Origin of the sequence: Marseilla massiliensis (genome assembly GCF_016899955.1) — a bacterium.
Classification (GTDB): domain Bacteria; phylum Bacteroidota; class Bacteroidia; order Bacteroidales; family Bacteroidaceae; genus Prevotella; species Prevotella intestinigallinarum.
The window spans coordinates 288357-346027 of the sequence record NZ_JACJJL010000001.1 but is presented as its reverse complement, the minus strand read 5'-3'; the positions used below and the strand labels follow the sequence as shown (position 1 = coordinate 346027).

Here is a 57671-nt window from a genome sequence, read left to right as displayed (position 1 = left end):
TAGCCATGCATGAAGGGGCTGAACAGGCTCTTCTGCTGCTCTTCCGACAATCCGGGGCCGCTGTCTTCCACGCTGATGAGCACCTTGCGGCCGTCGAGCCGCAGGCGCAGCGTCACCGAGCCGCGCCTCGGCACATACTTGATGGCGTTGCTCAGCAGGTTGTAGACCATTGTCTCGACCATCCGCCGGTCGAAGGCCATGGTGTAGTCACGCTCAAACGGCACCATGGTGAAAGCCACCTCTTTCTGCCGGGCCGCGCTGAAGAAGTCCATGTATATGCCCCTGGCGAATCCCACTATGCCGCCCCTGACCAGTTGCAGGCGCGCATTTCCCGTGCTGATGCGCCTGAACTCCATGAGCATGTTCACCTGACGGAGCAGCCGCGAGGTGCCCCGGCGCACCGTCTGCAGCGCCGAGCGCGACGGCGGGCGGCCGTCGTTGCGTGCCAGCCTGTCGGCCGCGCCCTGTATGAGGGCCAGCGGCGTGCGGAACTCGTGGGCTATCTGGGTGAACAGGTTAAGGCGGAACTCGCCCATGCGCCGCTCCGTCAGCACCTGCTGGCGCAGCCTGAAGCCACGCAGCCACAGCGAGTAGAGCCATGCGGACAGGGATGCCAGCGCTGCGGCATACACCACCCAGGCCCACCACCTGAGCCACCACGGCTGCAGTATGGTTATGGCGAGCGTGGTGTCGGGGCTCCACCGCGTGTCGGCGGTCATGGCCCTTACGCGGAACGTGTATGTTCCCGGCCTCAGGTTGGCATACCGTGCCACCGCCCTTCCGTTGGCAGTGTGCCACTGGCGGTCTTCGCCGTCGAGACGGTACATGAAGAACGACGACGCGGCGTTGGCGTAGTCCATGTTCGAGAAGCACAGCGTTATGTTGCCCTGGTCGTGCCCCAGCTCCATGCGGCCTGTGGTGTCGGCCCCGGCCACGAGCCCTGCCAGCGCGGTGTCCTGCCACGGTTCGAGCCCGTTGACCATTATATTGGTTATCAGCGGGGGCCGCGCCCTTGTCATGTCGCGCTCAGGGTTAACGGGGCTCACGGCCAGCATGCCGCCGAAAGTGCCGAAGAGCAGCGTGCCATCGGGTGCCACCGCCGCCGCGCCCTCAGAGCAGATGTTGCCCTCCAAGGTGGTTCCGAAGCGGTAGCTTGTGGCAGTGTTGTTGCTCGGGTTGACCCTCGAGACGCCTTCTTCGGTGCCCGCCCAGATGTAGCCGTAACGGTCTTCCACCACCGAGCGCACGTTGTCGTTGACAAGCCCCTGCGCCATCGTTATCTGCTCATACCCCGGCCGGGCCGCGCCCTTGCCCGGTTTGACCTTTATCAGGCCACACCCGAGCCCGCCGGCATAGACGTTGCCATCCCTTGCCACGGTGAGGCAGATGATGTTGGTGGCCGGCAGCGACCCGTCGGCAGCGGCCAGCCGCGTGAACGAGGCGTTGTCAATGCGCCCCTGCCTTGTGTCGGCGGTGTAGAGACCGTTGCACGTGGCCACCCACGCCCGGCCACGGCCGTCGATGCACACGCGGCGCACGCGCCTCTCATCGCGCGTACGGTTGAGCATGACCCTGAACCTGACGGGGCGCTGCCCGGGGTTGTCGGCCACGAGCAGCCCGCCGTCCCATGTGGCCACATAGATGCGGCCTCGGCCGTCTTGCGCCACGTCGTAAATGTCGTTTGACGGAATATGGCGCGCGGTCTCGTCGGTTGCATAGCGCAGACCGTCCACATAAAGGCCGTCGCCACGCGTCCCAAGGTATGTATGGCCGTGCCTGTCGGTAAAGAAAGCGTAGGCGCAGGCCCTCAGGCGGCCTGTGGCCTGAAGCCCGCCCGTGGCCGGATTGTAGTCGTATATGGCGTTGTCCTTGGTGCTGACAAACATTTTCCCGTCGCCCCGCGTGGCAATATGCCTCACGGTGTTGGCCAGACTGCCCATGCCGCCCGGCTCGGGCAAGATGTAGCGGGCCTGGGTCTGCCGCCCTGGCATGACGCACGTGACGCCCGCCGCCTCGTTGCCCACCAACAGGGTGCCGTCGCCTGTGGCCATGATGCAGAGCAACATGTCCGACAGGGCGTCGGTGCCGGCGGGCTCCTCCACCCGCGAAGGCATGGCGCCCCGGGCGGGGTCAAGGCAGAAAAGGCCGTTGCCGTTGGTGGCAATGTACAGGGCCCTGCCTGCCGCAGCCACCCTTATCTTCACCCCTCCCTGCGAAGGGTTGCGCCCTCCGGGCAGCAGGTTGAAGCGCGAGGCCAGCCCGTCGGAGCGCAGAGTGAGCACGTCGCCCGAGCCGTTGGCCACTGTCTGCCAGCCGGGCGAGCTGCCCGGGCAGGCCACGGCGCCGGCTATCTGGAGGCTGTCGGGGCGGTACTGCCGCCCGGTGGCCATGTCGACGGCCAGCGCGCCGCCCGCTGTGAACAGCAGCAACTGCCCGCGCCACTCGCAGCAGTGGGTGAGCCGCCCGACACCCACGGTGCCCACGCCGCCGACCCTCAGCCGCCTGGCAAGCCTCAGCCGGCTGTCGTAGATGCCGATGGAGCCGTCGGCGCCAACGAGGGCCATGCCCCCGCCGACGGGCGCACACCCGGCCATGTTGCGCCCGGCCCCTAACGCCACCGCCTTGCCGCCCGGGGTGACGGCCAGGGCGCCGCGCGCCGTGAGCAACCACACGTTGCCGGCGGAGTCTGCAGCCACACGGCGCACATCGTCGGAAGGCAGGTTGCCCGCACGCTCCGAGTAATCCACGACGATGAAACGGCCGCCGCGGCGGTCGACATGGCGCACGCCGTCTCCGTTGCCGTAGAGCCAGAGGCCGCCGTCGGCCAGCATCCACTGCCCATACTGCCTCAGGTATTCGCCGCGCCCGGTATAGTCGACAAAGCGCGACTGCCTTACATCGAAGCAGCCTACTATCCCCGCCGACGTGAGCACCCACACCAAGCCGCGCTTTTCGTCACATTCCACATCGCCTATGTTGGGCTCTATGTAAACCGAGGGGTCGCAACTGATGCCGCGCAGCCTCATGGCGTTGAAACCGTCGTAACGGCACAGTCCGTTGCTTGTGCCTATCCAGATGTATCCGCTGGCGTCACGGGCCATGCAGTGCACCGTGTTGCTCGGCAGTCCCCCGGCCGAAGAGATGCGCCGCATGGAATATCCCACGCCCTCGCCCTGTGCCGACAGGGGTGCAGGAAACAGGGCCGCGGCCGTCAAAATCACCACGCCCGAACTCACTACCGGCGCCAGCCACGCCACCAAGGCACGGACTACGCCAAGCAAAAATATCCGCAAACAACTCATATACTTGTATTCATCATCGACAGAAACCGTGGATGAGCGAGCTCAACGCACACACACGGCCATAAATTTACTGTAAAGACATATTCACGCAAACGCCTTCATTCGCAACCCGCTGAGCCTGTGCACGTTGCAAAATGGGCCGTTTGATGCTGCAAAACGACCCATATCGCGCTCCAAAACGGCACGTTTCGCAGCGCAATACGGCCCAAACGGCAAAGCCGGTATGCAGGCCGGCCATCACAGGCAAGGCCCCGGAGGCATTTGGCGGGCGGTGAAAGCCGAAGCCCGCACCACGAAACGGCCACATGCCGGCGCCGCTGTGCCCCGGCACTTCGGCATGGCCACAACAGCCAAGACACACGGCTGCAGGGCCTGGCTAATGTGCCCACAGGCCCGTTTCAACGCCAAAGGTAATAAATATTGCTCGAAAAACGTACGGAAACAGACTTTTTCGTACTAATGCATACATTTCACAACAGCCGATAACCATATCTTTGCAGATGCAAACAAGCAAGCCAGGCAACCTGAAACATCACGGATGGCAATACATTATAAATATAACTTAAAACATTCTGCTTATGAAAAAAAACATCATTACCCTGACATTGGGCCTCATGACCGTCATCGGAGCAGGCGCCCAGGAGCGCAGGAACTGGAACTTCACGCACGGCTGGAGTGACGAGACGCTGGCCAACATAGAGCAAAACATCACGTCGGGAGGCGACTGGACGCTCGAGTCGCCGGGCAACTACCAGATAGGCAACCGCGAAGCGGGCCCGCTGACCGTGAACATCGACGGTACTGCATGGGAAATACCCGAGACCCAAGGACTGCAGTTTGGCGCAACGAGCGCTAAGCACATTGTCATTGCCTACGACAACCAGCTTGGATACCACGGCAAACAGTTTCTATGGATAAACGGAAGCAAGGACCAAGACTACTTCACAATACCAAAGGTGGCCGCCGGAGAGAAAATTTTCGTCGTTTACGAATCGCACAACAAAGAAGAGGAACGCGGTTTCAAGACCACAACCGACGGCGTGTTCATCGACGGCACAACCGACCAGACGGCCACAAGCACCATCAGCATTGACACGGCCGTGTTCTGTGTGCAGGAATACTACGGCGTAGAGAGCGTCGACGTGACGTTCCAGGCAACGGCCGGAATACACCTCTACCGCATCTGCGTGGGCCAGGAGCTCTACGACGACGAGCCGGTGGTTGAGAAAGACAAGGTGGCCTACATCTACGACTCGGGCTTCGAGGGATACGACAAGGCCGCCGACATGCCGCTCGACCTCATCACCTACGAGCTGCCAAACAGGATTGAGAACATGGAACTGGTGGAAATCGACGCGGCGCAGGCCGACGGGAGCGTCACCAAAGACTCGCTCATGGCATTCGAGGCCGTGGTGTGAGCGGGGCGATGCGCAGGGACAACAGCATGGCGCAGACAGTGAAGGAGGCCGTGGCATACGTGCCGATGGTGAACCTCAGCCCGGAGCTGTATGAGACGTGGGGATATGCAAAGGCCGTAAAGACCAGGATGAACACGCTATACGTGGACACAACGGCGGCCAAGTCGACGCTGTTCGAGCCGTCGAGCGCAAGCACGAGGCCCTATGTCGACGAAGACGGAAACTTCAGCATGTTCATCAGCGGGGATGGAGCGGCCGGATACGATGCGCCGCAAGGGTCATACTTCGCCAACGACTCGGTGCTGGCGTGGGCCGGCAGCACGCCCGTGATCCACGTTCACAACATGGAGCGCAACGCATACATCATGGTTCCGTACACATACCCGATGGGAGAGCCCGACGAGAGCTTCATCGACATACTGCCAAACGCCATCAAGATGGTGATGCAAACCAAGAAAGCCGTGGTCAAGACGGCTAAGCCAACGGTGACCACTACTTTGAAGAAGCTCGCCACCGAGGTGAAGTTTGACTGCAGCACGCCCAACACCACATACAGGTACACCACCGACGGAAGCGACCCAGCCACAAACGGTACGGCATACACAGGCCCGTTCCTCATCACCGAGGCCGGAACAATAGTGAAGGTCGTGGCACAGGGCGACGGATACCTGCCGAGCGACGTGGTCAGCTCAGACCCCGTGGAGGTGAAAGACCAGGTGGCCACGCCCGTCATCAGCGTGGCACAGGAGACCGGCAAGAGCACCGTGACAATAGAGTGCGCAACGCCCGGGGCAGAGATTTACTACAACTTCAGCGGCGTGGCCGACCCCGCGGCTGCAGAACTTTACCTCGAACCGATAACAATGACGCAGCACTCTACCGTCTATGCCTTTGCCATCGACGCCACAGGCGAGCTCATCCAGTCGGAGACCGCGCAAGAGGCAATGCTCATCAGCGGCAAGGAAGTGCGCAAAGACATACTGAGCCACTTCGACGCCAACGAGCAGGAATGGAACCCCAACGCCGGTTCGTCGCGCGGATACTTCTATTATACGGAAGGCTACCGATACTTCACAGACGAAGTGATAGGCCAGGAGACGGGAAAGCCCCCCGACGGACAGCGTGTCACGGTGTACAATGTGTATGCCACCGTCGACTCCGTACTGACCCACAACACCGGCAACGGCTGGGAAGCACGCACCGAAGGACAGGGCATTGTGTGGGAACGCACGCCCAGCGGGCACATCATTGCCGACGGAAGCACGTACAACCCGGCAACCGTTGCCGACGACCACGGCGAGAACACCAACTGCTGCGTATCATTCGACGCGGTGAAACAGACTGCCGACGGGCGCAACGAGCCTTACACGGCAAGCATACAGAGCACCGTCAGGTTTAAGGGACCGTTTGACGTCATCACCTACATCTCCAACAAAGAGAATTCGGGAAAAGCCGCAGCCGAGCTCTACGTGGCCACCGACACGCTGCAGGCCGACAGCTGGCAGAAGGTGGGCGACCTGCAAATGGGCGACATCAAGCGCATCTGGAAGCGCACCCTGCTGTCATACGAGGGCACCGACGAGGTGTTTGTCAAAGTTGCGTCGGCTGGCGGCATGGCCGCTGTGTTCGACATCTACGTAAAGAACCACGGCGAGCTGTCGGAAGAATACGAAGACATGGTCAGCGGAATAAGCAATGCGCAACCCGACGGCGAGATTGTGCGAACCGAGATTTACAGCCTCAGCGGCACGCGCCTGCCGGCAATGAAGCGCGGCATCAACATCGTGAAGGAGGTATATGCCAACGGCACGGTGAAGGCACGCAAGGTCGTAGTGAGGTGACAGGCCGGTCCTAACGGCCGTGAACGCAGCCACACTGCAACAAGCCGCTTACGCAGCCGCACGCCTGCGGCCACCCTGCACCACCGCCAGCATCGGGCAGGGAATGGCCCGGGGGCGGCTGCGGAACGGCTCTCGCGCCCAAAAGGGGCCGTTGGCGGCCAAGGCGGCCCTTGGTTCGATTTGTTGACAAAGCCGTCAGGCGCCGCCACGCCATGCCATCTGACAATCCAAAACGGGCCGTCCGGCACTGCAAGACGGCCCGTATGGGATGCCAATACGGCCCTTACGGCAATGTCAAACGGGCCCGCATGGCAATCCGCTGTACATCAGTCAGTTGTGAAAAAGGGCGGAACAAAACGCCCATGTCGAAATAATCTTACACCCAATGTTCCTGCACTACGGTGCATGGGACATCAAACAAAAACCTGAAGCAATATGAAGAAACTTACTTTTACACTTATCATGCTGGCCGCATTGCCCGCCAATATGATGGCTCAACGGCTGCAGCAGCCGCTCGGGAGGGCCGTGGTGGCTGTCACCGACAACTCGAAAGACGCGGTGCTCGTCTCTTGGCGCAAGCTGGCGCAGGAGCCCGAAGACTGCACCTACAACCTATACCGCCGCGCACAGGGGTCGCAAGACTACACCAAGGTGAACTCCGAGCCCATCACCAAGACCAACTTCGAGACCACGCGCAGCGTCGTTCCCTACGGTTCGGAACGGGCGGTGACCACCGTCAGCAACGGTGTTGAGAGCAGCAAGAGCAACCCCTTCCTGTTCAAGCAGCAGCAATGGAAAGACTTGTTCTTCGACTTCGACTTTGAAGACAAGGTGCTCAACCCCAAGAACTACAAGGTTAAGTTTGTCTGGCCGATGGACCTCGACGGCAACGGAGAGTTCGACGCGGTGCTCGTCGACCGGCTTCACTCCACCTCGGGGGAGCCCGACCCCGACTACGGGGGCGTAAAGCCCACCGACAGCCATAAGCTCCAGGCCTACACGCTCGACGGAACATGCCTCTGGACGATAGACATCGGCCCCAACATCAACCTCAGCGCCGGACAGAACGACATGGCCCTGGCCTACGACATCAACTGCGACGGGCGCTGCGAGGTGATAATAAAAAGCTCTGACGGCACCCGCTTCTGGGACTCGAAAGCCAACACATGGGGCAAGTATGCCATGGGGAGCACGTCGCCCGACGTCGACGGCGACGGCATTTACGACTACCGCACGAGCGACAAGTACAACGCGCCGTTCTATGTGTCGGTGGTCGACGGGCGCACCGGCGAGGAGATAGACTGCTCCGAGATAAACTACAGCGCCATAACCGACGGCGAAGACACTTGGCGACGCGACAACCGCAACGAATATCTCAACGACAGCCAGGGGCAGGAATATGCCTTCCTCAACGGCAAGTTTGCCATCTGCTACTTCGACGGCATCCATCCATCGCTCGCCATGCAGTGCTACAACCGCTCAAAGACCACCGGCCACCATTACTACATAATGGAATGGAAGTACGACTGGGACGGCGGCAAGCCGTCAAACTGGCACCACAGCTTCACATACCCGCTGAAGCAGGCCACGCCGGCGGCGGCTGAGTTCCACCAGTTCCGCGTGGCCGACGTCGACGGCGACGGCATCGACGAGCTGATGGAGGGCGGCTATGCCATCAACCCGGCCAAAGGGCGGGTAATGAGCCCCGGCATCGGCCACGGCGACCGCTTCGACGTGACCGACATCGACCCCGAACGGCCGGGCCTCGAGGTGTTTGCCATACAGCAGTCGAGCTACTGCGGGGCTTACCTATACGACGTGGCTACGGGCGAACACATACACGAATGGTGGATGCCGAAGTCGCAAGACGTGGGCCGGGGGCGCTGCATCGACGTCGACCCCGGGCACAAGGGGCTCGAGAGCTGGTCGTTTGCCGCCTCCGACAAGCTGTTCGACTGCAAGGGCAACGTAATCAGCACGGGCGAGAACGCATATCCCGTCGAGGCCATCTGGTGGGATGGCGACCTGCAACGCGAGCTGCTCGCCTCGGCAGGTGGCAACGGCTCTTCTACCAACGTACACGTACAGAAGTTCGGCGGGACACGGCTCATCGAGTTCTCCAGGCAGAGCGGATGGAAGGTGCATGCCCAGACGGGCGCGCGACCGGGCTATTTCGGCGACATGACGGGCGACTGGCGCGAAGAGGTGATACTGATGAAGCAGAACGACAGCCACGCCACGGGCCTCGTGGGCTACTCTACCGACATACCGTCAGACCACAGCATGTATACGTTGCAGGAAGACCCGCACTACCGTCTCGACTGCACCACACGCGCTTACTACCAGATGCCGTGCCCGGGATTCTATCTCGGGGGCGACATGCCATACCCGCCGCTGCCCCCGACGGCCGTAGCCGACCTGCGGTGGGCCCAAGGCGGGAGCTGGGGCGCAGGCACCCGGGGATTCACATCGTTTGACCATTCATCCGAAAAGGCCTATGCCGACGGGCAGAGCGTAATCTTCGACATGAGCGGCGACAACTCGAAGCCCATCAGCATCGACGGCACGGTGAGCCCGAAAGCGGTATATGTGATGGCACCGAAGGGCCACGACTACTCTTTCACGGGCGAAGGCAGGCTGGCAGGGAGCATGGAACTGTGGAAGTCGATGCAGGGAACGGCATCGTTCGACGCCGACTTCGCCTTCACCGGGCGCACGGTCATCAGCGAGGGAACGCTCTGTCTCAACGGCACCGTGGCCGGCCCCATAGAGCTAAGGGCCAGGGGCACGCTGGCCGGCACAGGCCTGATAAGCGGCGACATGGCCTTTGAGGAGGCACTCAACTACGAGGGATGCAGGCTCATGCCGGGCAGCCCGGCCGACAAATACGGCACGCTCACCTTCGGCAAAAGCCTCACACTGCCCGGCGACGTGTACATCGAAGCTGCCATTGCGTCGGGAAAGGCCGCAAAGATAAGGGTGGAAGGCGACCTGACGCTCGAGGGCGACAACACGATAACGCTCGTGGCCGATGGCGGCGAACTGGCTGCGGGCCGCTATGTGGTGGCCGAATGCACCGGCAAACTGACCGCCGAGCCACAGCATATAGCCACCCGAGGGCTCGAAGGCGTCAACTACGACGTTGTGGTCGACGCCAACCAGATAGCCATCGTGGTCAACGAGATGCGCGCACCCGAGCAGGGCGTGACATGGACTGGCGCCGAAAGCAACTCGTGGAACTACAAAGATGGCAACTTCAAGGTTGACGGCAGTGCCACGGAGTTTGTCAACGGCGACGCCATATCGTTCACCGACGCATCGGCCAACCGCAACATTACGCTCGACACTTACGTCAAGCCGGCTTCGGTGACGTTCGACTTCGACGGCCAGGCCTACACCCTCAGCGGCTCGGGAGGACTGACCGGCACCACCGGACTGACCAAAGACGGCAATGGCGAGCTGAGCATCGACCTGCAGAACAGCGACTACACCGGCCCGACCGTGGTCAACGCAGGCACGCTGACCGTAAGCAACATAAGCGTGGGCGGCAGCAAGAGCGCCATCGGGGCTGCCTCTGCCGACGCCGGCAACTTGGTAATCAACGGCGGGGCACGGCTCAATGTCACGGCCGAGAGCGCTGCCACCGACCGCATCATAACCATCAGCGACACGGCGGCCCTGTGCATCGCCGACCCGGAAGGGGCGCTGACGCTCAACGCACAGGTACGCGGCGACGGCTACCTGGTGAAGGAAGGGCCCGGCAGACTGACGCTCAGGGGCAGCGGGGTCTATCCCATCAGCGGACTCATCATCAAAGGCGGACTCGTGATACAGGGCACCTACTCTGCCTCGTTCGGCGGCTCGGGGGCACCGCTCACGCTCGCCGGCGGCGAACTGCAGATGGCAAGCAACAGCTCGATGAGCACCATGCCCGCGTTCAACTATGCGTTCAACGTTGTGGAAGGAACCGAGAACACCTTGCGCAACACCACTCGCGGCGTGATAGATGGCAGCGTCAGGGGCAAGGGCACGCTCACCGTGGTGGGCAACGGGGTGCGCAGCGACCTCAACGCCGACTTCTCTGCATTCGAGGGAACGCTCATTGCCAGCGGCAACAGCGTGCGCCTGTCGGCCGGGGTGACCGACATGAGCCGCGCGCGGCTGGTGCTCGAGGCCGGAGCCAACGTGCAACACAAGCGCCAGGGCAGCGACGACAGCGAGGAGGTGACCACGAAGGTGGGCTCGCTCGAGTCTGAGTCGGCCGACTGCCAGGTGGGCAACAGCTCCGACACTTACCTCGTCGGCTACCTCAACACCGACGCATCGTATGCCGGAAAGCTCGCGGCCAAGGCTGTAGAGAAGCACGGCACCGGCACGTGGACGCTGCTCGGAACGGGCAGTTCGGCAGCCATCACGGCCTTCGACGGCACCTTGCATCTGGCCAATGTGCAGACCCAAGAGCCGCTGACCACCGGAATAGTGACCGCGCGCGACCATGGCACCATTGCAGGCGAAGGCTACGCCGGCTCGATAGCGGTGTACAAGGGTGGCGTGCTCACCGCCGGCAACGACGGCGGGTGCGGAACGATCACCGCCCTGGGCAACGTCACGATGTACACGGGCAGCACCCTGATGGTCAAGATACAGCGTGGGCGCTTCGGAGGGCGCAACAACGACAAGTTCGACATATCCGGACGGCTGGCCCACTCTAACGACACGCTGCTCGTGAAGGTGCAGCAAGGCGTCGCGCTGCAGCCCGGCGACGAGTTTGAGGTGTTCGTGGGCGACGGCACACAGGCCGGCTCTTACACCCTGAAAACGGAGTGCGAGGGATATGAAGTGGTGTGGGACGACTCGCGGCTCAAGACCGACGGGGTGCTCACCGTGGCCACTGTGACCTCTGTCGGCGGCGTGACGGCCGACGAAGGCACCGTCAGCGTCTATTCCACCGACGGCAAACTGCTGCGCGACAACGTCCCAAGTGACAGGGCTCTCGACGGTCTTGCACCTGGAGTATACATCGTTGGCGGCGAGAAGGCCATAAAAGAATAGCCTGCCTCGAGCCACCACGACTGCCCAAACGAAGAGAGCGGCAGTCTTGCACGCCTGCGGCCTGTCCGCTGGCGGTGCAAGATTGCCGCTCATTCTGCAAGCCACCTCTCAACGGCAGGTGCCACGCAAACATACCGACCGTAGGTGAACAACACGCCTGAAGCGTAACATGCCTCATCACCAAGGCATCCACGGTTGTGCCAATCCACGGCCGCAATGATGCATAACAGCATTTATCCGGCATGCCAACGGACAACAAAACGAACGGGAATACAACTTTTCGTACGATATTGACATGCCTCTTGATGTGTTTTCCACTAATTTTGCATCCGTCGGCGGCGCACCACGAGAAATCAACCGACAGTCGGCCAGGGGGGCATAAGGCCGTTCTCTCGCCACCACCGTCCCCGTTTACGGCCCATAAACCACAGGGAGAGGAAGGGAGGGGGCCACACCACAGCACACAACAAAAAGTATATATGAAAAGAAAGACACTATCACTGCTGATTGCGCTGGCCGCCGTAGTGGCGGCGCAGGCGCGCGAGAAAATCAACATCAACCTCGGATGGAAGTTCATCCGCGAGGCCATCGAGGGGGCGCAGGCCCCGGAATACAACGACGCGAAGTGGCAGACGGTAGACCTGCCGCACGATGCCGCCGTGCACCACGAGTTCCAGAAGAAGGGCGACGGGGCCTCGTCGCGCGTCGGCTTCCTGCCGCTCGGGCGCGGATGGTACCGCCGCCACATTGCCTACGACAAGGCTTGGCAGGGCAAGCGCGTCATCATAGAGTTTGAAGGCGTATACCGCGACGCCCGCGTCTACGTCAACGGGGTGGACTGCGGCGGCCGCAACCCCAACGGATACCTCGACTTCGAGTATGACATAACCGACATGCTGCGCGACGGCGACAACGTGGTGGCCGTGTCGTACGACAACACCTACAGGGTAAGTTCGCGCTGGTACAACGGCGAGGGCATCAACCGCGACGTGTGGCTCCACGTGGTCGACCCTGTGCACGTGGCCCGCTACGGCACCTACATCACCACCCCCAAGATATCGGCCGACCGCGCCCTCGTGGCCATAGAGACCTCGGTGCTCAACCGCCGGCGCGACTCGGTGCTGTGCCGACTGGTCACCGACATTGTCGACCCGCAGGGACGGGTGGTGGCCTCGCGCGAGGCCGTGGCCCCGTTTGCCGCCGGCGAGACGTTCACCTTCCGCCAGGAGCTCAGCGTCGGGGCCCCTCAGCTGTGGGAGGTGGGCCGCGGCGTACTCTACAAAGCCGTAAGCCGGGTGTATGTCGAGGGCCGCTATCCACAGTTCTCCCATAACTCCCAGCCCTCCCACAGCTCCCAACCATCTGATGTTTACGAGACTCCTTTCGGCATACGCGACATAGAGTTCACGCCCGAACAGGGCCTGCTGGTCAACGGCAAGCGCACATACATCAACGGCGTATGCCTGCACACCGACCTGGGGCCGCTCGGCACGGCATCGTTCCGCGCCGCATGGGACCGCCGTCTCGAGGCCATCACGCGCGACATGGGCTGCAACGGCATACGGCTGTCGCACAACGCCTACCCGAAATACGTGCTCGACTGGGCCGACCGCCACGGAGTGCTCGTGGTGGATGAGTTTTTCGACAAATGGGAAGAGAGCTATTACGGGCCGAAAGCAAAGATGGGCGACCTGCACCTGCGCGACATACGCACGCAGATGGAGCGCGACCGCAACCACCCCTCGGTGTTCCTGTGGAGCGTGGGCAACGAGGTGTACCAGCAAATACAGGCCGACAAGACACGCAACGGGGGCGTCAACATGCTCAAGATGCTCGTGGACCACACGCGAAAGATTGACCCCTCGCGCAAGATAACGTACAGCCAGTATCCCAACCGATACGGAGACACGCGCAAGAAGAAGGATGTGAAAGCCTTCCTCGCGTCGGAACCACACCAGTTTGAGTACTATTCGGACATCGTGAGCACCAATTACCTTGAGAACTTCTGGGACGAAGACCACAAGAAATACCCGCAGCTGATGTTCATGGCGGGCGAACTGGCCGTGGGCGACCTTGGATACGACTACTTCAACTACGACCACTCGTACCCCATCGGACACTTCTACTGGGGCGGCACCGACTACATTGGCGAGTCGTTCGGCTGGCCGTCGAAGGGCTGGACGCGCGGACTGATTGATTTCACCAACCGCGTCAAGCCGCTGGGGCAGAGCGTGCGCAGCTTCTACTGGCCCGAGCCGATGGTCAAGATAGTGACGCGCCCGGCCTCGGGACAAGGCTCGCTGGTGTGGAACGACCTGAAGATGACGTGGACAAAGCTCGAGGAGCACTGGAACTACCGCCCGGGCGACACGCTCACGGTGCAGGTGATGAGCAACTGCGACGAGACGGAGCTGACGCTCAACGGCCGCTCGCTGGGCCGCAAACGGCTGCCGGCAGCAGGCACCCCGCCCGAGTTGACATGGCGGGTGGCATACGCCGAGGGCGAGCTCAAGGCCATAGGCTACAGGAACGGGGCCAAGGTGGCCGACGACGTGATACGCACCGCCGGCAAACCGGCACGCCTCGTGGTGAGCGCCAGCACCGACACGCTATGCGCCGACGGCCTCGACCTGGCCTACATAGACTATACGGTGGTTGACAAAGACGGCAATGTGTGCCCGGTGAACGACGTCAAGATAAGCTTCGACGTGAAGGGATGCGGCACCAACGCGGGCGTAGCCAACGCCGACATGCTGAGCAACGAGCCGTGGCAGGCCGACAGCCGCACCACTTACCAGGGCCGCGCGCAACTCATTGTGCGCTCAAAGGCCACGGAAGGGAGCATCACCGTGAGGGCCAAGGCCAAAGGGCAGAAGGCCGTCGACACGGTAATCAGAGTGGCAAAACGCTGACACAGCAACGCGCAAGGCCACAAGGCGGGCCGCCGCGACATGCCGAAGGGCATGCCGGGCGGCCCGCCTGACGTATGTGGGCAACCGCCGCCATACGACAATTTATGCAAAACCGGTCATCAGGCGCCATGGCGAAAAGCCCGGGAAAAGCCATGAAAGCACATCCGCGGCGGCATGGCGGCCAATTTGAATTTATTTTTACAACATACAGGCAGGCCCGTTTCATGCTGCAAAACGGCCCTTATGACCGCCCCGAACAGGCCGTTCGGCATCACGATACGGCCCGTATTGCCGGGCCATCCTGCCCGTGCCGCAAGTGGCTGTGGCACATGGCGTAAGGCTGCCGGGGCGAGGCGCGAAAACATTTTACACCAAACATGGCTGCCGCCGCGGGTCTGGCAGCGCCGGGAATACCGCAAACAAAATGCCGCCCGGGCCTTGGAGCCAGGGCGGCATAGCATGAAAGCGGCGCTTGGCGTACAGCCGCTGTGTCACTTGACGGCAAACTTATATGTGGCGACAGAGCCGTCGGCGGCCTTCACCGTGGCCACATACACACCGGGCTGCAGCCCGGCAAGGCTCATGGTGCAGCCCCATGCCGTGCGCACGGTGCGCCCGCCCATGTCGGCCAGGGTCACCGACAGCGTGCCGTCGGCGGCCCGCAGCGAGCCGTCGCCCACCACGATGCCCCTCAGGCCATAGTCTACGGAGCCTATGCCCGACGCGGTGATTCCGCCATACAGTCCGATGTTGTCCATGGTCAGCGCGTCGCCGTTGGCCGTGACAAGGCGGAAGGCCAGGCTGAGGTCTTGTCCGGCGTAGCCTGAAAGATTCAGGTAGCGCTCCGTCATGTATGCCGACTCGCCCTCGACGCTGTAGGCCGACACATAGTCGGCCACGCTCTCGCCTGCCGTCGAGGCCATCACCTCATAGCTTTCGGGGTAAGCCTCGTTGTAAGAACTGGCCGACCAGGCAAGGTAAGCGCCATCGCCGGCCACGTGGACAGTGGGCAGCACGAGCCAGCGGTCGGCCCTGTCGGTGCCCTCGAGCCACGAGGTGAGCGCGAGCACATACTCGCCGTGATACTCGTTCTCGGCAATGTTGAACAGGCCCCAGCCCTCGGGCGTAAACTCGCTGCCTGCATCGGGGCTCACCGTGCCGCCGTCTTCAACCCTCATGCGCAGGTCGGAAGGCAGGCTGCCGCTCTCGAAGTCCCACAGCATGACAGGCTTGCCGAGCACCACGAAGTCGAGCGTGGCGGCGTTGTTGGTGGCGTCGGCATCGCCATCGGCAGCCACGCTCACCTCCAGCCGGTGGTTGCCGGCAGCCAGGGTCTCGGTGACTCCGGCCATGGTTATGGTCTTTTGCTGGTTGGCGGCCAGGCTTACGGTGGTGTCTTTCACTGCCACCCCGTCGACCGAAGCGGCTATGCGGCCCACCATGTCGGTGATGCCGTTGTTGCTAACGCTGAATTCCACCCTGCCGTCGGCCTCGGCACGCACCACGCCCACGGGGTTGCTGATGCCGTCGACAGACAAGTCGGCGGCGGTGTCCTCAACCTTCACGAGCGACACATCGTCGATAGTAATCCAGTTTTGGTTCTTCGGGCTATAGCAATGGAAGCCTATGCAGATGTCCTGCGGCTCTGTTATGTGCAGTATGTTGACAGCTTCCTGGTAGGCGCTCTGCTTCACCTCGGGGAAGTCGGCGAGCTTGTGGGCCATTGCCTGCGGCGTGGAGTCGTTGCCATAATACACCGCAAAGCTCTCAGTGTAAGAGTCGTCGCCCGAGTACCAGTAGTGAAGGGCGTAGTAGCCTGGCTCGTCTATCGATATGGGCTCGAGTATAGCCCAGTCGTCGCCGGCGTTGTCGCGGTCGTAGTTGTAGCCCAGCCATCCGTCGCCGGTGCGCGCCATGCTTATCCATCCGCCACCGACCTCGATGCCCCACGTGCCTCCGTCGCTGTTGAGGTTGAAGATACGAATCTCGTCGGTGTACTCATCGGGCTCGAAGCCCATGTAGTATGGCACCGTGGCCGGAGCGCGGTGGCGCACCCGTGCCAGGCAAGTGTCGTTGCCGTGGTCAATGTCTGAGTCGAGCGTCGACCACACCTTGATGTCATAGTCGTGGCGCGGCACCGACAGGTCGGCCTTGGCCGAGAAGGTATAGTCCATCGACTCGCCGGCCTTGAGCGTGGCGCCTACGGCCTCGGTGGCCACGGTCTGTCCGTCGACGGCAAACGAAAGGCTGAAGCCCGAGGCGTCGGCACGGCCACGGTTCTCAACGCTCACCGTCACCGTCTCGTCGCCCAGAGAGCTGCCCGTGACCGGGCTCTTTACCTCGCCGATGGCCAGGTCGACCGGGTTTTCAACCGTCTCGACCTCGACCGAGCACAGGTAGAGCCTGAACAGATAGGCCGTCGACGTGGCCCTAAAGCCCACGCGGAAGGCCTGGCCGGGGGTGGCGTCGACGAGGAAATAGCCCGTCTGCATGGAAGCCGGTATGGAAGGATAGGCTGCCTCGAGCCTGGTCATTGACTCGGGAGTGGTGCCCGTGCCCGAATAAACCTCCATGCTCTCGCCGTAACTGCTGCCGTAGAAGGAGTAACGCACGATGAGCGTGCCACCGGCGTCAGGCGTTATCTCGGGCGAGATGAGCCAGTCGTCGCCACTGTTGAAGTAGTCGTAGGAGTAGTAAACCTTCGAAGGAGTGCCCTCTTCGTCGAAAGTCCACTTGCCATCGTCATTGTTTGCATTGACAAGCGTCCACCGGCTGAAGTCGTCTGCCGTGGCAAAGGATGTGGAAAACAACGCGTCGGCAAGAGAAGGAACGGCCGACATAATCAGCAGCAACGCTAAAGTAAATGTTTTCTTCATAGAAAAGCGCAGCGGGTTCTGCTGTGAAACAACAATGCCCAAGAACGCCGACGGACCAGAACCCATTACATCCGACAGACTGTCCATGAGCACATCATATTATGCAAATGTATGAAAATAATCCATAAATAGGTGAATTAGACTAATAATTTTAACTTCATTTTACCTTTGAACAAATGCTTTAGGCCGTCTGCAAAGCACTCGCCGCAGACAGAGGCAAGGCATCCGCGGGCGGCACGCCAACCGGCCGGCAGGCTGGCGGCAGCGGCGGCACGGCGGTAAACAATATTTACAGAGCCACCGGCCGGGCCGTACGGCCGGGCGAAACGGCCCGTTTGGCAGCCCCGGACAGGCCGTTTCACACTGCAATTCGGCCCGTTTGGCAGCGCCGCGTGGCCCGCGCCGCAAGCAGCTGTGGGCCAACGTGTTGCGCAGGCGGCGCGAGATGCGAAAATAGCCGACATGCAGCCGACATGAGCCACGGAGGAAAGGACGATGCAGACTGTGGCGCGCCGCAGGCGAGCAAAGGGCACCCGGCAGGCGCGCCACCGCCGGCAAGGCCACTTTTCGGGCCGAAGGCTTGGCCGTGAGGCCCAAAAACCGTAACTTTGCGCCACCAAACCTACGACACGACAAACTATGAAAATGAAACTTGCTACAATCGCGGCAGCGACGATGCTGCCCCTGGCGGCCTCGGCACAGGCCGGGGCCGGGGCAATAATAAACGGTGTGCCATGGTACGACGACCGCGACAGCGTGGTGAGCGCCCACGGGGCCAACATTGTGGCCGACGGCGGACGCTACTACATGTTCGGCGAAAACAAGACCGACAGCGCCAACACTTTCACCGGGTTCAGCTGCTATTCGTCGGCCAACCTCGTCGACTGGAAGTTCGAGCGCATAGCCCTCAAGACGCAGGCCGGCGGCAGGCTGGGGCCCGGCCGCGTGGGCGAGAGGCCCAAGGTGATGCGCTGCCCGAAGACAGGAGAGTATGTTATGCTGATGCACTCTGACGACTTGCGCTACAAAGACCCGTGCGTGGCCTATGCCACAAGCGACAGCATAAACGGCGAATACACCTTCCGCGGGCCGCTGCTATACAAGGGCAAGCCGATAAGGAAGTGGGACATAGGCTCGTTTGTCGACGACGACGGACAGGCTTACCTGCTCGTGCACCACGGATACATATACCGGCTGGCACCCGACTTCCACTCGGCAGACTCGTGCCTCACGGCGGGTGTGAAGGGCGCAGGCGAGTCGCCGGCCATGTTCAAGCACGACGGCACTTACTACTGGCTGTCGTCGCACACCACGAGCTGGGAGCGCAACGACAACATGTACCACACGTCGAAGTCGCTATCGGGGCCGTGGCAGTTGCAAGGCCCGTTCTGCCCCGAGGGCTCTCTGACCCACAACTCGCAGACAACCTACGTGCTGCCGCTGACGATAGAGGGCCGGCAGGTGCCCATGTTCATGGGCGACAGGTGGTCGTTTCCAAAGCAGCACTCGGCTGCCACATACGTCTGGATGCCCATAACCATGGAAAACGGGCGCATGTCGATACCCGAGCTGTGGCAGGCATGGAACCCGCAGACAGGCCGGCAAGCCGACATCGGCATGCACCCTGTGGGCCGCCGGTGGGCCTCGGACGCCGTGGGCGACACCATGTCGGTGGCCTTCAGCGGCTGCCGCGTGGGCCTCAAGGGCACACTGGGCCCCGACTGCGGCTATGCCCTGGTGAGAGTGACCGACGGGCAAGGGCGCACCGTGCAGAGCCAGACGGTAGACTTCTACGCCAAGAAGGCGTCGACAGGGCTGCGCTTCGTGAGCCGGCGGCTGCCCGAGGGGCGCTACACGCTGACCGTGACGGTGACGGGCTTCAGGCCGAACTGGACAGACAAGTCGAAGACCGTATACGGCAGCCGGGGCACATTCGTGCGCATCGACGACGTGGTGGTGATGGACTGAGCCGCCCCACGGCCAACGCGGCAAAAAACAATGCGCGCGGGCATCCGGTGGCGGAGCCCGCGCGCATTTTCAGAAACGGCCTCGTCGGCCAATGGCGTCACCTCACCGTGATGAGGTAATAGTTTTTCTTGCCGCGCTGCACAAGCAGGTACTTGCCGTCGATGAGGTCGTCGGCCGTAACAGTGCGGTCGAACTCGGACAGCTTCTCCTTGTTGAGCGACACGCCGCCGCCCTGCACGAGCTTGCGCATCTCGCCCTTGCTGGCAAACACCGGGGCGGCCTGCGTGAAGAGCTCTACGGCGGGCTGGCCCAGCTGGTCGGCCGCAACGTCAAACTGCGGCACGCCCTCGAAGATGTCGAGCAGCGTCTGCTCGTCGAGCTTCAGCAGGCTGTCCTTGGTCGATTTGCCAAAGAGTATGTTGCTGGCCTCTATCGCCGCGTCGAGCGCCTCGCGCGAATGCACCATCACCGTCACCTCTTCGGCCAGGCGGCGCTGCAGCGTGCGGCGGCCCGGATCCTGGCGGTGCTCCTCGACCAGGGCCTCGATGGTCTCGCGGTCAAGGCTGGTGAATATCTTGATGTAGCGCTCGGCGTCGTCGTCGCTGACGTTGAGCCAGAACTGATAGAACTTATACGGCGACGTGCGCTTGGGGTCGAGCCAGATGTTTCCGGTCTCGGTCTTGCCGAACTTCTTGCCGTCGGCCTTGGTGATAAGGGGGCATGTGAGGGCGAAAGTCTCTACCTCGTTGCCCAGTGTGCGGCGTATCAGCTCGGTGCCGGTGGTCATGTTGCCCCACTGGTCGTTGCCTCCGAGCTGCAGCTTGCAGCCCTTGTGCTGGTAGAGATACAGGAAGTCGTAGCCCTGGAGCAGCTGGTAGGTGAACTCGGTGAACGATAGTCCGTCGCGGGCGGTGCCGTTCAGCCGCTGCTGCACGCTCTCCTTGGCCATCATGTAGTTGACGGTGATGTGCTTGCCCACCTCGCGCGCAAAGTCGAGGAAGGTGAAGTCTTTCATCCAGTCGTAGTTGTTCACCATCTCAGCGCTGTTGGGCTCGGTGGTATCGAAGTCGAGAAACTTGGCCACCTGGGCCTTTATGCACTCTTGGTTGTGGTATAGCGTCTGGTCGTCGAGCAGGTTGCGCTCCTGGCTCTTGCCCGAGGGGTCGCCTATCATGCCCGTTGCGCCGCCCACAAGTATGATGGGCTTGTGGCCGCAACGCTGCAGGTGGCGCAGCATCATGATGCCGCAGAGGTGGCCTATGTGCAGCGAGTCGGCCGTGGGGTCGGTGCCGAGATAGGCGGTTGTCATCTCTTTCTGGAGCTGTTCTTCCGTTCCCGGCATTATCTGCGCGAGCATTCCGCGCCATCTCAGTTCTTCTACAAAGTTCTTTGTCATTGTATAATTGATTTTAATTTGTTTGTTATCTCGTTCTCGCGGAAGCCAGTCCGGCTGTAAACGCACTCGCCCTCTTTGTCGAGTATTAGGTAAGAGGGCCAGCCGGAGAGCTTGTATCTCTCATACAGGTCGGCCGTCTGGGCGCCGGTGAGGCGGTAGTGGTGGCCCGGAATGCCGCTGGCCATGTTGCCCCACTCGTCTTCCGGCGACTTGTCGTCGGTGATATATACAAACGCCACGCCCTGCTCCATCAACCGGGCCTTGCCTTCCTCGAAGCGCTTAATGGCGCTTCGGCACGGCAAGCACCACGTTCCCCAGAAGTCGACGAGCACCGCCCGGCCCGCGTATTCGGCGGCTATGGCGGCCAAAGCTTCATCCCCGCTGCCTGCGGGAGCGGCGTGCATGGTGTATGTCCCGTTGCCCTTGCGGGCGGCGAGCGCGGCTTTCAGCTCCTCGTTGCGAGCCAGGTAGTAATCCCGTATGGCGGCGTTGGGCTGGCTGGCGAGCAGCTTCAACTGCTCGTCGGCAAACGGAGTCTGCCGGTTCATGCGTTCGGAGAAGTCGACGGAGAGCATCAAGTCGAACAGCGGGCCGTCGGTCCAGCCGAACACGCCGGCACGGTATTCGCGGTCGAAGGCCCGCACCGCCTGCATTGCAGAGTCGACGGCAGTGGGCGAGGCGGAGCGGTATATCCCGCTCACCTTGTTGAAGTAGGCCGTGTCGCCGTTGAGAATGTATTGAAAACAGTTGGCCATGGTGTCGAAACTGCCGCTGTATGCCATCATCATGTCGTTTATTCCAAGCTGCCGGTAGGCGTCGAAGATGCAGCTATCGAAGAGCGTCCGGCCTTCGGCATCGGCCTCGACGAAGCCTTCCCGCCACATCAGCGAGTACACGGTATGGTATGTCTGGACAGCCCGCATCACCTCCATCGCCGAGCGTGACGGGCAGATGGAGTCGGCCGCCTTGAGGTTGTCGGCGTGCCACTGCATCACCTTTGCGCAATAGTCCTGCGGAGAGTACAGCGCGCCATCGGCCGGACGGTTATCTTCTGCCATACGGAAATCGCATGAATCCATGAGCTTACGCATAGCGGGATCGGCCAGCCGGTTGTTTACACCGGCCATGTCGCCGGCGAAATAAAGGCGATTCAAACCGCAGAGGCGGCCCTGGCCGGTGGCAGCCCACTCTGCTGGCGAAACGCTGTGGCTGCCTTCCACGAGGTCGGCATACACCTCGCAGGTGCCTCCCTGGCGCACCACGACATCGCAACCGATGCCGTTCAGGCGCAACGCTACGGTCTGGCACGTTGCATACATAGGCACTTCGATGCAGAAAGTGCCGTCGGGTGCCACCGCTGTCGCAATCAAGTTGTCGCGTCTTGGGTCGATGGCCAGACCGGGAAACAGATTGATTTTTGTATTCATCTCGGGGCGGTAGCCGTACAGGCGGCCGCGTATGGTGGCCTTGCCATACTTCCATTGAGGCACAGGAAGGCCGCCGCCGGCATCGGCGGGGCTCAACGCAGCTGCCCTAACGGACTCGGGCATGCCCTCATAGTGGGGCTTGCGGCCTTCGGCAAGGCTTATCCCGAACACCTGGAAATCCCCTTCCGACTCGCCTTCAATGAAATCCACGGTCTCGGCATCGGCCGCCACGGGCGGGAAAACGAGCGTAAAGCGGCTGCACTTGGCTGTGTCCATGCGTACATTGCGCCCCGGGGTGATGCCTTCCGCGCGCCTCAGCGCCAACCGCTCAGCGCCAACCTTCAGGCTGCTGCCGGCGTCGATGCTGTAACGGAACCCTGCCGGAAGATGCAAAGCGCAATGCAACAACGTGGCGGTGTCGCCCAGTTCAACGCCCTCAACAACAAAATTCGGATTAGTGCTCACGGCAAACTGCGGCGCGGCCACCACCCTCTTGCCTGCCATGCAGGCTGCGGCGACGGCCAAAAACGCGAAAAAAACAAGTTTCCTAAGCATAATTTTTGGGTTTTAAGACGTTTGAATGCGAAACCGGGCGGCGGCATTTCACGGCACGGGGTCGTAGCCGCTGCCTCCCCACGGGTGGCAACGCAGGATGCGGCGCAGGGCCAGCCACGTGCCACGGAGCGGCCCGTGCTTGATGATGGCCTGCCTGGCATACTCCGAACACGTAGGTGTGAAGCGGCAACTTGGCGGCGTAAAGGGCGAGATGCAGCGCTGGTAGAACACGATGGGGAGGCAAAGGAGCTTCCCCACGAGCCCGGCCAGCAGCCTTAGAGGATGGTCTGGTGTGGCCTTCATAGCTTCTCGGCCATACGGCGCAGCAGAGAGGCCACGCTCGCATCGACGCTACGGCTGTCATGGAGCGAGTCCGACAGCCATAGGAAAGCGATGGCAAGGGCGGTGCCGGGCCTTTCCCGTAAGGCGTCACAGATGATGTGCTTGTTCTGCCTGAACGCCTCGCGCACCTGGCGCTTGGCCCTGTTGCGCTTCACGGCACGCTTGAAATGCCGCTTCGAGACGCTCACGAGCACCTGGACTGGCGCCATCTTGCTGTCAGCGGGCATTTCCATGAAGACCGCACGCACCGGGAAGGCCGCCATGGAACGATGGCCTCCGGCGAAGAGCTGCTCCATAAGCTTGCGGCTGGTCATGCGCTCTTGCTTGCTGAACGTGTGGCTTGATGGGTCAGGCATAACATTATTATATTGTCACCGGCTGCCGGCAGGCATCCGGCTGGGGTCATCCCTGCTTCTCGAGCAGGTAGTGCTGCAGTGCTCCCGTCATCGAAGGGTACTTCTCTGAGGGTGCTTCGAGGTCGAGGCGCAGCCCGGCATCCTTTACGGCCTTGGCCGTAGTGGGCCCGAACGTGGCTATCGCGATGTCGCCCTGGTTGAAGTCCGGGAAGTTCTTTATGAGCGAGTCGACCCCCGACGGGCTGAAGAATATGAGCATGTCGTAGTCGAACGTCTCGACCTCCTCCTTTGTGAAGTCGTTGCTCACGGTTCGGTACATCACGCATTCTTTGTGGGTCAGCTTCTTCGAGTCGAGCAGGTTGGCCACGCTGTCGTTGTGTACGTCGCTCATGGGGACGAGGTATCGCTCGCCCTTGTGCTTGACCATGGTGGGCAAAAGGTCGTCTATCTTGCCCGTGTTTCCAAAGAACACTTTGCGCTTGCGGTACTGGACATACTTCTGTATGTACAGGGCTATGGTCTCGGTAACGCAGAAATACTTCATGTCTTCAGGTATTGAGACCCTCATTTCCTTAGCCAGCGTGAAGAAGTTGTCTATGGCATGGCGCGAGGTGAACACTATTGCGGTGTAGTCCAAGATACTTATTTTCTGCTGACGGAATTCTCTTGGCGTCAATCCTTCTACCTTGATGAACGGGCGGAACACCAGTTCCACCCCGAAACGGGAAGCAATGTCAAAGTAAGGCGACTTCTCACTGCTCGGCTTGGGCTGCGAAACCAAAATCTTCTTAATCATTGGTGAGCTAAAAATTTATTTTCAAATAATTACCTGTTATTACCAAAGCGCCCCATAAGGTTGCCAGTGGTGCTGTTTCGAGGGCACAAAAGTACAAAATTATTTGCAGAAAACCGTTAAGCCCTCTGAAAAAGATGATGTAACACTTATAAAACGTCAGTATTTTAACGATAATCAATATAAAGAGCACGCTGTACGCCACTCCATGCGGAGACAGGTCGAAGTAAACCATGAGCAGCACGACAGGAAACAGCAGCACCCCTTCGACGGATGTCACGAAGAGCAGGGACTTAAGCCAAAGCAGGTTTCGCCGCCACCCGAAGAAGGTGGTGTTGACAGCCGTGTAGAGCAGTCCGCGCAGCATGAAATAGGCCACGAAGTAGGCCAGGTAGATGGCCATGAGCTGGTATGGCGAGTCGAGCACGAACGTTGTGCCGATGTAGTTGAGCGTGTATGAATACTGCAGCAGCGAGAAGAGCAGGCATGTCTGCAGCACGAGGAATGCCTGGAAGCGCACCTCGCCAGATGTCTCGGTGATGCTGGGTTCCTCGCCCCGTGGCGCGTAGAAGAAGCTTTTGGCCTGCCTTGCTATGAACCTGCGGGAGCGGGATATGGCGGTCATGGCAATGATGAAGCACGCCAGGAGCACGAGCGTGACCACGTTGTCGGCGCGCATGGTCTGCGGCACCGGGTCGCCGGCCACCCCATACCTCCCTCCGTCGAGCTCGGGGTGGAACAGCGTGTCGCGTGCGAAGAAGCCCTCGCGGTAACATTCGGGCAGGCTCACGTCGTCAAGGCTCTTCCCCGGGCCGTGCCCCGGCAGGTGCAGCGTGTCGGGCCGCGAGCTGTACCGCACGGGCTTGGGATGGAACACGGCCTGTATGGCCGAGTCCTGCTGCGCCGGCGTGGCCCCCTCGGGCAGCGCGCGCAGCACCTCATAGGGCTTCAGCTCATGGCCTGCCGCGCGTGGCGCCGTGTCGGCAGCCGGCGCGGCAGGCTGTGGTGCTATGGTGTCGGTCTGGCGCATTGTCAGAGTCCGAACGCCCTCTTGATGTCTTCAACGCAGTCGAGCTTCTCCCACGTGAACAGCTCCACCTCCATTTCCTTGTCCTCATGGTAGTGGCTTGTAAACCGCTTCACCACGGTTTCGGGCTTGCGGCCCATGTGGCCGTAGGCCGCCGTCTCGCTGTACATGGGCTGGCGGAGCTTGAGCGAGCGCTCGATGGCCCTCGGGCGCAGGTCGAAGAGCGTTGATATCTTGGCGGCAATCTCGCTGTCTTTCATGGCCACGTGGCTCCGCCCGTAGGTGTTGACGTATATGTTCATTGGCTCGGCCCGGCCTATGGCGTAGCTCACCTGCACGAGCATCTCGTCGGCCACGCCCGCCGCCACCATGTTCTTTGCGATGTGGCGCGCGGCGTAGGCTGCCGAGCGGTCAACCTTGCTCGAGTCCTTGCCGCTGAAGGCCCCGCCGCCGTGTGCGCCCTTGCCGCCGTAAGTGTCGACGATAATCTTCCGCCCCGTGAGCCCGGTGTCGCCGTGCGGCCCTCCGATGACAAACTTCCCGGTGGGGTTGACATGGTATGTTATGTCGTCGCCGAAAAGCGCCAGCACCTTGGGCGAGCTTATCTGCGCCTTCACCCTTGGCATGAGCACCTCCTTGACGTCGCGCCGTATCGAGGCCAGCATCTGCCTGTCGGCCTCCAGCTGCGCCTCCTCGCTGGCGTCGGCCGGGGCGACGAAGTCGTCGTGCTGCGTCGACACGACAATGGTGTCGATGCGCTCGGGCACACCCTCGTCGCTGTATTGCACCGTCACCTGGCTCTTGGCGTCGGGGCGCAGGTAGGTCATCTGCCGGCCCTCCTTGCGTATGTCGGCCAGCGTGCGCACTATGAGGTGGGCCAGGTCGAGCGACACCGGCATGTAATTCTCGGTCTCGTTGGTGGCGTAACCGAACATCATGCCTTGGTCGCCGGCCCCCTGCTCGTCTTCGTCGCTGCGGCTCACGCCCCTGTTTATGTCGCTGCTCTGCTCGTGGATGGCTGTCATTATGCCGCACGAGTTGCCGTCAAACTGGTATTCGGCCTTGGTGTAGCCTATGCGGTTGATGGTGTTGCGCGCCACAGTCTGCAGGTCTATGTACTCGGAGCTGTGCACCTCGCCCATTATCACCACCTGACCGGTGGTGACGAAGGTCTCGCAGGCCACGTGGGCCTTGGGGTCGTAAGCCAGGAACTGGTCGAGTATGGCGTCTGATATCTGGTCGGCCACCTTGTCGGGATGGCCCTCCGACACTGATTCTGATGAAAAGAAATATGACATAATTTGTATTGTGTAATGTTGGTTGTTTATATATCGCGATGCAGCCCGGCGCCGGCCGCGGCTGCATATCCGATGCAAAGATACGGCAAGTTGGGCGAAACACAAAATAAATGGGCGCATTTCTTTCGGCTGCCCCGACGCCGCCCGGCCACCCGCCCTAAGCCAACGCCACTGTGCCGGGCTGCGGCGCGTGGCCCGGGCCGCCCGGCCGACGGCCCCGGGGGATGGGCGCAGGCAGGCAGGGCTATGCACGCATGCCTGCGGGGGTGGCGCAGACGGCTACGCTTTTGTGTAAAACAAAATGACAGCACCGGCCCGTCAGCCCAACAGCCTGAATGCCAGCACTTTGCAAAACAGGTCGCATTGCAACGCAGAACAGCCCGTTTCACTGTGCCGAACGGCCCTTGCGGCCGGGCGATACGGCCCGTTTGGCGATGCACCACGGCGCGGATGCCGAAACGCGACGCGGCGTGTAAGCATTTGTTACCGCCGCCACGCCTTTGCCGCGGCTGCGCGACACAGTGCCGCGACGGCAGGCAACGGCACCATCCGCAGCGCCTGAAGCCATGCCACCCAAGCCCCACGGGGGCGACAATATGGTGCGGAAACCACTTTTTCGTAAGCAAACTGACCTTTTTCGACATTAATTTAATATATTTGCACGGCAAAAAGCACAACCCCCGAATATGACAAGGAAAAAACTGATTGTCGCGTCTGCCGTCGTCGCCGCAGCCCTGTGCGCCGGCGTCACGGCTTGGCATTACTGCAGCGGAGAAGCCGGGCAAAAGCAAAGCGCGCAAGCCTTGCTGGCCAAAGGCATGGCCGACTTCAACTGCAACGACGTGGTGAAAGCCTTCGGGAGCCTGCAGCAGGCCGCCGCAGCATTCAAGCACGAGGGCGACAGCGACGGGCTCTTCGAGGCAACGGTGTACATGGCCATGCTCTACGACCAGATAGGGCAGCGCGACCAGGCGTACCGCACGCTGAAAACGGTCGAATTCCGCGACGTGCCCAACTACAAGGACTACAGTTCGCAGTACTATCTCAGGCTGATGGGCTTCTACAAGTCGCTCTTCGACCGCGACTACACGTCGGCAGAGCGGTTCACGCGCAGGGCCATCGAGTTCTCAAAGGAGAAATATCCCGCCGACGCGGCATACATGTATATGGACATGGCCAACCTCGCCGAGTTCTACATAATGAGCGGCAAGACCGACAGCGCGAGGCTGATGCTCGACAGCCTGAAGCGCATGGAGCCCGTAAGGCGCGACATTTACCTCTCGGAGGCATACTACTGCCGCGGCCGGCTGTTCATGGCCGAAGGCAAGGCCGACTCCGCCCGGCGCTACCTCGAGGCCAGCATAGGCGTGTCGAGGCGCTACGGCTCGTTCGACAACGAGCTCATGGCACTGAAGCTGATGACCAAGATAGACAGCACCGCCGACGACCTGGGCAGCTACATAGCCCACCAAAGGGCATATGACAGCCTGAGGGAGAAGATAAGGGGCAACGAGATACACTACCGCGTGGCCATGCTGCGCGAAGAGCACAAGATTGACATGCTCAAGCAGGAAAGCGCCAAGAGCCGCACAATATTCCTGCTCACGCTCTCTGTGCTGGCACTCGTGGCCCTGATACTGGCCGCGGCGTTCATCTACACGCTCAAACGGCTGAAGACGAGGCAGGAAATGGCCCGCCTCGAAAAGCAACGGGCCGACGAGGCGGCCATGAGGGAGAGGCTCGAGAACGAGCTGCTGCAGCTTAAGATGGAACAGCAGGGCCGGATGCTCGACCACACCCAGAAGGAAAACATAGTAATGGGCATAAAACTGGTTGAGCAGGGAGGCGACGCCAACAAGATGAGGCCGCTCGACAGGGTGCTCAAAGAGACCGACAAAGACTTCATCAGGAAGCTCGAGACGCTATACCCGCAGCTATCGCGCAACGACATCAGGCTGATTTGCCTCATCAGGCTCGGCATGCCCTCGGGCGAGATATCCAAGCTTCTCAACATAACAATGGACAGCCTGCACAAGTCGAGGTACAGACTGCGCAAGAAAATGGGCCTCGAGGCCGGACAGATTCTGGAAACTTTCATCGACACCATATAATTATCAGCAGGCAAAGGCAGTGTTAACGTATTTAACATAGCTGTCCATGTCTTGTCCATGCCGTCTCCGCTAAAGTGTAACCGAATTCCATTAATTTTGCAAAAGACTGATAGTTTTTGTAGAATTAAATATTTGAAATGGTATGGAAACGAAACAACTGTTAACACATCTGATTGTTGCCGCGGCACTGGCCGCCACGGGCAACGCCACCGCCCTGGCCCAGCCGGGACCCGGAAGACATACCGTCAGCACCGAAGAGCAACCCCGTGGGGTGCTGCTCGAGGAATTTACCGGCATCAACTGCGGCTACTGCCCGCAGGGGCACGCCATAGCCGAGAAGCTGGCCACAGCTTGCGACCGCGTGTATGTGGTGGCCGTGCACGGCGGGATGTTCGCCACGCCTGCCCCCGACGAGCCCGACTTCCGCACCGACGAGGGCTCTCAACTCATCAGCGAGTTTGACGTCGAGAGCAGCGGATACCCCAGCGGCATGGTCAACCGCCACGACTTCTACGGCAGCGGCTCGCCCGTCTGCTCACGGACGTCGTGGAAACTGTTCACAAAGGCTGCCACGGCAGAGGCCGCCCCGGTAAACCTTTACGCCTCGGCCAGCTTCGACGGGCAATCGCGCAAGCTGGACATTCACGTAGAAGGGTTCTTCGTGGCCGACAACCAGCCCGCCGACCAGGAGCTGAACGTGGTCTGGACGCAGGACGACATACCCGGACCGCAAAACGGCGGGCTCATGGGCGACGAATATCCACACCGCCATGTGCTGCGCGACTACGTCACCCCGATATGGGGCGACACGCTGGCCTCGCCGCAGCAGGGCCAATACTTCGAGCGCGACTACACCCTGACGCTGCCCGAAGACATCAACGGCGTGGAGGTGAAGGCCGAAAACATCAAGGTGGTGGCGTTCGTGACATGCGGCAAGGGCGACGTGGCCAACGTCACGGGGTGCAGGCCTCAATACGCAAACTACAGCAAGCCGCTGGCGGCGCGGCTGTCGGAGCCGCGCATACCGATAGGCAACTACTGGGGATGCAACTTCTTTGAGGCCACCGTCAAGAACCTGAGCGACCGCGAACTGACCGAGGCCACTTTCGACATCGACGTCAACGGCAGCGTGGCCACCGTGGCCTGGAACGGCAGCATCGAGCCTTTCGGCCAGCAGGAGATAAAGCTCAGCCGGCAATACGACACCGCCGACAACGGCCAGAACTCTTACTCGATAACGCTGAAGACGCTCAACGGCGAGAGCGTGGAGCCGTCGCAGCTCAGCGGCCGGTTTGCCTCGCCGCGCCAGGCAATGCCGTCTGTCACCGTGGAACTTAAGACAAACAACGAAGCCGGCGAGAATACGTTCTGCATAAAAGACGCCGACGGCAACCTTGTCAAGGAGTTCGGGCCATATCCCGACGGCCAGGTGACGCAAACAAGCGAAAGCGCCGAGCTCGAGGCGGGCAAGGTTTACTACTTCGAGGTGACCGACGCGTGGGGCGACGGCATATACAGTCCGGCGGGCTACTTCACCACACGGTCGGCCGACGGCAGCCTCATCGAGCAGGCATATGCCATCGACGACTTCGGCACGAGAAGCGTTTTCGTGACCTCAAAGGCCGCCAGCGGCATACATGGCGCCGTCGACAAGGCTGCCGACGGCGAGGCAATAGCCTACCGCACAGACGGCACCGTGGCCTACAAGGGCCCCAAATCAAGCATGAAACTGCCGACGGGCACATATATTATATATGACTGCGCATCGCGCACTGCCACGAAGGTGACTGCAAACAATAACAATTAACCAAAGCCATGAGTATGAAAAAGACTTTACTTTCTACGGCCGTGGCAGCCATATGCTGCCTCGCCGCAAACGCACAGTATGTGGCCGACCCGGCGACAAACACACAAGTGAACCCAACGACGGGCAACTACGGCAACGAAGCGGTGGTCAACGCCAGCGGAGTGCTGTACTCGAAGACGCTCATTCCCGACAGCGAAAATGAGCAACAGGGCGAGACCAACATCGCAAGCGTAATACAAGTGCTCGACAAGGACGGCCGCAAGGTGCTGCCGGGCGACGGCGAAGAGCTGTGGCACACGCGCAACCGGAGCTACACCATGGTCAACCAGACCATCTATGCCGACAACGACGGCAACTGCATATTGATATCGAGCGACTGCCGCAACGCCGAACCGACAACGACAAACCTCGGGTATACGGTGTACAAGATAGGGCCCGACGGCAAGCAGCTGTGGAGCGCCGACCTGGCCGACGGCACCGCGTTCGAGAGCGTGGCGCTGCTAAAGGTGGTGCAGACGTCCGACGGCGGCTATGTCTTCGCCTACGCCGTATTCACCAACGACAACTCGTTCCCGATGTACATACGCATGGAAAAGCTGACGGCCGACGGGCAGAAGGCATGGCAGGAGCCCGTGCTGCTGCAAGACTCAAGGACGTCTTACGCCTACCCCTACATCGTTGACGCCGGCGACAACCAGGTGATGCTCATCTATGCGCGCGGCTCCAGCCAGTACATCGAGGCCCAGCTCTACGACTTCGACGGCACCCCGCTGTGGGCAGAGCCGCTGACCGTATACCAGGGAGGGTTCGCCAGCGACATCCCCCTGCACACAATACTCAACGTGGTGAAGGCACCCGAGGGGGCGTTTGTGGCCTGGAGCGACGACCGCAGCTACGAGGGCTCTTACGCTAACTATGTGTCTTACGTCAAGCGCGACGGCACGCTGGCATTCCCCGGGGGCATCAACGGGCTCAAGATAAGCTACGCCGACAGCTACTCCAGGCAGGTGCCGCAGCTGTATTACTGCGATGCCGACCAAAGCCTTTACGCCATCTACCGCCAATACAACCAGAGTTACCAGGCCCTGTGCGGCATCTACATGCAGCGCATAAGCGCTGACGGCGAACTGATGTGGGGCCCCGAGGGCAAGGACATCGTGGCCATGCAGCAGCAAAGGGCCGTGGGCTACGCCACGGTGCAGGGCGCCGGGGGCACCGACATGGCAGTGTTCTACCAGACCAACAGCCAGAGCGGCGGCGACACCAAGACCTACGCAAGGCGCATGGACTGCGACGGCAACGACGCATGGCAGTCGCCTCTCGAGGTGTCGACGGTGACAAGCGAGAAGAGCGACCTGCAATCGTCGCAGCTCATCGACGGTTCTTACTGGATACTGACGTGGCTCGACCAGCGTGAGTCGGCCGACCGCATGCACGACGGGCTCTTCGCCCAGCGCGTCAACACCGACGGAACACTCGGCTCTACAACCGCCGGCATCAGCCGCACCGAAACCGACAAGGCGCCCGAGTCTGTCGACGTCTACACCCTCGACGGCCGCACTGTCATGACAGGGGCCCCGGCCGGCAAGGCCGAAGGGCTCGGCAAGGGCATCTACGTGGTGAAAGACAAGGCCACGGGCAAGGCCCGCAAGATTGCCGTGAAGTAAGGGGCGACACGCCTGCATCCCTCTGGCGGGGAGCGCCGGCAGCGGCCCCGGGCCGCCTCCCGGCGCTCCCCGCCCAACCACCAGACTACCAACGGTTTGCAAGACGTGCCGTTTTGGATGCCAAAACGGCACGTTCAACGAGGCCAAACGGCCCGTATGGCCGGCCCAAACGGCACGTCTTGCAAGCTGCTTTGGCCGGCATGGCCGCACCGAGCCACGGCCGGCCCACACCCACAAAGGAAACAACTAATGCAAAAGCGTATGAAAAGAAGACTTTATTCAGCGGTGGCTGCCATGCTGATGGCCCTCGCGGCAACGGCGCAAGTGACTACCGCCTACGACGTTTCAGGCTCCATAGGCCCGTACACTGAGATATCCGGCGGAACGGCCATCGGCCTACTGCCCGACGGCGAGGACCTCAACGAGACCGTGCTCGACGGCGAAGGACACGCCATAGCGAAGGACACGGTGGTCACGGGCATGCCCATCGGCTTCGACTTCAAGTTCAACAACCAGGCCATGAACAGGTTTGCCATCGGGGCCAACGGCTACCTGCTGCTGGGCCGCGACCGGGTTGTAGTCAACAACTCGGCACGGAACGCCTTCAACCTGATGAGCAACGACGACGTGAGCAACGCCCTCGGCGCTGTGTCGAGGGGCAAGGCGTGCCGCATCGAGGGCACCGAGATAAGCTACCGCACCGAAGGCCAGGCCCCCAACCGCACGCTCACGGTGCAATACAAGAACCTGGGCATAGACGTGGGCAACTGGGATCCCATATACGTCACGGTGCAACTGCAGATAAGGCTGCACGAAGACGGACGGGCAGAGATGGTGTTCAACGGCTGGAAACCCGACAATGAAGACATGCCTGCGTACTATTCGATGAAAGTGTTCCTGAAGGGCGACGGCGACGACCGGCTGCAGCTGGGCGGCTCATACACCGACTTCACGCTATCTACCGGCGACGCCACCAACATCACATGGAACAACGACAACTATCCCGCCGACGGCCAGGCATACACGTTCACACCGCCCGCCGACTGCGAGAAGCCTGCCGCACAGCCCACGGGGCTCACGCTGCAGAGCTACAGCACCCGGGTGGAGGGCTCGTTCACCCCGGCCGCGGGCGCCGACCACTACCTGGTGCTCGTCACCGGGGGGCAGTCGATGGATGAAATGCCTGCCGACGGCGTGCAGTATGCCGCAGGCGACAGCATAGGCAACGCCCTCGTGGTGGCCTACGACACGCTGACGGCATTCTCGACACCCGACGTGCTCAGCGGAGCGGGGCAATACACGGTGTGCGTCATGGCCGCCAACTCGCTGTGCATGTACGGCCCCAAATACCTCACTGAGACGCCGCTGCAGGCCACAACGACGACACTGCCCGACGCCCCGGCGTCTGTAACGGCCGAAGCCAGCGACATCAACGCCATAACCGTAGGCATACGGGCCAACGCCAACGGCGACAGGGTGCTCGTGGCCATGACGACCGAGCCTACATTCGACCAGTTCCAGCAAATCACCGGCATAGGGGCCTTCGGCACGCCGACGGGCAACCTCGCCGCCGGCGACGAGATTGAGGGCGGCGGAACGGTGGTCTATGCGGGCGAGGCCCGCGACGGCATCAGCGTGACAGGGCTCAACCCCAACACCGCCTACTACCTCATGGCATGGAGCATTGGCCCCGACGGGCAGTGCTCGTCGACCTCGGCAACGGCCACAACGGCCACCGGTGGCGAGGTGCCCTACAGCCCCGACTTCTCGAAAATGAAGCAGAACGTGGCCCCGATGGGCTGGCAGACCGACGAAGACGGATTCAACCTGGGCCAGGAATACAACGGGCCGTACAACATAAGCTGCCGCGTGATGCAGGCCGACCACACCAACGGGGTGGAGCACAGCATCACATCGCCGTGGATAAAGCTGGCCGACGGCTCCAACCGGGTGCTGATGGACGTCAACATGACGTGCTACCAGGGTCGCGTCAACGCCCCATACAACAACTGGGAGGCCAACGACACCGTGCTGGTACAGGTGTCTGCCGACGGCGAGCAGTTCACCACGATATACGGCATGGGCCCGGCCACAAGGCCATACATTGCCGACCTTGACAGCTACGTGACGATACGGATGCCCTTCGACGGCTTCGCCGGCGACAAAGTGAAAGTCCGCATAACATGGAAGACCTTCACCAACCCAACGTTTACCATCAAAAACTTCACTGTCGAGGAAAAGAAAGACTGCGACTATCCCATCGACCTGCACACCGTCGACGGCTCGGTGGCCGGCAACGTGGCCTCCATCGACTGGACACGGCAGGGCAACGAGAACGAATGGGAGCTGCGCTACAAGCCGGCCGGCAGCGAAGAGTGGAGCCAGACGGTGCAGGTGCTCAACAAGCCGTTCACGTTTGCCGACCTGCCGGGCCTGACATACATCGACGTGCAGCTGCGCGCCAAGTGCGACGCGAGCACCCACAGCGAATGGTCGGACACGCTTAGGTTCCGCACGGGCTACACCATGCCGTTCACCGAGCGGTTCGACGCCACCGAGCTTCCCTCCGGATGGGAGCCACGCTCGGGCGTGCTGGCCACCCCGACGGTGTTCGACGACGGCGCCCGCACGGCATGGCAGTTCAGCAGCAGCAGCTTCATGAGGGGCTTGATGTTCAGTCCGTCGAGCCTTGACGCCTGCAACGAGTGGCTCGTAATGCCTACGCTCGACATGGACGACGGCTCGGCCAACTACGTGCTCACGCTCTACCTCACCAACATGCAGCAGGGACAGGGCACCGACGACAGCTATGCCGTGGTGGTGTCGCGCGACGGCGAGACGTTCAACGAGGCCGACGTGGTGAGCACCTTTGCCGCAACCGAACTGCCCCAGGCGGGCGCCAGCGGCTCCATCAGCGTGCCTCTGCGCGGCTACAGCGGCATGGTAAGGCCGGCGCTCTACATCAGCAGCACCGACGGACGGCCCGCCACGCTGAAGCTCGACTCTGTGGCCGTTACACCGACATGCCCGCAAGACGTGAGCGCCATCACCCTGTCGGACACCACCGAGACGTCGGTGAAGGTGAGCTGGCAGACGTCTGCCGAGCGCAGCTACATCTTCATACGCCGCGCCGGCGACACGGCCAAGCCGTACATCGAGACCGAACAGACCCAACATGAGTTCACTTCGCTCGAGCCGCGCACCGACTATGAGATTGGAATAACCAAGGTTTGCGAGCCGGGCGACACGGCCCGCGTGACCATCACCCGCGTGACGACGCTCGCGGCCGACGGCTGCCCCATGCCCGAAGGGCTGAGGGCCGAGCCGCAGAAATATGCCATCGCACTGAGCTGGAACGGCGAAGGCCAGTCGTACAACGTGCGCTACCGCCGCTCCGGCACCGAGGCCTGGACGCAACGCGCCACCACCGGGACGTCGTTTGTGATAAGCGGGCTCGACGACGCCACCGCCTACGACTACGCCGTGCAGTCGCAATGCAACACGCTCGAGGCCGACACGAGCGCCTATACGCCCACGGCCACGGCCACGACTCTGGCCGAGACGTGCTTCCCGCCTACGGAGATAACCGTCTGCCCGGGCTACAACAGCGCCACGGCAACATGGGCCGGCGAGGCCGAGAGCTACAGGCTGGCATACGCCAGGGCCGGCAGCGACGAGTGGACCGAGGCTGCCGTGACGGGCAACACATACACCATAGAGGGCCTTGAGCCGCAAACCGACTACAGGTTGCGCATGCGCAGCTTCTGCTCGGCAACCGACTCGAGCCTGTGGAGCGACGAAGTGGCCTTCGCCACGACGGCCCTGCCCGAGTGCGTCACGCCGTTCGACCTTGCCGTGAGCAACATCTCGGAGTCAACGGCCATGCTGTCGTGGCAGGCCGGCGAGGGAAACCTGCGCTGGAACCTGCACTGGCGCAAGAGCGACGCATCGGCATGGACCGAGGTCGACGGACTGACGGCAACGAGCTACGAGCTTGCCGGGCTCGAGGAAGGTGCCTCCTACCTGTGGAGCGTCATGGCCGAATGCGAGCTGAACGAGAGCCGCTGGGCCACGCAAAACCGCTTCACGACCACGCTCTCGGGCATTGGCACGGCCGACATCAGCGGCGTCAGCGTGTTTGTCAAGGGCGGGGTGCTCAACATTGTCAACCCCGAGCACGCCCACATTGGCAGCATACGCATTTTCAACTCTGCCGGGCAGATGGTAAAGGCATACGACGTTGACACGGCCGAGAACGTGTTCATACCGCTGGGCAGCACCGCCGGGCAAGTGCTCGTGATAAAGATTGCAGGCCGCGACAGCGAGCGCACCATCAAGGTGGGCATCTGACGGGCCTCAGGCAGGCGCCTCGGCGCCACGCTGGACACGGGGCCCCGCAGCCGCACCGACGGCCTGCGGGGCCTCGTCGGCATAAGCCGTACACTGCACAAGGTGTAAAGAAACGATACACCGCTGCGCTCCCCGCAAAGCCGCAAGGGCTATATCGCAACGCAAAACGGGCCGTTCCACATGATGGAACGGCCCGTTTTGCATCCTGAAAAGGCCCGTTTTGCAGCACCGCGCGGCACTGGCGGCCAACTGCCTGTGGCACAGACGGTTGGCCGCAACGGCGAGACAGAATCACGATGTCATCATTTTTCAGCCGCTGCCGGTTGCGCCACATGCCGTCAGTCGGCCCCGCGGCCACCGTCGCCCCGCAGGTTGCGCGGGTGGTGCTCGAGTATGTCGCGGCGCAGCTTGGTCATGTCTATGTGCGTATATATCTCGGTCGTGCCTATGCTCTCGTGCCCCAGCAGCTCCTGTATGACGCTCAGGTCGGCCCCACCCTCGAGCAGAGCCGTGGCGAAAGAGTGGCGCAGCGTGTGCGGACTGATGTTCTTGGCTATCCCGGCGGCGTCGGCCAGCCGTTTCACCATGATGAGAACCATGGTGCGGGTGAGCCGTTTGCCAAGTCGGCTCAAGAACACATAGTCTTCCTCGCCGGGCTTGATGTCAACCAGCCGGCGCCATTCAAACCAGTTGGCCAGCTCGGACACGGCCCTGCCCGACATGGGCACGAGGCGCTCCTTGGCCCCCTTGCCGCGCACGCGGACATACTGCTCGTCCATATAAAGGTCTGACAGGCGCAGCTGTATGAGCTCGCTCACGCGCAGCCCGCACGAAAACATCACCTCGACGATGGCCCTGTTGCGGTGGCCCTCGGGCTTCGACAGGTCGATGGCTGCCTCCATTCGGTCTACCTCGTCGACCGAGAGCACCTCCGGCAGGTGCTCGCCTGTCTTGGGCGACTCCACAAACTCCGTCGGGTCGTCGTCGCGGTAACCGTCAAGAACCATGAACCTGAACAGCGAGCGCAGCCCGCTGAGCACCCTGCACTGCGACACCGCGCCCACGCCAAGGTCGTGGAGCGTGGCAATGAAGCCGTGCAGGTCGTCGGCCGTCACCTCGCGCACGCTGCGGCCCGACGGCTCCAGGTAGTCGATGAGCTTCTGTATGTCGCTCCGGTAGGCGTCGAGCGTGTTGGGCGAATAGTTGCGCTCCAGCTTCAGGTAGCGCATGTAGCTGCGCACAATGTCAGCATCTGTATTGCAATTCTTTTCCATCATAACAATCATTTTCATACTTCCTGCGGGCCAGCAAGCGCCGCCATGCCACCCCGGGGCGCACTGCCGGTGCAGCCATGGGCGTGTTTTATGCCGGGCGCCGCGGCCGTATGGAATATTTTTATTAACTTTGCCGGCCACGGGCGTCGCCTGCCGGGCCCAGCCATCCAGGGCGCCGCCACGCTGCACCAGGCCGCCAAGGCAGCCGGCAGCGGCATGGCAGGGGGCACGTCGCGTAGCCATGGCAAAGTTAACAAATAATTTCCATATATGAAAATACAGATAATCAACGGGCCAAACCTCAACCTGCTCGGCGTGCGCGAGCCGGGCATCTACGGCGACAGCTCGTTTGAGGCATACCTGCCGAAGCTCCGCGCCGCCTTCCCCGGCGTGGAGATAGACTACTACCAGAGCAACATCGAGGGCGAACTGATAGACAAAATGCAGGAAGTGGGGTTCTCGGCAGACGGCATTGTGCTCAACGCCGGGGCGTACACCCACACAAGCATAGCGCTGCAAGACTGCATCCGGTCGCTCAGGTGCCCCGTGGTCGAGGTGCACATCTCCAACGTTCACAAGCGCGAAGAGTTCCGGCACCACTCCTACATATCGTGCGTCTGCGCCGGAGTGATATGCGGCTTCGGCCTCGACTCGTACAGGCTGGCCACCGACTACCTGGTCAACAGGCAGTGACGGGGCCGCCACGGCAGCTCGACAAGCCACCAACCGACAACAGATATGAACGAAGAACTGGAGCAATACATACTCGGCCACATCGACCCCGAAGGCGATTACCTGCACCGGCTGTACAGGGCCACCCACCTGCACACGCTGCACGGGCGCATGGCCAGCGGCCACCTGCAGGGCAGGCTGCTCAGGATGATTGTAAGGATGATACGCCCCAAGAACATACTCGAGGTGGGAACGTTCAGCGGCTACAGCGCCATCTGCATGGCAGAAGGGCTCGACGAGGGCGGAAAGGTGTACACCTACGAGATAAACGACGAGCAGGAAGACTTCACAAGGCCCTGGATTGAAGGCTCAGACGTGGCCGACAAAATCGTGTTCGCCATCGGCGACGCCATCACCGAGGCCCCGCGGCTGGGCATTGTGTTCGACATGGCATTCATCGACGGCGACAAGCGCACATACATCGAGGCATACGAAATGGCACTGGGCGTGGTAAGGCACGGCGGATTCATCCTGGCCGACAACACACTGTGGGACGGACACGTGGTAGACCGGGCCTACGACCGCGACAAGCAGACCCACGGCATCGAGGCTTTCAACGACTTCGTGGCCGCCGACAGCCGCGTGGAGCGGGTCATACTGCCGCTGCGCGACGGGCTCACCATAATAAGGAAGCTCTGACGCCAACCGCAACGCAGGCCTGAAACGGCGATGGCGACGAGAAAAAAGAAGCTGAAAAATTTGGAAATTAGCCCGAAAAGCGTTACCTTTGCACCCGCAGTGTCCAATGGTGTAATGGTAGCACAACAGGTTTTGGTTCTGTTTGTGGTGGTTCGAATCCGCCTTGGACAACGCAATGCCGCAGGCATAAAAGAGGGTTTCGAGCCCTCTTTTTTATTTGTACATGCCCTTTTCCGTAAAATTGGTATCTTTTCAGTTAATCCGTATATAAGGCCTGAATGTTTAAATGCGTAACTTTGCAACACGAAAACGAAGCAAAAGCTAAGCAGACAAGCAAATGAAGATTAAACCACAACTGCTCTCGCTCATGGCCACAGGCCTCGTTGCATCGAGCAACTCGATGGCGCAAAGCAACGACAACCAGCCTGGCTATGCCATGGCCATCACCGCCAACGGCCACACAATGACGGCAACGATGCATGGCAACGGCGCTACCGAGGCCTTGAGGCAGCGACTCGATGACGGCGGACTGACGCTGCGGCTCAGCGACTACGGCGACTTCGAGAAGGTGGGGGCCCTTGGCTTCACGCTGCCGCGCTCAGACAGGCAGACGACAACGCAGCCGGGCGACATCGTTCTGTACCAAGGCAACCAGATAGTGATATTCTATGGGAGCAACACTTGGGGCTACACAAGGCTCGGACACATAGACAACGCCACGGCCGAAGGCCTCAGGCAGACGCTCGGCGAGGGCGACGTGACCGTGACCCTGGCTCTCCCGGAGGCGTCATCGGTGGCAGACGCCAGACAGGCAAGCCCGCCGCTGTACACCGAGGTGTACACCGCCAACGGCCGGATGGTGCTCCGGCAACAGGGCGAAGCAGGCCTCGACAGGCTGGAACGCGGCCACTACATTGTCAGGAAGGCCTTTGCCAACAGGCAGGCCGAAACAAAGAATATAACCAAATGAACGAGAAAACGACATAACTTTTTCAGACCTCACTTGTATTATTAATGTAATCGTCTCTTTCGAAGACAGGCCGCAAGCAGCCATCAGCGGCATTCGGAGCCAGACCTGCGGCCGGCCCGTCTCTCAAAACAAATGAAAATCTAACATAATCAGGGTAACACGAACAGACAAATAGGGTACATTCAACACGATGGCATCGCCGCCAGAGGGCGGAAGGATGCCATCTTTTGTAATGCCGCAACGCCCCGCCGTAAGGCCGCGACAACGACACCTGGCAACCGAAGGGCTGCCACCGACGGGCCGTAAGGCCCGCATCAGCCACTGCGTGGCGCTACTTGCCATTCCCGGCACTCATCTCCCTGACTATCTCATCGGATATTTCCTTGAAGAAATCGTGCCCCAATACCTCGCTTATCCGGAACAACAGGTCGATGCCGATGCTCTCGCGCTTGAATATGTTGTACACATTCGAGCGCTCACACGGTATCTGCGAGGCGAGCCAACAGGCATTGTGGCCCTGCTCCTCGAGCACTTCCTTTATCCGATTGCCAACATGCATCATACTTCAACAGTATATTTCAATCATATAAACTTAGAGTACAAATACAGCAAACCGCAGGGTTTCGACCATCCGCGCGGCCTGCCGAAGAGAGAATACGCCTGACTATGCCTATGCACCCAGGCATTGCTTGCCGGCACTGCCAAGCCCGCTGCATGGCCCGACGGCGCAACCAACGCCACCGCAACCCCCGGCCGGCTGCCAGAGCGGCATCTTCAAAGCCAATGGCCTAAGCCACACTGCTGACCACGGCCTTATCACTTGAGCTCGCCTCGCGCTCGAACACTGTGGACAAATCGGCAAAAAAGTTGTATTCCATCACCAATGATATGGAATACAACAGCCCTGCGTCAATGTTGCAACGACGGAAGATGTTGTACACATTCGAGCGTTCGCAAGGTATGCGAGCAGCGAGCCAACTTACATTATGCCCCTGCTCACGAAGCACTTCCTTTATCCTTTTCCCTATGTGCATGGCCTTTTACTTGTTATTCAGGTTACTAACAAAATTTAATTCATATTAATTCACGTTGCAAGCGGCACGTGGCCGCAATCTCATTTTCCTTGGTTCAGGAAAGTTTCGCATACAAAGATACGAACTTTTCCTGTATTTTTGCTTATCATCTCCCATGTAAATTATATATATTTTGGTTAACATCTGCAAATCGCGCAAATGCTTTGCCGGCGCTTCCTTCACATGGAAAGAGGCTTGCACCACAGGCCGTGGCACCCCGGCACGCCTGCTGACAACAGGCAGGCGTGCCGGGGTGCCACGCTGTCACATCAATATAAGTCCGCCCGACGGCTGCATGGTCACCTTCACCGCGCCGTTGCCGCCCACCTTCAGCTGCTTCACCTGGGCGTCGGGCAGCTGTCCTTCGGCCGCTTTCCGGTCGGTGTAGCAGTCAACCTTGCGCCCGGCCATCATCGGCAGGCTGAGCTTCAGCGTAATCGGTTCGGCGGTGGCGTTGAGCCCTGCCACATACCACGTGTCGCCATGGCGGCGCGCCAGCACCACGTATCGGCCCGGATAGCCGTCGACGAAGCGCGTCTCGTCCCACGCCGTAGGCACCCCTCGCAGGAAGTCGAGCTCGAAGCCGGGCAGCTCCCCGAGGTTGTTGGGCTGCAGGGCGATGCACTGCAGGCTTGCCTGGTTGACTATTGCGGCAGCCATCTCAAACACGTCTGACGTGTAGCGGCTGTGCCTTGACTTGTTGTCGCGCGACATGCGGCGGTTCATTATCGTGCCTCCCCAGTCCATGGCAGCCACGGCATTGCGGCAGAAAGGGTGCAGGGTGAGGTCGAACGGCTCGCGCTTGGCGTGCGATTCCGAGAAGATTACGTTCTCCGAAGCAAGCACGGCCTCGCTCGAAACATAGTTGGGGTACATGCGTTCCCAGCCGCGCGGCAGGGTGCACCCGTGGAAAATCACCTGCAGCCCGTAGTCGTTGGCATCGCTCAGTATGTCTTCATACAGCTGCATGGTGTGCTGCTTGTCGCCCCCGAAGAAGTCGACCTTGATGCCCTTCACGCCAATTCTCTTCATCCAGGCCATCTCGCGCTTGCGCGCCACGGCCGTGTTCATGCAGTTCTTCGGCCCCTGCGGCGCGTCGTTCTGGTTGCCGTTGGAGTTGTACCACAGCATCAGGCTCACGCCCTTCGACTGCGCATAGCGGCTCAGCTGCTCTATCTTTGCGCGCCCTATCTGCTTGTCCCACAGCCCGTCGACGAGCGTATACTCATACCCCATGGCCGCGGCCAGGTCGACAAACTTAACCTGGTCGTCATAGTTTGTGGCGTTGTCCTGCCATACAAGCCAGCTCCACGTGTAGCGCCCGGGCTTGTAGTCGGCGGCAGCCTCATACTTGGGGCCCACCACATCGTAGGCCACGGTGGTCTCGACGATGGGCTTCAGCGTGGCCCCAACGGTGATGGTGCGCCACGGGGTGCTGCCCGGCAGCGCCATGGCGGCGGTGGTAGAGCCGAAGCCGTTGGCCTCGCCGGCCATGGGGAAGGCTATGCGGTAGCCCGCCTGGGGGTCGTAGTCGCTCAGGTGGCAGCCCACGTAGCCGCCGTCGGTGCCGGTCTCGCTAAGTAGCACCCAGCCGTCGGCGCCCACGCGGAACAGCGCCGGGAACACGTAGCCCTGCCCGTACTGCGACTTGTCGGTGAGCGGCGCGTCGGCCGAGTAAACCTCTTCGTAGCTGGGTTTTGTGCGCTTCCAGCCTATCATCGGGTCTGCCTGCGGGCTTATGAATGCCGTCGACTGCCCAGGCAGGCGGAAGGCCGTGGCCTCAGACTCGACCACCATGCAAGCCGTCTCGCCCTGCTGTGGGAACGTGTAGCGGAAGGCCACGTCGTTGTCCGACACGTTGAACGTGACGGTCATCAGGTCTTTGCCGGCATTTTCGTAGATAATGCCCATCTGGTTGGCCACGTAACGCACCTTCGAAGCCTTTGTTCCACGCATCGTATAGGTGGTGTCGGTCTGCTTGGTGCTCACGGCCCGCTCCCTGAGCCCGGTGCTGAAGTCGCCTATGTTGGCCTTCAGCCCAAGGCTGGATTTCTCGATCATGGGCTTGCCGTCGTATTTTACGGAGTAGAATATGCGCCCGCCCTCGTCGCCGACAGTGACCACCAGCCGCCCGTCGGGCGAAGCCACGTCGTTGGTTGCGGCCATGGCCGCGATGCCTGCCTGCAAGGACAGCGCAATGGAAAGCAATGTATGTTTCATATAGACAGTATGTATTATCTGTAAATGAATAGCCCGTTTTTGCATGCAAATATAAGAAAAATAGTGAAAACGGCAAAGAAAAAGAGCCTTCAATGCACCATGCCATCATGCAGCATGCCCACCGGGTGTGTGCAGCATGGCCTGCCACGCCAAGTCGCGGTGTAAACAAAACATACCGAAAATTAACACTCGGCAAGGCTGCGAAACAGATATAGGATGGCCGTTTGGCGGCCGCCGCACGCCGGCATGGCGGTGGCAAAACGGCCGGAAGGCCACTGTTGGCGGGCAAAACGGGCCGTGCTGCATTGCAATACGGCCCGTTTTGCGGCCCCGAAAGGCATGTTTCATGGCCCCAAAACGGCCGTCGGGGCGGCCTTTCCGGCCTGTTTCAGCGTGTTTTTCCGCCCAAACGGGAGCAGAATGCGCCACCTTCGGAGCGCAACCGTCTATGGGTCAACCATTTGCGGAAAGTGCTCCGAGGATGGCGCATTTACGGCCGTCGGGCGCCCGACGGCCGCAGGCGCCGCTCTCAAAGGGGCTGTTGTAAACATTGTTCGCCGTTTTTAACAGTTAGTTCCCGTGCAGGCCACAGTGCAGCCTCATGGGAACGAACCACCCACAAGCGCGCCCCGGGCCCGCGATGCAGGCCGGGGCATCATGCCGTCAGCGCCCCAGGCTTACCTTGCGCCTGAAAGGCAGGGCCGGCAAACCCTCGCTGTTGACGAGGTTGGGCTGTGCCGTCTCGTCCCACCCGAAGCGTATCTCGGTGCGCCGGGCCAGTCCGTCGGTGCTTATATACACCTTGTTGCCGCGCAGGCTGGCCCTTACCCTCGAGTAGCGGCCCTTTTTCGTCAGCGCGTAAAACCAGTCGGGGGCCTTCCCGTCGCGCGTGGCCAGTCCGCCGGCCGTGCCTTCAAACTCAACCACAATGCTGTCGCCCTCAACCGAGATGCTTTTTGCCACCGGCCCGCCGCACACCACATCGGTGCGCCCGTAGGTCTTGTTGAGGGCCAGCCGGGCCAGCCTTTCGCCCACAACCCACTTGTATGGCGGATGTATGTCGGCCAGGTCTTCGGGTATGTCGGTAGTGACCACCATCGCCGTGAGCGGAATCTCATCGGCGCAACGCGCCTGTGCCTCCCAGAAACGTGGCAGGTCTTGCCATGTCTTGGCCACGGGGTCGGCCTTGCGGCCCGAATACAGCATTGGCGAAATCTGCACATAGTAGAACGGCAGCGAGCTGTCGGCCCACGCCTTTCGCCACGACTCCACCAGCAGCCTCATCTTTTCGGTGTATATGTCGGTGTCGCCCATGATGAGGTTTGTCTCGCCCTGATACCACAGCACGCCGCGCATGGCCATCGGGGCAATGGGCTCAATCATCTTGCGGTAGCGCCATCCCACTTCCTGGCCGTTGGCCTTGAGGCGGTTGCCGTCCATCGCGTGGCCGAACAGCGGGCTCTCGCGGTATGCCCCGGCGGGCGTCCACGTCTCGATGGGGGTGCCTCCCCACGACGACGACACCACCCCCACGGGCACCCCGAGACTGTCTTGCAGTGCCTTGGCAAAGAAATAGGCCGCCGCCGAGAATGGCTTGAGCGACTCGCGGCTTATGCGCTGCCAGCCGGCAGTGGGCAGCGTGTCGCCCTTGAGGTCTTTCCTGACATACAGCAGGCGTATCATGGGGTTGCCGGCCTGCTCGTACTCGTGGCGCAAACGGTCGGGGTCGCCCTTGCGCGGCTTGGCGTACCTGGGGTGGTTGGCCATGGAATACTCCATGTTCGACTGCCCCGAGGCGAGCCAAACCTCGCCCACGAGCACGTTGCCCAGCTCTATGCGGCCGCCGTCGCCGCTCACCCTGAAGGCCACGGCCTTGCCCGAGGCCCGCAGCGGGGCCAGCCTGACGCTCCAACGCCCGTCGGCCGCGGCCACGGCCTTGCCTGTCTCGCGGCCCACTTTCACCTTGACCTCGGCTCCGGGGGTGGCCGTTCCCCACACGCTGAGCGGCTTGTCGCACTGCAGCACCATGCAGTCGGTGAACACTTCGGCCAGCTTCAGCTTGGCATCGGCCGACAGAGCCATCAGCAGGGCGGCCGCAACAAAACACAGTCTCTTCATATTTCTTCAATCAATATTTCACCTCCATGAGGGTCAAAGTCAACCAGCGACTTGCCCGCGCGCACGCTAACGCTGAGCGGCCTGCCGCCCTGCACGGCCCTCACCGGGCGCCCGGACAGCACCACGAGGGTGAGCGGGTGGCGGCATTCGGCCAAGCCGGGCGCCAGCCGGGGCGTAACGACGATGCCTCCGGGCCGCCTCACCGTGTCGAGGCGCACATTGTCGCGCTCGCGCACGTAGGCCGTGACCTCGGCCAGCGTGCCCACCCAGAGGCTGTCGCGCAGCGAAGCCACATAGTCGAGATGCTCCCAGAAACGCGAAGGGTCGCCCAGCGCATCGTAACCCGTGGTTATGCCGTGGGTCATGGCAATGCCCCACTCGCCCCGCTCCACCAGGGCGTCGGCCCAGCGGCGCATCCACGCCGAGTCGCGCTTGCTGCCCATGCTCACCTGCCTGAGCCTGCTGCCCACGCGGCCTGCCTCGCAACGGGCCACGGCCAGGCTGTCCTTGCGGTTGCCGGGATAGAAAAAGGTGAGCGGAAACGCCCCCACGCTGTCGCGGATGGCGCTGTCGTTGCGCTCTATCTCGTGGCGCAGGGCCTCAGGGCCGAGCGTTGTCACGTTGCGGTGCTCCCACCCGTGGCTGGCTATCTCCTGCCCGTCGGCGGCCATCTCGCGCAGCATGGCCCACGTGAGGCAGGGCGTTCCCTTCATGTCGCGCCCCACCTTGCTGCCTATTATACCGAAGGTGGCCTTCAGCCCGCGCTTGCGCAGCTCGGGGAAAACGCGCGTATAGTGCTCCAGCAGCCCGTCGTCGAAGGTGTAGGTCACGGCCGCCCGGCGGTCGCCGTAGTACTTGGCAACATGCACTTCCTGCGCCGTTGCCGCGCCGGCCCACGCCGCGAGCACCATCAAAAATGCCTTTTTTACCATCTGTATCAGTTTTTTGAGTTCTTGGGGTCGGTCACCCCATATTTCTTTCCGCCCACGGCGGCATTGCCGTCGGCAGCCTTCGCCCCACTCAGGTCGCGGCTCGTGGCCAGCGCAATGGTGCGCTTCATCTGGCGACCGGGCAATACTGCCACGGCAGTCTCACTGCCGCGGCGCCCCAGCCAAGGGCCGGCCGTCACTCAATGCCAATGACAACGCCCCACGGCCCTACCTTAACCGACGCGCCGCGCGACAGCTTCTGCCCGTCGAGCTGCGACTCGCTGTCGGCAAAAGGCCACGCCACGGTCTGCTCGCCGGCCGAGAAATTGAACATGTAGTGAACGCCGCGGCCGTCGCCATTGGTGCCCGAGCGCAGCACAATCGGGAAGCGCAGCTTGCGCTCGGCGGTGGCAATGCCCTTGCGGTCGGCCGCGCGGGCGATGAGCTTCTGCAGCAGTTCCTGCGACGGCACGGCCCCGATGTACGTCAGGTGGCCCTTTCCGAAGCTGTTTTCGGTGACGCACGGCCACTTGCCGAAGAACCCGTGGTCGGCGTAGGCCAGCGGCTTGGCCGTGGTGGGGCACAGGAATTCCATCCACGTGCCGACCGTATTGTCGGCAGCCCCGATGTCGTTTGGGCGCAGGTTGAGCCTGCGTATCGACGAGAACTCCTGGTAAGTGAAGCCGCAGGCGGCCGCCAGCGGCCCCGGGGCGAGCACCGGCCTGACGGCGTCGTCCTCGTTGCAGTAGCCGCTCTTGTAGAGCATGACCACCTCGCCGCCCTGTTCCACGAAGTCGCTGATGCGCCGCAGCGTCTCGTCGGTGGCCACATAGAGCGGCGGAACCACCAGCATGTCGTAGCCGCTGAAGTCGTTCACCTTGTCGACCGACAGGATGTCGCACTCTATGTTCTGCCTGTAGAGGGCCTCATACACCATGTAATCCTTGTACTGGTCGCCGTTTGTGTATGGCATGAAGTCGAGTGCGTGCTTCGAGTCGTGGCTGAAGAGCATGGCAACGCGGTTGCGTTTCTTCAGGTTTACGAGCTTCTTGCCCACCTTTTCGAGCTCCGCGGCCCCCCGGGCGAACTCTGCGTAGACTCGGTTTGGCTGACCGTCGTGTCCGAGCAGGCCGCGCCAGTAGGTCTCCTGCCCGTAGTGCAGGGTGGCCCAGTGCCAGTATTCCACCATGTTGGCGCCCGAGGCGAGCATGGCATACATGTTCTGGCGCAGCTGTCCGTCGTATGGCGGGTACTGGTCGCGACTCGACCAGCCCGTGCCCTGCGCGTTTGTCTCGGTGACGAGGAAGTTGCCGCGGCGGCACACGGGGCGCATGAAGTCGCCGGCATAGGCAATCCACATGCCGTCTTGTGCGTCTTGCATGGTGTAGTATATGTTTATGGCGGGATAGTCCATCTGTCGGAAGGCCTCAACCTGGTCTATGTTGTAGAAATAAGGCATGAAGCAGTGGGTGACAAACTGGTCGGGCCGCCGGTACTCGTTGACGATGTCGGCCTGCCAGTTGAGGAAGTCGGCCGTCACCTTTCGGTTCCACCGCTCCCACCAGAGCTTGTACGACGGGTTGGTCACGCCCGGGCGGTCGTAGAACTCGTCCCAAGTGTTGATGTTCATTCCCCAGTAATTGAGTCCCCAACGGCGGTTGAGCTCCTCCAGGCTGTCGCCGAACTCACTGCGGATGTATTCGCGGAAGCCCTCGAAATAGTCGCGGTTGCCAATCTTGCGGGCCTCGACCTCGTTGTCGACCTGGTAACCTATGATGGCCGGATGGCCCGCAAAGTGCTCCATCATCTTGCGTATGATGCGCTCGCAGTATCGGCGGTAGGTTGGGTTGTATATGTCCATGTTCTGCCGTATGCCGTAATGCTCCTGCTTGCCGTCCCACCTTTGCGAGAGCACCTCGGGGTGGCTGGCGGCCATCCACGCCGGTATCGAGTAGGTGGGCGTGCCCAATATCACCTTGATGCCGGCCTTGTGCAGGCGGTCGAGTATGCGGTCCATCCACTCAAAGCGGAACACCCCGTCTTGCGGTTCGAACAGCGACCACGTGCTTTCGCCCACCCTCACCACGGTGACGCCGGCCTCGCGCATGAGCCTGATGTCCTCGTCGAGGCGGTCGGTGGGTGTGTACTCGCTGTAATAGGCGGCCCCGTAGAGAGGCTTGTCGAAGTCGTAGGCACCGGCGTTGCCGCCGGTCAGGGCCAGCATGAGGGCCGCCACGAATGTCGTTTTCTTCATCCCAGGTTGGTTGTTTGGTTATTGGCAGTTGTGTGTATATGCTTCTTTAGCCCGCCGCGATGCCCGCCTGCAGGCGCCGGGCGGCACACCAGGCGTGGCCGCAGCCACCAAGCCGCCCCCACGGGCCGCGGCCGCAGCCCCACGCCTCGGCTCCCTTTGGCGCGGGCCATGGACGCATCGGCGTCACGGTATGGCCTCGCACACCTGGTCGGCAATCTGCCTCATGCCCGCCACGCTGGGGTGGCCGCTCTTCTTGTCGATGCCCCTGAGCTGTATGAGTGGCACACCGTAGTGCGAGCAGATGGTGCCGACAGACTGCGTTATGCTTTCCTTGAGCCCGTCGTTGGATATGAAATATATGTCGGCAGTGGGGTAAAGCTCTTTCATCCGCGCCAGCATGTAGGCCATGGCCGGGCGAAACGAGAAGAGGTCGGCGCGGCGTATGCCGTCGTACTTGAACTCCCCTATGGGCGAACCGGCCCAAGAATCGTTGGTGCCGCCGAAGATTAGGATGACGTCGGGCGTGCCCAAGGCGGTCATGCGGGTCACGAACGACTCGTGCGTATAGTCCTCGTCGCGGTACCCGGTGTTGCATACGGTGGAGCCGGAGTACGAGTTGTTCACCTCCAGCTTCCACCCCTTGCGCTTCAATACCTGGTGCCACCACGTTTGGTCGACGCCCTTCACGTCGGTGCGGCGGGTGTCGGGGGGCAGCGTATACCACACGGCGTTGGTGTCGGGGGTGAGCCATCCCTCGAAGGTTGAGTACGAGTCGCCGAGTATCGACACCGACGGCTTTGCCTGGCCGAAGGCCGAAACGACGGCCGCGGCGGCTAAGATGAGCATTGAAATGTATCGTCTCATATCGTTGGTTTTAGCATTGCGTCACATTGTTCAGCCGGCCGGCCAAGGGCACCGGGGCAGTGGGAGTGCGTTGCCGCGGCCGCCCGGCCAACCCACTGGAATTCAAGCAGTTGCCAACAAGGGCCGTTTTGCACTGCGAAACAGGCCGTTTCACCATGCCAAACGGCCCGTATTGCATCGTCAAACGGCCCGTATGGCCCGGCCGCGGCAGCCCGGGGGCAGCGCCGTCGGCACCATGGTGGTCAGTTGTCGGCGTAAGCGAAGTAGTCGAAACGGGCCTGGCCACGCGCTTTCTTGCCCGACGTGGTGGCATAGACGCCCACTCCGAGGCCGTTGAAGCGGTTGAGCTTGCCGTCGTCGGCCAGCCCCACAAGGCTCACGCGGGCGGCCTCGCGCATGTCGGCCTCCGTGGGGCCGTATTCAAGCACGGCCTCCATGCCGTCGGCCCGCAGGCGCATCACCACGTCGGAGGCGCCATACGGCACAGTCTTGGTGACCCGACCGCTCTCCACCACGGCCAGCCCGCCGACGGTGCGTAGCAGTGCCACGTAGGCCGTGCTGTTGCGGTGGAGCACCAGCCCGGCGCGTTCGCCCTCGCGGCGTGGCCTGAAGCCCATCAGCGTCTGGGCCGTGTAGCGGTGGGAGCGCACGCGGCGCATCAGCATCGCGGGGCAAACCAGGCTGTCGATGGTCTCGGGCTGCGGTGTGAGAAGCAGGCTTCCGCCGTCAAGGGCGTGGAAACGGGTGTGCGGAATGCGGTTGAAGTGCCAGTAGCCGAGCAGCTCCGGGCCGTCGAAAGCGTCGCTGTCGGGCGGCAGCGCCACCGGGCTTTCGGGCAGGGCGGGCGCCTCGACCTCCATGGTCATGCCGCCGCGGCCGGGGTTGAATATGAATTCGCCGTCCTGGATGACCACGGGGCAGATGAACGTCTCGCGCGTAAAGGAGTGCCGCCCGTCCACCATGCGCTTGCCCAAGGCCACGGCATACCACTGGCCGGGGCCGGTCTGCACCATGTCGGCGTGGCCAACGCACTGCAACGGGCTGCCGTGGCCAAACTGGCGCTGGCTCAACACGGGGTTCACCTGCTGCGGAATGTACGGCCCCATGAGGTTCCGGCTCGTGAACAACGTCACGGCGTGGTTGAAGTCGGTGCCGCCCTCGGCCACCGTGAGCACGTAGCGGCCGTCTATCTTATACAGGTGCGCCCCCTCGGCATACTTCGCATTGAAGGCGTGGCCCGTGGCTATGTAACTGCGTTCGCCCAGCAATTGGCCCGTGGCGAGGTCTATTTCCTGAATCCAGATGGCCGTAGAGGCTGGATGCTTGCGGCCCGGAAACTTGCCGGTGTTGGCCAGCAGGTAGCTCCGTCCGTCGTCGTCCCAGAAGATGTCGGGGTCAATTCCCGGCGCCCCCTTTATGAATACAGGGTCTGACCACGGCCCCCTCACGTCGTTGGCCGTGATGTAGAAGTTGCCGCCGTTGCTCACGTTGCAGAACAGATACCACTTTCCGCCGTGGTGGCGGAGCGTGGGTGCCCACACGCCGTCCTTGTCCCTGACCCCGTCGAGGGTCACCATGCCGGGGCGGTCGATGGCGTTAGCCACCTTCTCCCAGTGCCTGAGGTCGCGGCTGCGGTATATGGGCAGGCCGGGATACCACGTGAACGACGACGTGCAGATGTAGTAGTCGCTGTCCACGCGGCATATCGTCGGGTCGGGGTTGAAGCCCGGCAGAATCGGGTTCTCTATCTGCGCCGGGGCAGAGAGGGCCGCCGCCAACATGGCCACGGCAGCCTGTGATTTTTCAAGCCGGTACATATTCCATCACGGTTTTCAGTATTTCACACCGTTGACAGTCACGTCCTTCACCCGGCAGTCCTTTATATAAGATGTGTTGAAGCCGCCTTTCGGGTCTTCGGCCTTGATGTTCTCGAAGGTGAAGCCGCTGAGGTCGTACTTGTCAGACTGCTGTACGTCGTAGAATTTCTTGGTGCACCGCACGTCGACATTGCGCAGGGTGACGTTAGATACGCCCGAGCGCGGCATGTCGGGGCGGTCGAGCAGATTGTAGAACTGCATCCACTTGGCCACGCGTATGCCGTTCTTGGGCGTCCCCGTGACGTTTTCCACGAGCACGTTGCCGTATTTCTGGGGCGTGTCGGGGCGCATCTTGAAGAGCACCAGGTTGCCCGTGCCGGCAAAGGAGCAGTTGCGCAGTATGACGTTTGAGCAGTCCCAGGCCTCGCTGCCGAACGTCACGCCCGCGCCGGCCACGCCATACTCAACGTCCTCGATGAGGATATTGCGGCACGGCCCGTTGGTCGTGTCCTTGTCGACAAACGTCCCCTTGCCTCCCTTGAGGCACACGGCGTCGTCGTTGACGTTGATATATCCGCCGCGTATTAGCACGTCGGAGCAGGCGTCAAGGTCGATGGCGTCGGTGCTGGGGCCCTTGGGATATCCCGAGGTGGGCGCGTAGATGTAGCAGTCGAGGTAGCGCACGCGCGAGCAACGGTAGAGGTGGTTTGTCCAGAAGCCGCTGTATACCAGGCGTACGTCCTGCACCGTGACGTTCTTTGAGTCGGAGATGTAAATCATCCTCGGCCTGAGCGCCTCGAGGTTGGTGCACTTTGGAAACACCTTGCGGCGCAGCCAGAACTCGTCGTAGAACCGTTTCCCGTTGCCGTCGATGGTGCCTCGGCCGGTGATGGTGAAGCCGTCGACCCCGTTGGCGTTTATCAACGCTGCGAAATAGTTGAGCGTCTGGCCCTCAAGGCGCGTCTTTACGATTTTGTAGTGCGTTATGGCGTCGCTGCCTTTGAGCCGGCTTCCCTCTGCCATGTGCAGGTGGGTGCCGGGCCGGAAGAACAGCGAGCCGGTGAAAAACGTGCCCTTGGGCACCACCACCACGCCGCCGCCGTTGGCGGCCGCCGTGTCGATTACCTTCTGTATAGCCTCGGTCTGCAGCAGGGCCGAGTCGTTCTTCACCCCGTAGTCGGTTATGACATACTGCTTGCCCAGCGCCGCCACGTCAACCTTGGCGGTGTCGCCGAACCATTGGTCCATGGCCGTGCCGTCGGGCCAAACGGACTGTTTCTTTTTCGCATCGGCCGTCACAGCTGACATGAGCATAAGAGCGACGGCAAGTAAAGTCGTTGTCTTCATATTCGCTTTAGGTATTTTGATTTGTCGTTCGTTCAGTCGGCAAAGCCTGGCGGGGCCCGGCGGCGGCTTCCACTTGGGAAACCGGCCCGGCGGCAGACACATCGGCGCTGCCACGCCACACCGGCATTGTGACTGCAAAAATAATGATTTTTCTGCTTAAAGCATTGATAAATGCGTACGAATATTGGTAAAATCGTACGCTATTGGCCCCCGGTGGCCACGCGTTGCCGCCGTAAGGGCCCCGCAGGCCGCCCTGAAGGCCACATAGCGACAGCCTGAGGCAACGGGCCGCAAAGGTGGTAAAAACAACCGACAATGACGGGCCCACGCAGCCACAAGGACGCCGCCGTGGTGCAAAACGGGCCGTACAAGCATGCCGAACGGCCCATTCCGACCGACCAAACGGCCCATTTTGCATACGCATACGGCAGCCGCCGCAACACACTGTGGCACAGGATGTTACACAAAAACAGCCCAAAGGACAATAAATTTTTACAGAAATAGTTATCCAATGTAACGCTAAAATTGTTATCTTTGTAGCTGTTTAAAAACAGAGAAGAGTATGAAGATAAACAGAATCCTATCATTGTTCGTGCTTATAGTGGCCATGGCCACACAGGCGCAAGTAATGCAGCTGCCACCCATACCGGCAGACCCAGACGTGCGCACGGGCAAACTGGCCAACGGCCTGACCTATTACATCAGGCACAACAATTGGCCCGAGAACCGTGCGGAATTCTACATAGCGCAGCGTGTGGGCTCGCTCCAGGAGGAGGACAGCCAGCGCGGACTGGCACACTTCCTCGAGCACATGTGCTTCAACGGCACAAAGCACTTCAAGGGCAACGACCTCATACGCTACTGTGAGTCGATTGGCGTGCAGTTCGGGCGCGACCTCAACGCATACACGGCCATCGACCAGACGGTGTACAACATCTCAAACGTGCCCACCGACCGCCAGTCGGCACTCGACTCCTGCCTGCTCATACTCTACGACTGGGCCGACGGCCTGGTGCTCGACCCCGAGGAGATTGACAAGGAGCGCGGCGTGATCAACGAGGAATACCGCCTGCGCACCAGCGCATCGATGCGAATGTTTGAGCGTAGCCTGCCCAAGCTATACCCGGGCAGCAAGTACGGCCACCGCATGCCCATCGGGCTGATGAGCGTCATCAACAGCTTCAAGCCCGAGACGCTGCGCGCCTACTACGAAAAGTGGTACAGGCCCGACAACCAGGGCATCATCGTGGTGGGCGATGTCGACGTAGACCACGTAGAAGCCGAGATAAAGAAGCTCTTCGGAAGCATACAGATGCCGGCCAACCCGGCGCCGGTCAAGGCCGAGCCCGTGCCCGACAACGCACAGCCCATCATAGTAATCGACAAGGACAAGGAGCAGCGCGTCAACACCATAGAGCTGATATTCAAGCACGACGCCATGCCCGACTCGATGAAAAACAACCTGGGCTACGTCATAGGGTGCTACATGCGGGACCTGGCCCTGTCGATGCTGAACGCCCGTCTCAACGAATATGCGCAGAAAGCCGAGAGCCCCTTCGTCGACGCATCGGCCATCTACAGCAGCTATATCTTCGCCAAGACCAAGGACGCGCTTGACATTTCGGCCCTGCCAAAGGACGGACAGACCGAAGCCGCGCTCGGTGCCATACTGCGAGAGGCACGCCGCGCCGCCGAGTTCGGGTTCACCCCGACCGAGTATGCGCGCGCCAAGGCCGACGCGCTGAGCTCGCTCGACAAGATGTACAGCAACAAGGACAAGCGCTTCAGCGCACAGTTCTGCAACGAATTCAAGGAGAACTTCATCAACGGCGAGCCCATCACGCCCATCGACTACTACTATGCCACGATGAAGCAGATAGTGCCCGAGATACCCATCGAGGTAATAAACGAGGCCATGAAGGAGCTCGTGCCAGCATCAGACAGCAACATGGTCATCATAAACTTCAACAGCGAGAAGGACGGGGCGGCATATCCCACCGAGCAAGGGCTGATGAAGGCCATCGCCGACGTGCGCGCCGAGCAGCTCACACCCTACGTTGACAACGTGAAGAACGAGCCGCTCATCAAGACAATGCCCAAGAAGGGAAGCATCAAGAAGGAAGAGAGCAACGCCGGACTCGGCTACAAGGAGCTCACACTGTCAAACGGCGTGAAGGTGGTGCTTAAGCAGACAGACTACAAGAAAGACCAAGTGATGCTCACGGCCGAAGGCTTTGGCGGCTCGTCGCTCTACGGCGAGGCCGACTACTCGAACATAAAGCTGTTTGACGACGCCATCGAGGCCAGCGGACTGGGCAACTTCTCGCACACCGAACTGGAGAAGGCACTGGCCGGAAAGATAGCCTCGGCATCGATGTCGCTGGCCACCACGCGCCAGACCATAAGCGGATCGTCGACCCCCGACGACGTGGAGACGATGCTGCAGCTGGTATATCTCTACTTCACGGCCATCAACAAAGACCAGAGTTCGTACGACAACCTGATGAGAACCTATGAGATTGCGCTGAAGAACAAGGCCCTCTCGCCCGACAACGCCTTCAACGACTCGCTCATAGTGACGCTCAACTGCCACAACCCGAGGTTCACTTCGCTCGACACCACCGACCTGGGCAAGGTGAGCTACGACCGCATCCTCGAGATGGCACGCCAGCTCACGGCCAACGCCGCAGCCTATACGTTTACCATCATCGGCAACTTCGACGAAGCCAAGCTGCGCCCGCTGCTCGAGCAATACGTAGCCTCGCTGCCCGCCTCGAAGGACATCAGGAAGGGCCACCGCGTAGACACCGACGCCAAGGGCGTGGTGGTGAACAGCTTCAAGCGCAAGATGGAGACACCGAAGGCCATCACCGCCATGGTGTGGAGCAACGACGCGATGCCCTACACGCTCGACAACATAGTCAAGGCCGACATCACCGGCCAGGTGCTAAGCATGGTTTACCTCAAGAAGATACGCGAAGACGCAGGCGCGGCCTACTCTGTCGGGGCGCAGGGAACCATGGCCCGGCAGGACGACAAGATAGACTGCGGACTGTTTGCATACTGCCCGATGAAGTATGAAAAGGCCGACACGGTGCTCACGATACTGCGCGCCGAGGTCGACGCCATGACGCAAACGTGCGACGCCGACATGCTCAAGAAGGTGAAGGAGTTCATGCTCAAGAGCTTCGACGACCGCACCAAGACCAACAGCTACTGGCTGGGCGTGATCGACACCTACCGCACTTACGGCGTCGACCTGCACTCGGCATACAAGCAGACGGTGGAGGCGCAGACCCCGCAGACCATATCTGCCTTCGTCAAGGAGCTCATCAGCCAGGGCAACCGCGTCGAGGTGGTGATGATGCCCGACGTTGACGGCGAAAAGAAATGACGGCGCGCAAAATGCGCCACACGCAACACTGAAAGCCAAAACGGCCCGTTCCAACCCACGGAACGGGCCGTTTTGCATCCTGAAACGGGCCGTATTGCACAGCAAAACGACCCATACCGCCAACCCGCTGTGTCCCAGCCACTTGCAGGCGGCGGCCCGGCAACACCGAAAACGACCCTCGCGACAGCCCGGCCACCACCGCCCCAACACCCCGCCACAGCCACCGCAACCAGCCCCACGGCCGCGCCCGGCAGCCGCGGCAACTGCACCACATGGCGGGTAAAATGATGCGAAAGAGGCTTTTTATATTTTTTTGCTTCCAAAATGATGCCAATATCGATAAAAATAAGTACTTTTGGCACGCCGTTGGGTGATTATCGACACCGAAGGCAAACACTTTCAACATCACAAACTCCAATCTGGAAATGGAAAAGATAGATAATCTTGACAAGAAGATATTGGGCATACTGTCGCAAAACGCGCGCATACCGTTTAAAGACGTGGCCGCCGAGTGCGGTGTGTCAAGGGCTGCCATACACCAGCGAGTGCAGCACCTGATAGACGACAACGTGATAACGGGCAGCGGATTCGACGTCAACCCCAAGAGCCTGGGCTACTTCACATGCACCTATGTGGGCATAACGCTCGAGCGCGGAAGCATGTACAAAGACGTGGTAGAGCGCCTCAGGCAGGTGCCCGAGATAGTGGAGTGCCACTTCACCACGGGCCCTTACACCATGTTGGTGAAGCTATACGCGCGCGACAACGAGCAGCTCATGGACCTGCTCAACGGCCAGCTGCAGCGCATACCGGGCGTGGTGGCCACCGAGACGCTCATCTCGCTCGAGCAAAGCATCAAGCGCGAGATACCCGTGAAGGTAGACAAGGAGGGCGAATAAGCACTGCACATGGACCGCTTCGACATTGACGCACACCTCGAAAGCGCATACGCTGGCTTCCCCGAGGCCCAAGAGCGCCCCGTGATAGGCATCACGGGCAACTACGCCAGCCCTGAGTGCAAGCTGGCCGAAGGCTACTACAAGTCGGTGGTGGCCGCCGGCGGCACGCCACTCATCATACCTCCCGTGGCCGACACGGCCGCAATAATAAGCGCGCTCGACCGTGTGGACGCGCTGCTGCTAAGCGGCGGGGCCGACATCAACCCGCTGTTCTGCGGCGAAGAGCCACAGCCCGCCCTGCACTCCATCAACAGCGAGCGCGACCTGCCGGAGCTGCTGACCATCCGACTGGCCTACAACCGCCAGTTGCCCATGCTCGGCATCTGCCGCGGAATACAGGCCCTGGCCATGGCCCTGGGCGGAAGGGTGGAACAAGACATAGCAGGCAAGGCCACCGTGAAGCACTCGCAAGACGCCGACCGCAGCGAACCCACCCACACGGTGAGCATAGCCGAGGGCAGCACGCTGCACTCAATATACGGCACTGACAGGCTGGCCGTCAACTCATTCCACCACCAGGCCGTGGCCGAGGCTGGCAAACGGTTCCGCGTGACGGCCACCGCCGCCGACGGAACGGTGGAAG

The 57671-nt window shown here is 61.3% G+C and carries 35 protein-coding genes and 1 tRNA gene (2 of these 36 cut by a window edge); 16 read left to right on the top strand and 20 right to left on the bottom strand.

Features of this window, described 5'->3' with window-relative positions; genetic code table 11:
• A protein-coding gene (locus H6B30_RS01265; protein ID WP_205107110.1) for a hybrid sensor histidine kinase/response regulator transcription factor crosses the window boundary here: on the bottom strand, positions 1-3293 show its 5' portion. It extends 985 nt beyond the left edge of the window; 3293 of the gene's 4278 nt are visible here — the first part of the coding sequence; its start codon is at positions 3291-3293; the stop codon falls past the left edge of the window.
• Between the two features lie 587 nt (positions 3294-3880).
• On the opposite strand from H6B30_RS01265, the gene H6B30_RS01260 reads away from it, so the two are divergent.
• From H6B30_RS01260 to H6B30_RS01245, 4 genes are all read left to right on the top strand, one after another.
• Positions 3881-4720: a hypothetical protein gene (locus H6B30_RS01260; protein WP_205107108.1), complete on the top strand. Its 840-nt coding sequence runs from the start codon at positions 3881-3883 to the stop codon at positions 4718-4720.
• Positions 4721-4746: 26 nt separating this feature from the next.
• Positions 4747-6561 carry an FN3 associated domain-containing protein gene (locus H6B30_RS01255; protein ID WP_205107106.1) on the top strand — a complete coding sequence of 605 codons (1815 nt, stop codon included), beginning with the start codon at positions 4747-4749 and terminating at the stop codon, positions 6559-6561.
• A gap of 435 nt (positions 6562-6996) precedes the next feature.
• On the top strand, positions 6997-11613 hold the full coding sequence (locus H6B30_RS01250; RefSeq protein ID WP_205107104.1) for a rhamnogalacturonan lyase family protein: 4617 nt from the start codon (positions 6997-6999) through the stop codon (positions 11611-11613).
• A gap of 479 nt (positions 11614-12092) precedes the next feature.
• Complete coding sequence (locus tag H6B30_RS01245; protein ID WP_205107102.1) at positions 12093-14525, top strand: glycoside hydrolase family 2 protein; 2433 nt, start codon at positions 12093-12095, stop codon at positions 14523-14525.
• A 491-nt stretch (positions 14526-15016) separates the two neighbouring features.
• On the opposite strand, the gene H6B30_RS01240 is transcribed toward H6B30_RS01245, so the two are convergent.
• Positions 15017-17488 carry a choice-of-anchor J domain-containing protein gene (locus tag H6B30_RS01240; RefSeq protein ID WP_205107100.1) on the bottom strand — a complete coding sequence of 824 codons (2472 nt, stop codon included), beginning with the start codon at positions 17486-17488 and terminating at the stop codon, positions 15017-15019.
• Between the two features lie 558 nt (positions 17489-18046).
• Between H6B30_RS01240 and H6B30_RS01235 the strand changes: the two genes are divergently transcribed.
• Positions 18047-19369, top strand: a complete 1323-nt coding sequence (locus tag H6B30_RS01235) for a family 43 glycosylhydrolase (RefSeq protein ID WP_205107098.1) — start codon at positions 18047-18049, stop codon at positions 19367-19369.
• Positions 19370-19466: 97 nt separating this feature from the next.
• Here H6B30_RS01235 and tyrS read toward each other — a convergent pair whose 3' ends face one another.
• The 7 genes from tyrS to metK are packed head-to-tail and all read right to left on the bottom strand — an operon-like array spanning position 19467 to position 26563.
• Complete coding sequence (tyrS, locus tag H6B30_RS01230; protein WP_205107096.1) at positions 19467-20765, bottom strand: tyrosine--tRNA ligase; 1299 nt, start codon at positions 20763-20765, stop codon at positions 19467-19469.
• A complete protein-coding gene (locus H6B30_RS01225; RefSeq protein ID WP_205107094.1) occupies positions 20762-22747 on the bottom strand; it encodes a TlpA family protein disulfide reductase in 1986 nt (661 codons plus the stop codon). Before H6B30_RS01225 ends, tyrS begins: the two co-directional genes overlap by 4 nt.
• Positions 22748-22795: 48 nt before the next feature.
• On the bottom strand, positions 22796-23050 hold the full coding sequence (gene yidD / locus H6B30_RS01220; protein ID WP_205107092.1) for a membrane protein insertion efficiency factor YidD: 255 nt from the start codon (positions 23048-23050) through the stop codon (positions 22796-22798).
• Complete coding sequence (gene rnpA, locus H6B30_RS01215) at positions 23047-23445, bottom strand: ribonuclease P protein component (RefSeq protein ID WP_205107090.1); 399 nt, start codon at positions 23443-23445, stop codon at positions 23047-23049. Before rnpA ends, yidD begins: the two co-directional genes overlap by 4 nt.
• Before the next feature lie 46 nt (positions 23446-23491).
• Entirely contained in the window at positions 23492-24241 is a 750-nt protein-coding gene (locus H6B30_RS01210) for a uroporphyrinogen-III synthase (RefSeq protein ID WP_205107088.1), read from the bottom strand.
• A gap of 7 nt (positions 24242-24248) precedes the next feature.
• Positions 24249-25268 (bottom strand): DUF4271 domain-containing protein, encoded by a 1020-nt coding sequence (locus H6B30_RS01205; protein ID WP_205107086.1) that lies wholly within the window; start codon positions 25266-25268, stop codon positions 24249-24251.
• A 2-nt stretch (positions 25269-25270) separates the two neighbouring features.
• Positions 25271-26563: a methionine adenosyltransferase gene (gene metK, locus H6B30_RS01200; RefSeq protein ID WP_205107085.1), complete on the bottom strand. Its 1293-nt coding sequence runs from the start codon at positions 26561-26563 to the stop codon at positions 25271-25273.
• Positions 26564-27249: 686 nt separating this feature from the next.
• Between metK and H6B30_RS01195 the strand changes: the two genes are divergently transcribed.
• The 4 genes from H6B30_RS01195 (at position 27250) to H6B30_RS01180 (ending at position 36498) form a co-directional block, all read left to right on the top strand.
• Positions 27250-28674 (top strand): hypothetical protein, encoded by a 1425-nt coding sequence (locus H6B30_RS01195; protein WP_205107083.1) that lies wholly within the window; start codon positions 27250-27252, stop codon positions 28672-28674.
• Positions 28675-28816: 142 nt separating this feature from the next.
• Entirely contained in the window at positions 28817-30481 is a 1665-nt protein-coding gene (locus H6B30_RS01190; protein WP_205107081.1) for an Omp28-related outer membrane protein, read from the top strand.
• 14 nt (positions 30482-30495) lie between these two features.
• On the top strand, positions 30496-32148 hold the full coding sequence (locus tag H6B30_RS01185) for a hypothetical protein (protein WP_205107078.1): 1653 nt from the start codon (positions 30496-30498) through the stop codon (positions 32146-32148).
• 261 nt (positions 32149-32409) lie between these two features.
• Positions 32410-36498: a fibronectin type III domain-containing protein gene (locus H6B30_RS01180; protein ID WP_205107076.1), complete on the top strand. Its 4089-nt coding sequence runs from the start codon at positions 32410-32412 to the stop codon at positions 36496-36498.
• A 338-nt stretch (positions 36499-36836) separates the two neighbouring features.
• Here H6B30_RS01180 and H6B30_RS01175 read toward each other — a convergent pair whose 3' ends face one another.
• Complete coding sequence (locus tag H6B30_RS01175) at positions 36837-37772, bottom strand: site-specific tyrosine recombinase (protein WP_205107146.1); 936 nt, start codon at positions 37770-37772, stop codon at positions 36837-36839.
• A gap of 270 nt (positions 37773-38042) precedes the next feature.
• On the opposite strand from H6B30_RS01175, the gene aroQ reads away from it, so the two are divergent.
• The 4 genes from aroQ to H6B30_RS01155 all read left to right on the top strand — a co-directional run bounded on the left by aroQ (position 38043) and on the right by H6B30_RS01155 (position 40113).
• The gene (gene aroQ, locus H6B30_RS01170; RefSeq protein WP_205107074.1) at positions 38043-38465 is read left to right on the top strand and encodes a type II 3-dehydroquinate dehydratase; all 423 of its coding nucleotides are present in this window, start codon (positions 38043-38045) and stop codon (positions 38463-38465) included.
• A 45-nt stretch (positions 38466-38510) separates the two neighbouring features.
• On the top strand, positions 38511-39143 hold the full coding sequence (locus tag H6B30_RS01165; RefSeq protein WP_205107072.1) for an O-methyltransferase: 633 nt from the start codon (positions 38511-38513) through the stop codon (positions 39141-39143).
• A 100-nt stretch (positions 39144-39243) separates the two neighbouring features.
• Positions 39244-39314: transfer RNA gene (locus H6B30_RS01160), tRNA-Gln, on the top strand.
• 166 nt (positions 39315-39480) lie between these two features.
• Positions 39481-40113 (top strand): cyclophilin-like fold protein, encoded by a 633-nt coding sequence (locus H6B30_RS01155; RefSeq protein WP_205107070.1) that lies wholly within the window; start codon positions 39481-39483, stop codon positions 40111-40113.
• A gap of 331 nt (positions 40114-40444) precedes the next feature.
• Here the strand turns inward: H6B30_RS01155 and H6B30_RS01150 are convergent, their stop codons facing one another.
• The 10 genes from H6B30_RS01150 to H6B30_RS01110 form a co-directional block, all read right to left on the bottom strand.
• A complete protein-coding gene (locus H6B30_RS01150) occupies positions 40445-40675 on the bottom strand; it encodes a hypothetical protein (protein WP_205107068.1) in 231 nt (76 codons plus the stop codon).
• 226 nt (positions 40676-40901) lie between these two features.
• The gene (locus tag H6B30_RS01145) at positions 40902-41147 is read right to left on the bottom strand and encodes an XRE family transcriptional regulator (protein ID WP_205107066.1); all 246 of its coding nucleotides are present in this window, start codon (positions 41145-41147) and stop codon (positions 40902-40904) included.
• 303 nt (positions 41148-41450) lie between these two features.
• Positions 41451-43406 carry a glycoside hydrolase family 97 protein gene (locus H6B30_RS01140; RefSeq protein WP_205107064.1) on the bottom strand — a complete coding sequence of 652 codons (1956 nt, stop codon included), beginning with the start codon at positions 43404-43406 and terminating at the stop codon, positions 41451-41453.
• A 663-nt stretch (positions 43407-44069) separates the two neighbouring features.
• Positions 44070-45524, bottom strand: a complete 1455-nt coding sequence (locus H6B30_RS01135; RefSeq protein WP_205107062.1) for a sialate O-acetylesterase — start codon at positions 45522-45524, stop codon at positions 44070-44072.
• Positions 45521-46456, bottom strand: coding sequence for a polysaccharide deacetylase family protein (locus H6B30_RS01130; protein ID WP_205107060.1), 936 nt, complete (start codon positions 46454-46456; stop codon positions 45521-45523). The genes H6B30_RS01135 and H6B30_RS01130 overlap by 4 nt, the downstream gene beginning before the upstream one ends.
• A 5-nt stretch (positions 46457-46461) precedes the next feature.
• Positions 46462-46584: a hypothetical protein gene (locus H6B30_RS16520; protein ID WP_262896792.1), complete on the bottom strand. Its 123-nt coding sequence runs from the start codon at positions 46582-46584 to the stop codon at positions 46462-46464.
• A gap of 65 nt (positions 46585-46649) precedes the next feature.
• Positions 46650-48707 carry a beta-galactosidase gene (locus tag H6B30_RS01125; protein WP_205107058.1) on the bottom strand — a complete coding sequence of 686 codons (2058 nt, stop codon included), beginning with the start codon at positions 48705-48707 and terminating at the stop codon, positions 46650-46652.
• 183 nt (positions 48708-48890) lie between these two features.
• Positions 48891-49571, bottom strand: a complete 681-nt coding sequence (locus H6B30_RS01120; protein ID WP_205107056.1) for an SGNH/GDSL hydrolase family protein — start codon at positions 49569-49571, stop codon at positions 48891-48893.
• Positions 49572-49813: 242 nt separating this feature from the next.
• The gene (locus tag H6B30_RS01115) at positions 49814-51388 is read right to left on the bottom strand and encodes a glycoside hydrolase family 43 protein (protein ID WP_205107054.1); all 1575 of its coding nucleotides are present in this window, start codon (positions 51386-51388) and stop codon (positions 49814-49816) included.
• Positions 51389-51403: 15 nt separating this feature from the next.
• Entirely contained in the window at positions 51404-52735 is a 1332-nt protein-coding gene (locus H6B30_RS01110) for a glycoside hydrolase family 28 protein (protein ID WP_205107052.1), read from the bottom strand.
• Positions 52736-53297: 562 nt separating this feature from the next.
• On the opposite strand from H6B30_RS01110, the gene H6B30_RS01105 reads away from it, so the two are divergent.
• The 3 genes from H6B30_RS01105 to H6B30_RS01095 all read left to right on the top strand — a co-directional run.
• Positions 53298-56129, top strand: coding sequence for a M16 family metallopeptidase (locus H6B30_RS01105; RefSeq protein ID WP_205107050.1), 2832 nt, complete (start codon positions 53298-53300; stop codon positions 56127-56129).
• Positions 56130-56554: 425 nt separating this feature from the next.
• Positions 56555-57028, top strand: coding sequence for an Lrp/AsnC family transcriptional regulator (locus H6B30_RS01100; protein WP_205107048.1), 474 nt, complete (start codon positions 56555-56557; stop codon positions 57026-57028).
• Positions 57029-57037: 9 nt separating this feature from the next.
• Positions 57038-57671: the start of a membrane dipeptidase gene (locus H6B30_RS01095; RefSeq protein WP_205107046.1), read on the top strand. It continues 1121 nt past the right edge of the window; only the first 634 of its 1755 coding nucleotides appear in the window; the start codon lies at positions 57038-57040; its stop codon lies beyond the right edge, outside the window.

What these genes read in the sequence shown, in the direction of transcription:
- H6B30_RS01260 (WP_205107108.1), top strand. Translation starts at nt 3,881, where the DNA reads ATGAAAAAAAACATCATTACCCTGACATTGGGCCTCATGACCGTCATC.
- H6B30_RS01255 (WP_205107106.1), top strand. Translation starts at nt 4,747, where the DNA reads ATGGCGCAGACAGTGAAGGAGGCCGTGGCATACGTGCCGATGGTGAAC.
- H6B30_RS01250 (WP_205107104.1), top strand. Translation starts at nt 6,997, where the DNA reads ATGAAGAAACTTACTTTTACACTTATCATGCTGGCCGCATTGCCCGCC.
- H6B30_RS01245 (WP_205107102.1), top strand. Translation starts at nt 12,093, where the DNA reads ATGAAAAGAAAGACACTATCACTGCTGATTGCGCTGGCCGCCGTAGTG.
- H6B30_RS01240 (WP_205107100.1), bottom strand. Translation starts at nt 17,488, where the DNA reads ATGGACAGTCTGTCGGATGTAATGGGTTCTGGTCCGTCGGCGTTCTTG.
- H6B30_RS01235 (WP_205107098.1), top strand. Translation starts at nt 18,047, where the DNA reads ATGAAACTTGCTACAATCGCGGCAGCGACGATGCTGCCCCTGGCGGCC.
- tyrS (WP_205107096.1), bottom strand. Translation starts at nt 20,765, where the DNA reads ATGACAAAGAACTTTGTAGAAGAACTGAGATGGCGCGGAATGCTCGCG.
- H6B30_RS01225 (WP_205107094.1), bottom strand. Translation starts at nt 22,747, where the DNA reads ATGCTTAGGAAACTTGTTTTTTTCGCGTTTTTGGCCGTCGCCGCAGCC.
- yidD (WP_205107092.1), bottom strand. Translation starts at nt 23,050, where the DNA reads ATGAAGGCCACACCAGACCATCCTCTAAGGCTGCTGGCCGGGCTCGTG.
- rnpA (WP_205107090.1), bottom strand. Translation starts at nt 23,445, where the DNA reads ATGCCTGACCCATCAAGCCACACGTTCAGCAAGCAAGAGCGCATGACC.
- H6B30_RS01210 (WP_205107088.1), bottom strand. Translation starts at nt 24,241, where the DNA reads ATGATTAAGAAGATTTTGGTTTCGCAGCCCAAGCCGAGCAGTGAGAAG.
- H6B30_RS01205 (WP_205107086.1), bottom strand. Translation starts at nt 25,268, where the DNA reads ATGCGCCAGACCGACACCATAGCACCACAGCCTGCCGCGCCGGCTGCC.
- metK (WP_205107085.1), bottom strand. Translation starts at nt 26,563, where the DNA reads ATGTCATATTTCTTTTCATCAGAATCAGTGTCGGAGGGCCATCCCGAC.
- H6B30_RS01195 (WP_205107083.1), top strand. Translation starts at nt 27,250, where the DNA reads ATGACAAGGAAAAAACTGATTGTCGCGTCTGCCGTCGTCGCCGCAGCC.
- H6B30_RS01190 (WP_205107081.1), top strand. Translation starts at nt 28,817, where the DNA reads ATGGAAACGAAACAACTGTTAACACATCTGATTGTTGCCGCGGCACTG.
- H6B30_RS01185 (WP_205107078.1), top strand. Translation starts at nt 30,496, where the DNA reads ATGAAAAAGACTTTACTTTCTACGGCCGTGGCAGCCATATGCTGCCTC.
- H6B30_RS01180 (WP_205107076.1), top strand. Translation starts at nt 32,410, where the DNA reads ATGAAAAGAAGACTTTATTCAGCGGTGGCTGCCATGCTGATGGCCCTC.
- H6B30_RS01175 (WP_205107146.1), bottom strand. Translation starts at nt 37,772, where the DNA reads ATGGAAAAGAATTGCAATACAGATGCTGACATTGTGCGCAGCTACATG.
- aroQ (WP_205107074.1), top strand. Translation starts at nt 38,043, where the DNA reads ATGAAAATACAGATAATCAACGGGCCAAACCTCAACCTGCTCGGCGTG.
- H6B30_RS01165 (WP_205107072.1), top strand. Translation starts at nt 38,511, where the DNA reads ATGAACGAAGAACTGGAGCAATACATACTCGGCCACATCGACCCCGAA.
- H6B30_RS01155 (WP_205107070.1), top strand. Translation starts at nt 39,481, where the DNA reads ATGAAGATTAAACCACAACTGCTCTCGCTCATGGCCACAGGCCTCGTT.
- H6B30_RS01150 (WP_205107068.1), bottom strand. Translation starts at nt 40,675, where the DNA reads ATGATGCATGTTGGCAATCGGATAAAGGAAGTGCTCGAGGAGCAGGGC.
- H6B30_RS01145 (WP_205107066.1), bottom strand. Translation starts at nt 41,147, where the DNA reads ATGCACATAGGGAAAAGGATAAAGGAAGTGCTTCGTGAGCAGGGGCAT.
- H6B30_RS01140 (WP_205107064.1), bottom strand. Translation starts at nt 43,406, where the DNA reads ATGAAACATACATTGCTTTCCATTGCGCTGTCCTTGCAGGCAGGCATC.
- H6B30_RS01135 (WP_205107062.1), bottom strand. Translation starts at nt 45,524, where the DNA reads ATGAAGAGACTGTGTTTTGTTGCGGCCGCCCTGCTGATGGCTCTGTCG.
- H6B30_RS01130 (WP_205107060.1), bottom strand. Translation starts at nt 46,456, where the DNA reads ATGGTAAAAAAGGCATTTTTGATGGTGCTCGCGGCGTGGGCCGGCGCG.
- H6B30_RS16520 (WP_262896792.1), bottom strand. Translation starts at nt 46,584, where the DNA reads ATGAAGCGCACCATTGCGCTGGCCACGAGCCGCGACCTGAGTGGGGCG.
- H6B30_RS01125 (WP_205107058.1), bottom strand. Translation starts at nt 48,707, where the DNA reads ATGAAGAAAACGACATTCGTGGCGGCCCTCATGCTGGCCCTGACCGGC.
- H6B30_RS01120 (WP_205107056.1), bottom strand. Translation starts at nt 49,571, where the DNA reads ATGAGACGATACATTTCAATGCTCATCTTAGCCGCCGCGGCCGTCGTT.
- H6B30_RS01115 (WP_205107054.1), bottom strand. Translation starts at nt 51,388, where the DNA reads ATGTACCGGCTTGAAAAATCACAGGCTGCCGTGGCCATGTTGGCGGCG.
- H6B30_RS01110 (WP_205107052.1), bottom strand. Translation starts at nt 52,735, where the DNA reads ATGAAGACAACGACTTTACTTGCCGTCGCTCTTATGCTCATGTCAGCT.
- H6B30_RS01105 (WP_205107050.1), top strand. Translation starts at nt 53,298, where the DNA reads ATGAAGATAAACAGAATCCTATCATTGTTCGTGCTTATAGTGGCCATG.
- H6B30_RS01100 (WP_205107048.1), top strand. Translation starts at nt 56,555, where the DNA reads ATGGAAAAGATAGATAATCTTGACAAGAAGATATTGGGCATACTGTCG.